A 56,483-nucleotide genomic window follows, 5' to 3' on the forward strand; every position below is an offset into this window, starting at 1 on the left:
CGACGATGACGAGGGACACCCCGAACACGGCGATGACCACCAGCACGACAGCAAGGGTGGACTGGATCAAACGGCGGCGCACAAACCCTCCGGGACGGTGACACTGTGAAAACGGGCCAGGGGCAGCCGACCCAGGGGCGCGGGGCTGTGCCCGATATGCGGCTCCGCCGCGCGGGCGCGACCAGCCCCCACGGCCCGCGGCCGGCAACGCGACGCGCATCACCGGCCGAGCCCAGCGGTAGCGCTAGCTCTTCTCGAAGCGGAAGCCCACGCCCCGCACCGTGGCGATGTAGCGGGGGTTCGCCGCGTCGTCGCCGAGCTTCTTGCGCAGCCAGGAGATGTGCATGTCGAGCGTCTTGGTCGAGGACCACCACGTCGTGTCCCAGACCTCGCGCATGAGCTGGTCGCGGGTGACGACCCGCCCCGCGTCGCGCACCAGGACCCGCAGCAGGTCGAACTCCTTGGCGGTGAGCTGGAGTTCCTCGTCGCCCATCCACGCGCGGTGCGACTCGACGTCGATCCGCACGCCGTGGGTGGCCGGCGGCTGCGCGGGCTCGGAGGCGCCGCGCCGCAGCAGGGCCCGGACGCGGGCGAGGAGTTCGGCGAGCCGGAAGGGCTTGGTGACGTAGTCGTCGGCGCCCGCGTCGAGACCGACGACGGTGTCCACCTCGTCGGCGCGCGCGGTCAGGATGAGGATCGGGATGGCGTGGCCCTCGGAACGCAGCCGGCGGGCCACCTCCAGGCCGTCCATGCCGGGCAGACCGAGGTCCAGCACGACCAGGTCGACGCCGCCCTGCATTCCGGCGTCCAGCGCGGTGGGGCCGTCCTCACGCACCTCGACCTCGTACCCCTCCCGGCGCAGGGCACGGGCCAGGGGCTCAGAGATGGACGCGTCGTCCTCGGCCAGCAGTACACGGGTCATGAGTTGATGGTAGTCCGCGCGGGGCAGCCGTCGAAGTGTGATCGCCCACGCTGTTTCTTACACAGGGACATGACGGACAGACGGTGGACAGGGCAGCGGACAGGGCAGCGGACAGACGGCGGGCCGGAGAGCCCCGGAGAACCCCCGCCGCGCCGGTGACCTTGGTACGGACCTGCGGTCGAGCGATGGCATCCTGACACAGACCCTGGTGCGGACCTTCGAGCCTTCGAAGCATCGCTCACGGCTCCTTGATCGCCTGTGACACGTGCCTCAAGTCCTTCCATATACGGCGTTGTCCTGCCGTATGGTGAACGGACGCGTGTAGTATGCACGGACCTTCGGCGGTCGGCTCGACGCTGAGGGTCCTTTTGTGTGCGGGCCGGCCGCCGCCGGCCCGGAAGCAACGACCTGGCAAGGAACGACGACCATGGCGTCCAGCCTGACGAAGGACTCGGTCCGCCCGGGCACCCCCGGCTCCGGGAAGACCTTCTTCGGCCACCCCCGCGGACTGGCCACCCTCTTCATGACCGAGATGTGGGAGCGCTTCTCCTACTACGGCATGAAAGCCCTGCTCACCGTCTATCTGCTGTCCGGCGGCCCCGACGCCGGCAAGAGCAGCATGGGTGGCGGACTGGCGATGGACGTGGCCACGACCACGGTGATCGTCTCCGTCTACTCGGCGATGGTGTACCTGCTCGCGATGCCGGGCGGCTGGCTCGGCGACCGCGTCTGGGGCCCCCGCAAGACGGTGACCATCGCGGCCGTGACGATCATGTCCGGCCACCTCGTGCTGGCGCTGCCCGGCGGTCAGGCGCCGTTCTTCGCGGGTCTGGCGCTGGTCGCGGCCGGTTCCGGGCTGCTCAAGGCCAACATCTCCACGATGGTGGGCCACCTGTACGACGGCCCGGAGGACCCGCGCCGCGACGGCGGCTTCACGATCTTCTACATGGGCATCAACGCGGGCGCCTTCTTCGCCCCGCTGGCCATCGGCACCGTCGGCCAGAAGGTCAGCTGGCACCTCGGCTTCGGCATGGCCGCGGTCGGCATGGCGATCGGCCTCGCCGCGTTCCTGCTCGGCACCCGCAACCTGAGCCCGCGCAGCAGCCTGGTCCCCGAGCCGCTGGCGGCCGAGGAGCGCACGGCCTGGCTGCGCAAGGGCCTGCTCTGGCTGATCGCCGCGAGCGTCTTCTACGGCGTCGTCGGCTTCACCGGCCACTTCACCCTGAACTGGGCGATGATCCCGCTCACGGTCATCGGTCTGGTCGTCCCGGCGGGCGTGCTGCTGCGCATCAAGCGGGACAAGGACCTCTCGGTCGCCGAGCAGTCGCGGATGACCGGCTACATCTGGTTCTTCGTCGCGGCCGCCGTGTTCTGGATGATCTACGACCAGGGCGCGTCGACGGTCCAGGCGTTCGGTGAGGGCAAGGCCGCGGGCTCGCTGCTCGGCTTCGACTTCCCGTCCTCCTGGTACCAGTCGCTGAACCCGCTGTTCATCATGGCGCTGGCGCCGGTCTTCGCCTGGGTCTGGCTGTGGCTGAACCGGGGCGGCCGGGAGCCGAGCGCCATCGTGAAGTTCGCGATGGCGCTGGTGCTGATCGGCGTCTCGTTCTTCTTCTTCCTGATCCCGCTGGGCATGGCGTCGAACGGCACCGCGGTGAGCCCGATGTGGCTGGTGGGCATCTACTTCATCCAGACCGTCGGTGAGCTGTGCCTGTCGCCGGTCGGACTGTCGGTGACCACGAAGATGGCCCCGGCCAAGTACGCCGGCCAGATGATGGGGGTGTGGTTCCTCGCGGTCACCGCGGGCGACTCCGTCACCGGCCTGCTGTCCAACCCGGCCGTCGCGGGCGTCGACCTCGGCGGCACCCCCGCGGTCCTCGCCGAAGCCGCCCTGGCCGCCCTCGCCGGCCTCGCGGTCTGGATGTACCGCCGCAAGGTGAAGTCCCTGATGGGCGACGTCCACTGACGTCTCCTGCCGTTCCCTGACGTCTGTCTTTTCCCTGACGTCTCCCCGTCCCGCCGTACGGCGAAGGGCCGCCGCACCCGATCGGTGCGGCGGCCCTTCGCCGTTCCTGTTTCCGGTTTCCGGTGCGCACACCTCAGCGCAGCCGCCGCCCCGGCATGAACGTGAACACCGCCCCGCCCAGCAGGATCGCCGTGCCCGCGACCAGGCCCAGGGCCTTCAGGGTGGCGTGGTCGCCGGAACCTGTTTCGGCCAGGCCGCCGCTCGTCGTCGTGCTGCCGCCCGAGGTCGTGGAGGAGCCGCTGCCGCCGGACGCGCCGCCCGCCTGCTCCTGCGTGTTCAGGGTGAGGGAGACGGCCGTGCTGTCCGGGGTGCAGGTGGTGGTCGTACCGAGGGCCTCGATCGTGAGGACGCCCGGGGAGAGCGTGGACTCGCCGGTCGCACCGGGCTTGTAGGTGCCGGTCAGGTCCGGGATCTCGATCGGGGCGCCCTGTTTGATCGGCGCGGGGTTCGTCGGGCCCTCCGCCTTCACCGTGCCCTCGTCCGAGCCGCCGAGCACGATCTGCATGGTCGGCTTCACCTTGTTCGCCGGAATGTCGATCGGGCTGTCCATCACCGACTTCTTGAACTGCACGGTGAGGCCGTAACTCCCGCCGCTCTTCCTGGCGTTGATCTGGATCGGGGAGGTCGCCTTCTTCTCGCCGATGGGCGAGGCGCAGGTGTAGGGGATGTCGACGACCTTGCCGGTGAAGTCGGTCTGGCCGCCGTCACCGCCGGTCCCGGTCCCGGACGCCGACGGCGACACCGACACCGACGGGGAGGTGCTGGACGACGGTGACTGGCTCGGACTCGGGCTCCCGCTCTGTGAGGGGTCGGGGGACGTGCTCGGGCTCCCCTCCCCCGCCGTCACCGTGATGGTCGCCGCCGGCTGGACGGTCTCCGTCGGCGCGCACTTGGTGTCCGTCGACAGCGCGTTGACGACGTACGCGTCCGGCGTCAGCGTCACCTGGCCCGCCGCCGTCAGTTTCAGCGTGCCCTTCATGTCGGACAGCGTCATCGCGCCGCCCTTGGGGATCGCCGGGTTCTCGCGGGGGCCGGTCATGGCGACGTCCGCGGTCTGCGCGCCGGCCGCCTTGAGGGTGCCGGACGGCTGGACCGAGTTCGCGGGCAGGTCGATGATGTCGGGGTTCTTCGACGCGGCCTGGGTGAACTTCCAGACGACGTCGACGGTGTCGCCGACCTTCGCCGTGGCCGGCGCGGTGATGTCGACCTTGGTGGTGCCGATGACGTCGGGCAGGCCGATGCCCGACGGCGGAACGCACTTGGTGGCGTAGGACACCTCGGCGGCCTGCGCCTGCCCGGCGGTCACGCCCAGCAGGACGGCCGCCCCGGTGAGCATGACGGCGGCGCCGGCCGCCGCCGCCCGCTTCCGCACGGGCGCGCGGTCTGGTGGTGGTACGGCTCTCTCACTCACGTCGTTCCCTTCCCTCCGGGAGTCATGGGAGTCGTGGGACTAGCGGGACTAGTGGGGGTCGTGGGGGTCGTGGGACTCGTCTGTCGGTCTTCGTGCGGTGCGGAGAGCCGGGCCGCCGGATCCGGTCGGACCGGTCCGGTGTCCGGGGTGAACCACGGCAGGGTCGCTGTCGAGGGGGGCGGCGCGGGCTCCGGGACCGTCGTAGCCCTGGCTCTACGGCCACGCCAGAGGGCGCGGGACGGGCGGCGGGCCGCGTGACGTGGGCGTACGCGGTCCACCACCGCCATCCCGATGCGGAACACCGCCGCCGGCACCACCAGGCAGAGCAGGATCCAGAACAGGGTGACGCCCCAGGGGCGGCCCACGCCCCACGGCTGCTCGGCGAGGATCTTCCCGCCGTACTTCAGGGAGACGGTGTAGTCGGCGTGGGCGCCTGCCGCGAGTTCGACGGGCAGTTCGACGCGGGCCTTTCCGCCGGGGTCGATCGTGCCGTGCCACTGCCGTTCGTCCCACTGAGGCGCGAACACCCCGTGCGCGGTGCCGACTTGGAAGACGGGGTTCGCGACGGGCCCGGTGCCGACGTTGCCCACGGTGAAGACCAGTGTGCGGGCGGGGGGCGCCCCGAACCACGTCAGCAGGCCGTTCGAGCCGTCGAGCCGGGTGTCGGTGAGCACGGAGAGGCGTCCGCCGGCGGTCGCGGCGGGCAGCGGCCGCACCGGGTGTCCGGCCACCTGGAACACCGCGTCGGCCTGCGCTTTCGCGCCGGTCGCGGTGGCCACGTGCACCACGCACGGGCAGGGCACCGGCGGCTCGGCCACCGGCAGGGTCCGGCTGAAGCGGCCGTCGGCGCCGGTGGTGACGGCGCGGCCGTCGGCGTTGGCGCAGGAGTTGGTGCCGCCGACCACACCCCGGGCCGGTGTCGCCTGCCCGCAGACCAGCAGCATCAGCAGCGTGCGCGCGCCCCAGCCGCTGCCGCCGACGGTGATCGAACCGCCGGTCCCCGCCTGGGACTTGGAGAGGGTGACGGTCGGCCCGTCGGCCGCCGCGGCCGCATGGGCCAGGGGCAGCGGAAACAGGGGCAGCACCAGCAGGGCCAGCAGAGTCGGCACCAGCGCCAGGCTCCGCGGCAGCTTGCCTCTCACGCCTCTCACGTCAGCACTCCCTCCGGAGGACGAGCTTGCGGCGAGCAGCAGCGGCAGGGCTCGGGCGGGGGCGTACGGCATCGGCGGCTCCAGCACTCGTACGAGGGGCGCGGTCAGCGGCGGGCGCGTGCCGTCTGGTTTCGCCGGGTCAGCCACAGGGCGCCGGCCGCGCCCGCGAGCAGCACCGTGCCGCCGAGGGTGCCGAGGGCGATCGCGGAGTCCTCGGGTCCGGTCTGCGGGAGCTGACCGGAGCCGCCGTCACTCGTGCCACTGTCACTCGTGCCACTGTCACTCGTGCCGCCGTCGCTCGTCGCGCCGCCGCCCGACGCCGTCACGTCGAGGGTGAGGGACGGGCCGGGGCTGTTGGTGGGCGTGCACGTCGTGGTCGTACCGAGTGCCTCGATGGTGAGCACGGCGGCCGTGAAGGTGACCTTGCCGGTCGCCTTCGGGGTGTACGTGCCGGTCAGGTCGCTGATCTTGATGGGGGTGTTCTCGGGGATCGCGGCCGCGTTGGCGGGGCCGGTGACCTTGAGGGTGCCGCTGTCGGCGCCGCCCAGCCTGATCGTGGCGCTCGGCTTCATGGAGCCCGCGCCGAGTTCCACGGGGCTGGAGGAGACGCCTTTCTGCCAGGACATGGTGATCTTGTAACCGCCGCCGTTCCTGACGCCCGTGATGTCGATGGGCGAGACGGCGCTCTTGTCGCCGATGGGCGTCTTGCAGGTGTAGTTGACGTTCACGACCTCGGCCATGGCCGCGGGGGCGGCCGTCCACACCGCCGCGCCGGCCAGGGCCGCGGCAGTCGCGAGCGCAGCGGTTCGCCTCCGGTTCGACACGGTCCGTCCCCTCACTCCCACCGCCCCGCGCTTACTGACGAGGCATCAGATTGAGCCGTCAAGGTACGCCCGGGGCGATGAGGAGGGAAGAGAAGGTGCGCGCCGGAGTTGTGGGGATCCGGCGCGCGGATTCAGGGGGTTCCGAGGACGTCCGGGGCTCCCCAGCGCCGTAGCACCTCGGGGACGACGACCGTTCCGTCGGGGCGCTGGTGCTGTTCCAGGAGGGCCGGGAGCAGGCGGCTGGTGGCCAGGCCCGAGGCGTTGAGGGTGTGCACGTACCGCGATTTTCCGCCGTCGGCCGGGCGGTAGCGGATGTTGCCGCGCCGCGCCTGGTAGTCACGGGCGTCGGACACCGAGCTGACCTCCGCGTAGGCCCCGAGGCTGGGCAGCCAGACCTCGACGTCGTACGTCTTCGCCTGGGCCGGGCTGGTGTCCCCGGCGGCGAGTTTGACGATCCGGTGGTGGAGGCCGAGGCCGGTCACCAACTCCTCGGCGCGGGCGAGGAGTTCGAGGTGCGCCGCCGCCGATTCCTCGGGGCGGACGTACTGCACCAGCTCGACCTTGTTGAACTGGTGCCCGCGCAGGGTCCCGCGCTCGGCTGTGCGGTAGCCGCCGGCCTCCTTGCGGTAACAGGGCGTGTAGGCCACGTACTTGAGCGGCAGGTCGTGCTCGTCGAGGGTCTCGTCGCGGTGCAGCGAGACGAGGGCGGTCTCGGCGGTGGGCAGCAGGAAGCGCTCGGGACGGCCGTCCGCGCCGCGTTCGGTGACGTACACGTCGTCGGCGAACTTGGGGAACTGGCCCGCCGTGTACCCGGCTTCGTAGGTGAGCAGATGCGGCGGCAGCACGAACTCGTAGCCGGCCCGGCGGTGCGTGTCGAGGAAGTGGTTGAGCAGCGCCCACTCCAGGGCGGCGCCCGCGCCCCGGTAGACCCAGTTGCCGCTGCCGGCGAGCCGCGCGCCCCGCTCGTAGTCCACGAGGCCCAGTTCCCGGGCGAGTCGGACGTGGTCCCTGACCGCAGGGAAGCCGGTGAAGTCGGGCGGGGCGCCGACGGTCCGGACGACCTGGTTGCTCTCCTTGCCGCCGGCGGGGACGTCGTCGTCGGGGAGGTTGGGGAGAGCGTCGAGGAAGTCCTGGTGCCGGGCGGCGAGTTGGGCGAGGGCGGCTTCGGCGGCGGTGAGGCGGGCGGCGGTCTCCGTGGCCTGCGCCCGGACGGCGGCGGTGGCCTGGCCGGTGTCCGGTTCGGTGGCCGGTTCGGTGGTGTGGTGGGCGGCGATCCGCGCCGAGAGGCGCTTGCGCGCGCCGCGCAGGCGCTCCACCTCGGCGCGGGCCTCGCGGAACTCGGTGTCCAGGGCGAGGAAGGCCGGGAGGTCGGCGTCGGCGCCCCGCTTGCGCAGGGCGTCGCGGACGCGGTCGGGGTGCTGTCGGATGAGGGTGACGTCGAGCATGGCGCGCGCTCCGTCCGGTGCTGCCGGGGCGGTACGCACCGCCCCGGGGTGGGTCCCTCGGGGCGTGGGCGAGAGGGTGCTCGCGGTGCCACCACGCCTTCACCGACGTATCGACTGCGATCGACTGCGATTGACTGCGGTCGGCCACGGTCGCTTACGCCGGTCTCGTTCTGGCCCGGTGACGGGGGCCGGCCGGCGGGGCATTGCCTCCCCGCACTCGGGAGGGGATTCGCACCGGACCGCGAGGCCGCCTTCACACCTGGTGGCGGCTCTCTCGGCTCGCGGGACCCGGGCTACTCGTCTCCGTCAGCGCGTTGCACACGAGGTTAGGGAGCCGTCCGCGTCCCGCCAAGCGAATTAGGGCCGGGCCGGGCGAACCACGGTCCGGCCGGGCGCATCACGCCGGGGCGCCCAGTTCCGCCCAGACCGTCTTGCCCGCGATGCCCGGGGCCCGTACGACGCCCCAGTCCAGGCAGAGCCGCTGGACGATGAACATGCCGTGGCCGCCGGGACGGCCCGCGCGGTGCGGGGTGCGGGGGGCCGGCTGGCCCGTGCCGCGGTCGGAGACCTCGACGCGGATCACCTTGTTGTCGCAGCCGAGAACCATCCGGTCCGGTCCCTCGGCGTGCAGGCACGCGTTGGTGACCAGCTCGGAGACGACCAGCAGCACGTCCTCCGCGGCGGCCCGCCGGTCGGCGGTGGCGGCCGGCAGCCAGCCCCACGCGTACAGCGCCTCACGGGCGAAGTCGCGGGCGAGCGGGACGACCCCGCTGGCGCCTTCGAAGCTCAGCCGGCGTACCTGACCGCCGCCCGACACCCCGGACGAACCGGACGCCTCGGCCGCCGCTCCCCCTGGGGATCCCCCTGGGGACGACCCGGAAGCGCCGCTGGGCTCCGGACCGCGGTCGCCCGGCGAGTATGGCCGGGTGGTGCTCATCAGCGCTTCACCTCACCGATTCCCCGATTCACCGGTTCACAATTCAAGAGTCGGATCTCTACAAAGTCTGTACGCGGGTGGTCACGTAGGCATTCACGTGGCCCGACGGCGTTCTCATCACCCTTGCCGCCGACATGTTCGGGTACAGGATGTCTCCTGCCCGGGGGGACCGGCGGAACACCCCTCGTTCGCACCCGTTCGCACCCGCTACCCGGCGGACGGCGAAAGTCAGCCGTCGTCGGCCAGGGCCGCCTCGATCGTGGCGTGCACGGTGAACACCGCGTCCGCGCCGGTGATCTCGAAGACCCGCGCCACCACGGGCAGCATGCCCGCCAGATGGACTCCGCCACCGGCCGCCTCCGCCTTCAGACGTGCTCCGAGCAGCACGTTCAGCCCGGTGGAGTCGCAGAACTCCAGCCGGGTGCAGTCCACCACCAGGCGGCTGTGGCCCCTGGCGAGGCAGTCGTCGAGCGGCTCACGCAACAGATCGGCGGTGTGGTGATCCAACTCACCCGCCGGGGTCACGACGGCGCTGGAGCCCTCTTCCCGCACCTCGACCAGAAGCCGGCCAGACTGTGCGCTGCCGACCGTCCCGCGGTCCATGCCGTCTCTTCTCCTGGGGTCGTGAACTGCTTGCCGACGCTCTCGCTGACGCTCTCGAACCCTACGCCTTGGACCCGCACCCCAACATCCGAGCAATCACACTCAAACGGACATAATCAAACAAATGCCACTTGCGATCGATCGAGTAAAGCGGGTAGGGCTAGTAGGCACACGCAACCGACCACGGCCGGCTTTGGAGGCGCCGCACACCGTAGTGCGCTCACTGGCTTCGGCAGCCATACGCCGAGAACGATGGAGGACATCATGTCACCCCGGCTCGACGCACCGCCTACCCGCGAAGCGACGTCGACACCCCCTCCGGAACAAGAACATCTGGAACCCATCGCGCAGGACGCGGCAGCGGCACCGGACGTCGACCCCACCGACGCCGACGTCACCGACACCGACGTCACCGACGCCCTCGCCGGCCTTCCGGAGATCCCCCCGTACGACGAGGTGGGGGCCGTCGACGCACGGGCCCTGTCCAAGACCCTGTTCGCGCGGCTGGAGTCCCTCGAAGAGGGCACGCACGACTACGCGTACGTCCGCAACACGCTCGTCGAACTGAACCTCGCGCTGGTCAAGTTCGCCGCCTCCCGGTTCCGCTCGCGCAGCGAGCCGATGGAGGACATCATCCAGGTCGGCACCATCGGCCTGATCAAGGCGATCGACCGCTTCGAGCTGTCGCGCGGCGTCGAGTTCCCGACGTTCGCGATGCCGACCATCATCGGCGAGATCAAGCGCTTCTTCCGTGACACCTCGTGGTCGGTGCGCGTCCCGCGCCGGCTCCAGGAGCTGCGGCTCGACCTGGCCAAGGCGGGCGACGAACTGGCCCAGAAGCTCGACCGGGCGCCCACCGTCGGGGAGTTGGCCGAGCGGCTCGGGCTCTCCGACGACGAGGTCGTCGAGGGCATGGCGGCGTCGAACGCGTACACGGCCTCGTCGCTCGACGCACAGCCGGCGGAGGACGACGCGGAAGGCGCTCTCGCCGACCGCATCGGCTACGAGGACCACGGGCTCGAAGGCATCGAGTACGTCGAGTCGTTGAAGCCCCTGATCGCCGAACTCCCGCCCCGCGACCGCCAGATCCTCTCCCTCCGCTTCGTCGTCGGCCTGACCCAGTCGGAGATCGGCGAGGAACTCGGCATCTCCCAGATGCATGTGTCCCGCCTGCTGTCCCGCACCCTGGGCCGGCTGCGGAAGGGGCTGACGCTGGAGGAATGACGGGCGACGGGTGACGGGTCTTCGGAGTCGCGCGGTGCGGCGCGGGCACGCCGGGTCCCCGGTAGGCGAAGTGCAGAAAGGTGACACTCCCGCACCGAAGTGTCACATCCCGACGGCCCGGAAACCTCCCCACGCGACGCCGCTCCCCACGACGGGCTAAGGTCGCCTCCACCCCAACTGACCAGTAAGTCAGCAACCGGACGCGACGCGGTGTCCGGCGAGGAGGCGACCTCATGGATACCGACGCACACCTCACCGACCTGCTGCGCGCCGCGCCGGCGACCGCGTACCCGGCGCTGCGCGAGTTACGCGCCCGTCACCACCCCGCCGTCCTCGCGTACGCCCGCCACTGCACGACCGGCGAACCGGCGGCGCGGCGGCTGGCGTCCGAGGCGTTCACGCTCGCCGCCCGGGAGACGGCGCGCGGCAACGACCCCGGCGGCCCCTGGCGACACTGGCTCCTGCTGCTCTCCGGGCGGATCGCCGCGAGCTGGGCCGCCGACGACCGGGCCGGCGGGCTGGACGCGGGACTGCTCCTCGTCCTCAACACCTCGGCCCCCGGCGGCCCGGTGCCGCCCCTGCTCGCCGCGTTCCGCACCCTGTCCTTCCACGCGCAGGGCCTCCTCTGGTACGGCGTCGTGGAGCGCGAGGCCGCCGAACGCACGGCCGCGCTGCTCGGCCTGACCCCCGAGGGCGTCACGTACGGCACCGGCCGCGCCCTGCACTCCCTCGCCCAGGTCTGCCTGCGGCACCGGCTCACCGCCTCCGACGACCCGCGCTGCGGGGACTTCCGCCGGCTGATCGAGGAGTCCGTACGCCCGGACGGCCCGCGCCACAGCCCCGACCTCGACGTCCACCGGGCGCAGTGCCCGCACTGCGCGACCGCCTACGAGGAGCAGTGCGCGCTGCGCGACGCCCCGCGCGCCGCGCTCGCGGAGGGGCTGCTGCCGTGGGGCGGGACGGCGTACGTCATGGACGAGCACGAGGCGTCCCGCCGCCTCGCGCCGACGGCCGTGCGCGGACCGGGACGCCGGGTGGTGCTGGCCTCGGCGGCGCTGGGGGTCGCGGTGGTCACGCTGGCGGTCCTGCTGGCGTCCACGGGCGGCGCGGCGGACCGGGGCTCGGCCGGCGCCGTCGTCACCGGGCCGCCGCCGGCCGTTCCGGCGGTGACCGTGACGGCGACGGTGGCGGTGCCCGTCACACCGAGCGCCGACTCACCTTCCCCGTCGCCGAGTTCGCCCCCGTCCCACACGAGCGCGCCGCCGGGGCCGCGTCCGGCGCCCATCCCGTCGCCCTCCCCCACGCGCCTGCCCGGCGCTACGTACGCCCAGGTCGTGAACGTCGCCACGGGGCGCTGCCTCGAGGTGGCCGGGCGCCCCGCCGAGGGCACGGACGTCGTCGCCGCGCCCTGTTCCGCCTCGCCCAGCCAGCGGTGGCGGGTCGACTCGGGGCGCGCGGTGCTCACGTCGTACGCCGACCCCGCCTTCTGCCTGGACACCCGCGGCGGCGTCGACAAGGGCGTCGGCGTCTGGACCTGCGCCGCGCTGGACGGCCCCAACGGACGGAACCTGAGGTTCACCGTGGAGGGCGACGGCACGATCCGCCCGGCCATCGCCCTCCTGTCGGCCCTGACCGCGAACGACACCGGCACCCTGTCGCTCGAACTCCTGGAGGAGAACGGGGAGGGGAACGGGGACCAGATGTGGCGGGCGGGGGCGGTCTGAGGGCGCCTGGGCTGCGTCTGCTATGTCTGCGTCTGCATCATCCGCGTCCGCTCATGAGGAGCCCCGTGCCCGACTCCCCTGCCGGTCCCGCCCGCCCCAGCCCGCTCGCCGATCTTCCCGTGCTGCTGGTGGCCGGTGTCTGGGGCTCCAGTTATCTCGCCGCCAAGGGCGTCACGACGGCGGAGACCGTGGTGGCCGTGCTGGTGCTGCGGTTCGCCGTGGTGTTGCCGGTGCTGGTGGTCGCGGGGTGGCGGCGGCTGCGGGCGCTGAGCGGGCCGCAGTGGCGCGGGGCCGGGGTGCTGGGGCTGATCCTGGCCGGGATCTTCCTGCTGGAGACCTACGGTGTGGTACACACGTCGGCGACCAACGCCGGGCTGATCATCAGCCTGACCATGGTGTTCACGCCGCTCGCGGAGAGCCGGGTGCGCGGGACGCGGCTGCCGGGGGCGTTCGTGGCGGCGGCGGGGCTGTCGGTGCTCGGCGTGGCGCTGCTGACGCAGGGCGCCGGGTTCACCGCTCCGTCCGGGGGCGATCTGCTGATGCTGGGGGCGGCCGTCGCCCGTACCGTGCACGTGCTGGCCATGGCCCGTATGGAGTCGGTGCGCGGGGCCGACGCGCTGTCGCTGACGACCGTCCAACTGGGCGGTGCGGTGGCCGTGTTCGCGGTGCTGGCGGCGGTGCCGGGGACGGGCGCGTCGCCGTGGTCGGCGGCGGCCGGGTTCGACGGCGGGGACTGGCTCGGCCTGCTCTATCTCTCCGCGTTCTGCACGCTGTTCGCGTTCTTCGTGCAGATGTGGGCGGTCCGCCGGACGTCGCCGTCCCGGGTCAGTCTGCTGCTGGGCACCGAGCCGGTGTGGGCGGCGGCCGTCGGCATCGCGCTCGCCGGGGACCGGCCGGGGTGGCTCGGACTGGCGGGCGCGGTGCTCGTGCTCGTCGGCACCGGGTGGGGGCGGACGGTGGCGGACCGGGAGCGGGGGCCGGAGTCGGCTCCGGCTCAGACCACCCGTGCGCCGCGCCGCCACACGCCGGAGACGAGCGGTACGCCCGGCCGGTAGGCCAGGTGGACGTGGCTCGGGGCGTCCAGGAGGGTCAGGTCGGCGTACGCGCCCGGGGTCAGGCGGCCCACGTCCGTGCGGCGCAGGGCCGCCGCGCCGCCCGCCGTCGCCGACCACACCGCCTCGTCCGGCGTCATGCCCATGTCCCGGACGGCGAGCGCGATACAGAACGGCACGGACGAGGTGAAGGACGAACCCGGGTTGCAGTCCGTGGAGAGGGCGACGGTGACGCCCGCGTCCAGCAGCCGGCGGGCGTCCGGCCACTCGGCGCGCGTGGAGAACTCGGCGCCCGGCAGGAGCGTGGCGACCGTGTCGCCGCTCGCCAGCGCGTCCACGTCCGCGTCCGTGAGGTGGGTGCAGTGGTCGGCGCTGGCCGCGTCCAGCTCGACCGCGAGCTGCACGCCGGGGCCGTAGGAGAGCTGGTTGGCGTGGATACGGGGGTGCAGGCCCTTCGCCTTGCCCGCGGTGAGGATGGCGCGGGCCTGGTCGCCGTCGAAGGCGCCCTTCTCGCAGAAGACGTCGATCCAGCGGGCGTGCGGGGCGCAGGCGTCGAGCATCTCGCCGGTGACCAGTGCGACGTAGGCGGCCGGGTCGTCGGCGTAGTCGGGGGAGACGATGTGGGCGCCGAGGTAGGTGACCTCGTCGGTGTGGCGGGCGGCGAGGCGCAGGGCGCGGGCCTCGTCGGCGACCGTCAGGCCGTAGCCCGACTTCGTCTCGAAGGTGGTGGTGCCCTGGCGGAGCGCCTCGGCGAGATAACGGGTGAGGTTCCGTTCGAGTTCCCCGTCGCTCGCGGCGCGGGTCGCGGCGACCGTCGTACGGATGCCGCCCGCCGTGTAACCGCGGCCCGACATACGGGCGTTGAACTCCTCCGTGCGGTCGCCCGCGAAGACCAGGTGGGAGTGGGAGTCGACGAAGCCCGGGAGGACCGCCCGGCCGCCCGCGTCGACCCGATTGTCAGTGGCGGGTGCTTTGCTTGATTCACCGGTCCACGCGACGCGGTCGCCGTCGATGACGACAGCCGCGTCCCGGACCAGACCGAGAGGGGAATTGTCGCCGAGGGAGGGATCGTTGGTGACCAGCGTGGCGATGTTGGTGATGACGGTGGTCGTGCCGGTGCTGCTGCTCATCGTCGTGTCCTCGTGGGAGCGGGGTCCGGGTCCTGTGGTTGCTAGGCGCGCAGGGCGTCCACGGCCCGGGCGAGGGCCTGGGGCACGTCGGGGACGAGCGTGTGCGCCCCGTCGCGCACGACGTGCCGTCCGGCGACGACCGTATGCCGTACGTCCGCCGCGGTCGCCGCGAATACGGCCGTCTCGGCGCCGAGCCGGGGCACCGGGCCGGCCGTCCTGACCGAGTCGAGGGCGATCGTCGTGAAGTCGGCGGCCGCGCCGGGCTCCAGGGTGCCCGCGTCCGGGTTGCCGAGGGCGGCGTGGCCGTCGGCGGAGGCGGCGCGCAGCAGGGCCGCCGCCGTCCAGTGACCGCGGGTGCGGGTGCGCAGCCGCTCGTTGAGCTCCATCGCGCGGGCCTCTTCGAGCAGGTCGATGACGGCGTGGCTGTCGGAGCCGAGGGACAGGGGCGAGCCCGCGGCCTGGAGGGCGACGGCCGGACCGATGCCGTCGGCGAGGTCGCGTTCGGTCGTCGGACACATACAGGTGCCGGTGCCGGAGCGGCCGAGGAGGGCGATGTCCTCGTCGGTGAGGTGGGTGTTGTGGACGCCGGTGGTGCGCGGGCCGAGGACGCCGTGCTCGGCGAGGAGCTGCGTCGGCGTGCGGCCGTGGGCCTCGCGGCAGGCGTCGTTCTCGGCGGTCTGCTCGGACAGGTGCACGTGCAGTGGCGCCCGCCGCTCCTGCGCCCAGCGGGCCACGGTGGCCAACTGGTCGGCGGGCACGGCCCGTACGGAGTGGACGGCCGCCCCGATCCTCGCGTGATCCCGTTCCTTGAGAAGTGAACAGCGTGCGGCCCAGGCGTCCGCGTCGCCGTCGGAGAAGCGGAGCTGGTGGGCGTTCGGGGCCTGGCCGAAGCCGGCGGAGAGGTAGGCGGTGTCGAGGAGGGTGATGCGGATGCCGGCTTCGGCGGCGGCCTCGATCAGGGCCTCGCCCATGGCGTTGGGGTCGGCGTAGGGGGTGCCGCCGGGGGCGTGGTGCAGGTAGTGGAACTCGCCGACGGCCGTGATGCCGGCCAGCGCCATCTCGGCGTACACCGCGCGGGCCAGCTGGTGATAGGTCTCCGGGGTCAGCCGGTCGGCGACCGAGTACATGACCTCGCGCCAGGTCCAGAAAGTGCCGGAGCCGACCTGGACGGTGCCGCGAAGGGCGCGGTGGAAGGCGTGGCTGTGGGCGTTCGCCAGGCCCGGGAGGGTCAGTCCGCGCAGGATCTCGGCGCCGGGCGGCGGGGAGCCGACGCCCGTCCGGACGGCGGTGATGCGGCCGTCGGCCACCTCCAGGGCGACGCCCGGCTCGACGTTCGTGTCGAGCCAGGCGTGCTCCAGCCAGTACGTCCGTGTCCGCTGCGTGGGGGTCACCGGCAGGCCAGTCCTTCCAGTACGTCGGCGAGGGCGTGCACCCCGGCCACGCAGTCGTCCTCGGCGGCGAACTCGGCCGGGGAGTGCGAGACGCCCGTGGGGTTGCGCACGAACAGCATGGCGGTCGGGATGGCCCCGGAGAGGATTCCGGCGTCGTGTCCGGCGCCGGTGCCCAGGACGGGGACCTTGAGGTCGGTGCCCTTGTCCTTGCCGAGGATGCGGGCGAGTTCGTCGCGCAGGGCGTGGTCGAACTCGACGACGGGCGTGAACGACTCACGGACGATGTCGAGGTCGATGCCGTGGGCGGCGGCGTACTCACGGGCGGCTTTCTCGATGCCCGTGACCACCGTGTCCAGGGTGTCCTGGTCGGCGGCGCGGGAGTCGAGCCAGCCGCGCACCAGGGAGGGGATGGCGTTGACGCCGTTCGGCTCGACGGAGATCTTGCCGAAGGTGGCGACGGCGCCCGCGAGTCGCGCTTCGCGGCGGGCGGCGAGGACCGTCTCGGCGTAGGACAGCATCGGGTCGCGGCGGTCCACGAGGCGGGTGGTGCCGGCGTGGTTGGCCTCGCCCCGGAAGTCGAACCGCCAGCGCCCGTGCGGCCAGATGGCACTGGCGATGCCCACCTGGTCCCCGCTCAGGTCGAGCGCGCGGCCCTGCTCGACGTGGAGTTCGACGAAGGCGCCGATGCGGGCCAGCCGCTCCGGGTCGGGGCCGATGGCTTCGGGGTCGTGTCCGGCGGCCTCCATGGCCCTCGGGAGGGTGATGCCGTCGCCGTCGGTGAGCTTGTGGGCCTGCTCGACGGTGAGCTGTCCGGCGGTGAGCCGGGAGCCGACGCAGGCGAGCCCGAAGCGGGCGCCCTCCTCGTCGCCGAAGTTGACGAGGGCGAGCGGCCTGGTGAACGTGACGCCCCGCGCGCGGAGTTCGTCGAGCGCGGCGAAGGAGGACACGACGCCGAGAGGCCCGTCGAAGGCACCGCCGTCCGGCACGGAGTCGAGATGCGACCCGGTGACGACGGCGTCCCCGGCGGCCGGATCCCCCAGCCACGCCCACTGGTTGCCGTTGCGGTCCAGCTCGTGGACCAGCCCACGCGCCTCGGCCTGCGCCCGGAACCAGTCCCGGCACTCGGCATCGGCGGCCGTCCAGGCGTAACGCCGGTAGCCACGGGTGTCCGGGTGCCGGCCGATGGGCAGCAGGTCGCGCCACATCTCGAGGAAGGAGGCGCCGGTCGGCGCGGTCGCGCCGGGCTGCGGGCGGCCGTTCCGCAAGGCGGCGCGGGCGGTGGGCACAGCCGGATCTGCGGGCGGCGGCGAGACATCCGCCCCCGCCGAAGAGTTGCCGTGCCGCTCGTCTCCCGGAAGGGTCACGCGTCGTCACCCTCGCGCATCGGCACCCGGACGCCCCGCTCGTCGGCGACCGACTCGGCGATGTCGTAGCCCGCGTCCACGTGCCGGATGACGCCCATGCCGGGGTCGTTGGTCAGGACCCGGCGGATCTTCTCGCCGGCGAGCTTCGTGCCGTCCGCCACGGACACCTGGCCGGCGTGGATGGAGCGGCCCATGCCGACGCCGCCGCCGTGGTGGATCGACACCCAGGAGGCACCCGACGCCACGTTCACCATGGCGTTCAGCAGCGGCCAGTCGGCGATCGCGTCGGAGCCGTCGAGCATGGCCTCGGTCTCGCGGTACGGGGAGGCGACGGAACCGCAGTCGAGGTGGTCGCGGCCGATGGCCAGCGGCGCGGCCAGCTCACCGCTCGCCACCATGTCGTTGAACCGCTCGCCGGCCTTGTCGCGCTCGCCGTAGCCGAGCCAGCAGATCCGGGCGGGCAGGCCCTGGAAGTGGACCCGCTCGCCGGCCATCTTCATCCAGCGGTGCAGGGATTCGTTCTCCGGGAAGAGGTCGAGGATCGCCTTGTCGGTCTTGGCGATGTCGGAGGCCTCGCCGGACAGGGCGGCCCAGCGGAAGGGGCCCTTGCCCTCGCAGAACAGCGGGCGGATGTAGGCCGGTACGAAGCCGGGGAACGCGAACGCCCGGTCGTACCCGGCGAGTTGGGCCTCGCCGCGGATGGAGTTGCCGTAGTCGAAGACCTCGGCGCCGGCGTCCATGAAGCCGACCATCGCCTCGACGTGCCGGGCCATGGACTCACGGGCGCGGGTGGTGAAGCCCGCCGGGTCCTTGGCGGCCGCGTCGGCCATGTCGTCGAAGTCGACGCCGACGGGGAGGTAGGCCAGCGGGTCGTGGGCCGAGGTCTGGTCGGTCACGATGTCGATGGGGGCGCTCTCGGCGAGCATGCGCGGGAGCAGTTCGGCGGCGTTGCCCAGCAGGCCGATGGAGAGCGGGCGGCGGGCGTCACGGGCCTCGACGGCGAGCTGGAGGGCGTGCTCCAGGGAGTCGGCCTTCACGTCGAGGTAGCGGTGCTCGATACGGCGCTCGATGGCGCGCGGGTCGACGTCGATGCAGATCGCGACGCCGTCGTTCATCGTCACCGCGAGGGGCTGGGCGCCGCCCATGCCGCCGAGGCCGGCGGTGAGGGTGATCGTGCCCGCGAGGGTGCCGTCGAACTTCTTCGCGGCGACGGCGGCGAAGGTCTCGTAGGTGCCCTGGAGGATGCCCTGGGTGCCGATGTAGATCCAGGAACCGGCGGTCATCTGGCCGTACATCGTCAGGCCGAGCTGCTCCAGCCTGCGGAACTCCTCCCAGTTGGCCCAGTCGCCGACGAGGTTGGAGTTGGCGATGAGGACGCGCGGGGCCCACTCGTGGGTCTGCATGACGCCGACCGGCCGGCCGGACTGGACGAGCATCGTCTCGTCCTGCTTCAGGGTGCGCAGCGTGCGCACCATGGCGTCGTACGAGCGCCAGTCACGGGCCGCCTTGCCCGTGCCGCCGTAGACGACGAGCTTGTCGGGGTGTTCGGCCACCTCGGGGTCGAGGTTGTTCTGCAGCATCCGCAGGGCGGCCTCCTGCTGCCATCCCAGGGCGCTCAGTTCCGTACCGCGCGACGCTCGTACGGGGCGGGGTCCTGACATGGTCTGCCTCCTTGCGGATGGGTGATCCCGGCGGGTGTTGCTGTTGTTATTCACATCCTGGCCCGCTGAATAGAGCTAGTCAATAGGGCGGGGGCCGAAGACGGGAGACACAGCAGGAGAAGGGAGGGTGCGCGCCGCGGGCAGGGGAGGGCGCGCGCCACAGAGAGGGAGGGCGCGCGCCGCCGCGCTCACCACCCCGGACGGACGCGCGCGCCGTTGACGCGCACAGGTGCGCAAGAGGTTGATGGGAGCCGATGGGGGGGCCGATGAGAACGGGGTCAGCCGACCCACGTTAGTGACCCGGCCGCATGTTCCGCTGGAAAATGCCAGAAGACTCACCCCTCACACATACGTTGCGTAGCGTCTCCATCACTCAGCCGAACCGCAGGCAGGAGGGGAGCCAACGGTGCCCGGAATCGACGAGTGTCTACTGGAGGCCATGCGGCTGCCCGGTGCCCGGGGCGCGGCCCTGGTCGACTGGACGAGCGGGCTGGCCCTGGGCTCGGTCGGGGAGTTCCCCGGCGGCGACCACGAGGCGGCTGCCGCCGAGGCCGCGGAGGTCGCCCGCCTCACGGCGGAGCAACGGTCCTTCACACCCGACGGCCATGCCACCCACGGCGACGAGGGGGACGGGCGGGTCCTGCGGGATGGGCAAGCCGTGGGGGGCGAGGGGGACGGGGGTGGGGGTGGGGAGGGCGCCGGACACGGGGCCGGCCCCGGTCCTGGTCCCACCCCCATTCCCACGCCCGGCCCCGGGCCCAGCCCCGGCCCCGGCCCCGACCTCGGTCTAGCCGATCCTCCCCTCGAAGACCTGATCATCAGCAACCGGGACAGCTACCACGTGCTCCGCTTCGTGCCGACGTCCTTCGACAGCAGCGTGTTCCTGCACGTGTGGCTGGCCCGGCCGGACGGCAATCTCGCGCTGGCCCGGATCCGGCTCGGTGAGATGGCCGAACGGCTGGTGCTGGGATGACCGCGGTGAGAACGACCCCGCCCGGCACCACCCCGCCGCCCCGGCTGCCGGTGCGGGAGAAGTCGGCGGCCCGGGAGCGCGGCGGCGGACTGTCGCCGATGCTGACCCGGCTGGCGGCCGAGCGGGCGACCGGTGTCCTGGAGCGCGAGCGCGGCTCGCTCTACCTCGCCGAGGGCCGCGTGGTGCACGCGGAGAGCCCCCTCGCCCCCGGCCTCGACGTCCTGCTCCTGGCCCACGGCACGCTCGCCCCGGCCGTCTGGCAGGACGCGGTGGACCGGGCCGACGAGGAGTACGGCGCCGCCCGGCTGCTGCTCGACGCGGGCCGGGTCCCGCGCGGGGCGCTGGAACTGTGCCACCTGGAGGCGGTGTTCGACGCGGCGTACTTCGCGCTCACCCCCAGCAGCACCCCGGGCCACTTCCGGTACGGCGCCGGGCACTGGCTCGGCACCCTCAGACCGGTCCAGGTCGACGTGGTCGAGCGCGAGACGCTGCGCCGCCGTGCGCTGCTGCACCGGCTGTGGCCGGACCCGTTGACCGACGGGGCGCCGTTGCGGCGGGCCGAGACCGTCGCCGCGCCGGCGCCGACCGCCCGGCAGAGCGCGGTACTGGCCCTGGTGGACGGCGTGCGCACCGCGACGGACATAGCCCGCGAGCTGGGGCGGCAGGCCTTCCACACCCTGGTGGACGTCCGGCGTCTGGCGGCGGCGGGCCTGCTCACCGCCCTCTTCCCGCCACCCCGCCCTCACCACCCACCCCACCCGCCTCACTCACCGACGGCACCCCATCTCCACCCCCAGGCCCAGGCCCAGGCCTATCCTCCCCAGGCCTATCCCCAGTCCCCGGCCCAGTCCCCGGCCCAATCCCCATCCCCGTCCCCATCCCATCAAGAGCCCCACCTTCATCCCCACGCCCATGTCCACCCCAACACCGACCCTTCTGCCCACCCCCGTCCCCATCCCGCACTCCCCACCGTCACCGCCACCAACCCCGCCACCAACCCCGTCCCCGTCCCCGACCCCCCGCCGGGCATCACCCTGCCCCGCGTCAACGACCCCGACATCACCCTGCTGAAGAGGCTCAGGGATGCGCTGGAGGCCCTTTGAACGGCAGCGACCGCGCGCCGAAAGGAGCGAGCTGATGGCGTCCGAGCCCGAGATCCTCGACGAACTCCGGCGACTGCGGGCCCGGGTGCCGCAGTTGACCGGCGCGCTCGCGGCGGGCGTGGACGGTCTCGTCCTCGCCCACGACACACCCGGTGTGGAGCCGGAGGTGGTGGCCGCGCTGACCGCCGCCGCCCTCGGCGTCGCGGTGCGGATGGCGGACACGACCGGCCAGGGCGACTTCCGCGAGCTGCTGGTGCGCGGCCGGTACGGCTACGTCGCGACGTACGCGGCCGGCGAGAGCGCCGTACTCACCCTGCTCGCGCAGGACCGCGTCAACGTCGGCCGGCTCCACCTGGAGGGCCGCCGGGCCGGCGCCCGGATCGGGGAGCTGGTCGACGCGCTGGAGGCGAAGGCGCGGGAGGCGCGGACCGCCCCCGCCAAACCGCCGGCGAGGACACCCGCGAACGCGAAGGCGCCCGTGCGGACGCCCGCCAAGACACCCACCGTACGGACCAGATCGGCGCGCGGCCCGGCCACCACCAACGCGCGCACCACCACGGAAAGCTGACAGGAACCGAGGAGCACAGTCATGGCCAATACCGAAACCACCCTGAAAGAGGCGCTGGCCTCCATCGAGGGCGCGACCGGAGTCGCGCTCGTCGACTACACCAGCGGCATGGCGCTGGGCACGATGGGCGGCAGCAAGGGCTTCGACCTGAACGTCGCCGCCGCCGGCAACACCGACGTGGTGCGCGCCAAGATGCGCACCATGGAGCACCTCGGGCTGAAGGCCGAGATCGAGGACATCCTGATCACCCTGTCCGACCAGTACCACCTGCTGCGGCTGATCAGCGGCCGCGGCGGCAACGGGCTCTTCCTCTACCTCGTGCTGGACGCGAAGCGGGCCAACCTGGCGATGGCCCGCCACCAGCTGAAGCGGATCGAGGAGGACCTGGAGGTCTAGAACAGGTCTGGACCAGGTCTGGAACTGGTCCAGAACCCCGCAGGACCGGTCAGACCAGCGCCGCGCTGTGGCGGCGCGCTCCGCCCGGGGCCGCGTCGCCCGCCGCGATGCCGGTGCTGCGGTACGCCTTGACGGCCTTGCCGGACGGGCGTCCGCCGCGCCGGTCCAGCCAGTCGACGCGCACCCACAGCAGCGCGTCCTCGTCCCGCTCGCGCCGCCCGAGCCAGGCGGCCTTCAGCCGCAGCCCGGTCCCGTAGCCGGCGAGCAGCATGCCGCCGGCCGCGGGCACCGCGAAGGCGCTGCCCAGCGCGGCCAGGAAGGCGAGGAGCAGCCACCAGCGGTGGCCGCGCCGCCAGGTGCGGACGGTCACCGCCCGGTCCTGGAGCACATCGTGTTTGCCGGCCCGGGCGGCGCCGTGCCCGAGTTCCCGGTAGCGCCGTCGGTCGCGCCACGCCACCGCGGCGACGGCCACGACGAACAGCGCGGCCCCGGCGAGGACCCCGATCCGCCGCCCCGTGAGTCCGGGCACCAGCACCCCGACCCCCGCCGCGAACACCCCGCACCACCACAACGGCGCGGCCCCGGCCCGTACGACGACGGCCACCCGCGCCAGCCCCTGTCCTCCGCGTGCCACGTCCGCCTCCTGGTCACTCCGGCACAGCCTCGTGAGCGGCCAGCGTAATGAGCGAACGTGAGACAAGCATGAGAGCGGGCCTGCTCCACGAACAAGCCCACTCCACGCTCAGACGTACTGCACGAACAGACCTACTCCACGAACAGCCCCCGGGCCGCCGCCCGCGCGTCGAACTCCTCCAGCCGGGCCTGCGCGTCCGGCAGGTCGTCGCACATCGCCTCCAGCAGCACCCGCCCGAGCAGCATCGGCGCGCACGCCGTGTCGAAGGCGAGCCCGGTGCCGACGGCGGCCGGCAGCAGCAGGTCGGAGACCTTGGCGACCGGCGCGAACGCGGAGTCGGCGACCGTCACCACGCTCAGCCCGGCCTCCCTGGCGTAGCCGAGGGTGTCGACGACCTCGCGCGGATACCGGGGCAGCGCGAAGCAGAGCAGCGCCGAGGCGCCCGCCCGTACGGCGGCGTCGATCCGGTCGTGGACCATCGTGCCGCCCTCGTTCAGCAGCCGTACGTCGGGGTGGACCTTGGCGGCGAAGTAGGCGAAGCCGTACGCCTGGGAGGCGGCGGCGCGCAGGCCGAACACGGGGAGCGGACGCGAGGCGGCCAGCAGCCGGCCCGCCCGCTGCACGGGCCGGGGGTCGGCGAGCAGCTCGGCGAGGTGCTTCAGGTTCTCGATCTCGGCCTCGACGGCCTGCTGGTACTCGTTGTGCGCGGCCGAGCCGGCCGGCTGTTCGGCGGGCGCGACCTCGCGCAGGTGCTTGCGCAGGGCGGGGTAGCCGTCGAAGCCGAGGGCGACCGCGAAGCGGGTCACGGACGGCTGGCTGACCCCGGCGAGTTCGGCCAGCTCCACGCTGGAGAGGAACGGCACGTCGGCGGCGCGCCGCACCATGCTGTGCGCGATACGCCGCTGAGTCGGCGTCAGCCGATGCCCCTCGAACAGCGCCTGCAACCGAGCAGAGGGACTGTCCCCCACGCCAGCCCCCACGCCAGCCCCCACACCGGACACATCCGCACCAGACGCACCAGACGCTCCAGCGCCAGACACATCCGCCCCCCGTACCCCCGCACCCGGCACAGCTGCCCCAGCAGCCCCCGGCGCCCCCGCACCCCGCACGCCCTCACCGATCTCCGTGTCCGCGCTCATTCCCCGTTCCCCTCCAGATGTCCGTGAACCGGTCCAGCAGTCCGGCCGCCGCGTTCACGTCGCCGGTGAGCGGGCGGTCGGCCTGTTCCGCGTCGAGCTCCGCCTCGGCCAGTTCCAGCGCGTCCCAGGCCGGCAGTCCCGGTTCGGGCCGCAGCTCGCGCTGGCGCAGCGCCCGTACGGCGGCGACGAGTTCGCAGCCGACGACGAGACGGTACGCGGCGCAGGCGCGCAGTGTCTGCCGGGCGGCGAGCGAAGCGAAACTGGCCTGTTCCTCGACGCCCCGGGAGAGTACAGCGTGGCCCAGCGAGGCGGGCGCGGAGAAGGCCCGCAGGTCCCCGAGGGCGGCAGCGGCGGCGTATTCGAGGATCATCACGCCGGAGGAGGCGGGCTCGGGGTCGGCGAGGAAGGGGCGCAGCCGGGTGTAGGCGGGCTCGTTCATGGTCGACAGGCGGGACGTGGACAGCCGGGCCACCTGGGTCAGGGCCAGCCTGAAGTGGTCCAGGGCGAGGGCGAGTTGGGCCTGGTAGAAGCCGCCGTGGTGGTAGGCGGCCATGTCCTCGGGGCAGATGAGGGGGTTCTCGGCGGCCGCGTTGATCTCGATGGCGATCACCTCCTCCAGCGCGTCGGCGGCGTCGTGCGCGGGGCCGTGGATCTGGGGCAGGCAGCGGAATCCGTACGGGTCCTGGATACGGCCCAGGGGCGGCGTCGGCCGGTCCTCGGCGCCGATCAACTCCCGCATGCGGCGGGCGACTTCGGCGGAGCCGCGGTGCGGGCGGGCGGCGTGCACGGGGGCGGCGTACGCCTCGTGCGAGCCGTCGACGGCGAGCAGGGAGAGCGCGCCGACGACCTGGGTGGCCTCCAGCAGCCCGCGCAGTTCGTGCAGGGCGAGGGCGGCCTGGCCGAGGGTGAGGGCGTTGCTGCTGATGAGCGCGAGGGCGTCGTTGTTGTCGAGCTGCTGCGGCTCGGGCGCTCCCGTGCCGCGCCAGGGGTGCTCCCCCACCAGCGCGAGCCCGACCTGCGCCAGCGCCGCCAGGTCGCCCGTTCCGACCGAGCCGAACTCGTTGACGACCGGATGGGCGCCGCTCTCCAGCGCCTCGCACAGCGCGGTGACGACGCTGGGCCGCAGCCCCGCGCCGCCGGCGAGCAACTGGTTGGCGCGGACCGCGAGCATCGCGCGGACCTGCCGGGCGGGCAGTTCCTCGCCGATGGCGCCGGCGTGGCTGCGCAGCAGGCGCAGTCCGTGCTCGGCGGCGGCGTCGGTGGGCACGTCCTCGTTCCGGTTGGCGCCGACGCCGGTGGAGCGGCCGTAGACGCGGCCGGTGGCGGCGATCTGGCGGGCGGCGTCCCAGGTCTCGGTCATCCGCTTGGTCGCGTCGGTGCCGGGGACCGGGCGGGCGGTCCCGTCGGCGAGGCGCGCGACGTCCGCGACGCCGAGGGCGATCCCGTCGAGGACGACGAGACCGGGGCCGGCCCCGGGAATGGCGTCCACGATCCGAGATGACATAAGGCCACAAACTCCCCTCAATCCGGACACCTGATCTTGCCTGCCGGTCATCCGTTACGTCGGATTAACACCGGACCGTTGACAAGTTATTCATCTACAGAGAACTCTGCATGACGTTATACAGCCGGGCAAGGGACAACTCATGATCCAGTTCGACGCGGTCCACAAGCGCTTCCCCAACGGCACGACGGCAGTCCACGATCTCTCCCTCCGGATGCCGGAGGGCGGCGTGACCGTGCTGGTCGGTTCCTCCGGTTGCGGCAAGACGACCACCCTGCGGATGATCAACCGGATGGTCGACCCGACCTCCGGCACCATCCAGGTCGGCGGCAAGGACGTCACCCGCCAGGACGCGGCCGAGCTGCGCCGCTCCATCGGGTACGTCATCCAGCAGTCGGGCCTCTTCCCGCACCGCACGGTGCTCGACAACATCGCCACCGTGCCGCTGCTGCTGGGCCACGGCCGCCGCAGGGCCCGTGCCCGCGCCGCCGAGCTGCTGGAGACCGTCGGCCTGTCCGCCGACTCCGGCAAGCGCTACCCGCACCAGCTCTCCGGCGGCCAGCAGCAGCGCGTCGGCGTGGCCCGCGCGCTCGCCGCCGACCCGCCGGTGCTCCTGATGGACGAGCCGTTCGGCGCGGTCGACCCGGTGGTGCGCACCCAGCTCCAGGACGAACTGCTCAGGCTCCAGAAGGAGTTGAACAAGACCATCGTCTTCGTCACGCACGACATCGACGAGGCCGTCCGGCTGGGTGACCAGATCGCCGTGTTCCGCACCGGCGGCCACCTGGTGCAGTGCGCGGCGCCCGCCGAGCTCCTCGCCCGCCCCGCCGACGACTTCGTGGCCGACTTCCTCGGTGCCGAGCGCGGTCTGAAGCTGCTCTCGCTGAAGACCCTCGCGGCCGTCCCGCAGGGCCCGGCCCCCGAGGGCGGCGCCTGGACCCTGACGCTCGACGAGGCCCGCAGGCCGCTGCGCTGGACATCCCCGTCCCAGGGCGCCGACGTCCCCGTCCGCCCCCTCAAGGACACCGACTCGCTCCTCGCGGCGCTCGACGAGTCGGTCGCCTCCCCCACCGGACTGGTCGTCCGCGTCGACGCCGACGGCGTCCTCACCGGCGTCACCTCCCGCGACGACATCCACACCCACGCCGGCCAGGCGCACACCGAGGCACGGGCCCACACCGACGCCGGGGTGGCCGCATGACCATCGACTGGTCCTGGATATCCGGCCACACCGACGACCTGACCACCCTCACGATCTCCCATCTCCAGGCCGCCCTCACCGCCGTCCTCCTCGGGCTGCTGATCAGCCTCCCGCTCGCGGTGATCGCCCACCGGGTCCGCCCCCTGCGCGGCTTCCTGCTCGGCCTGTCGAACGTGCTCTTCACGATCCCGTCGATCGCGATCTTCGTACTGCTGCTGCCGATCAGCGGCCTGACCCGCACCACGACCGTCATCGGCCTGACCGTCTACACCCTGGTCGTGCTGCTGCGGAACACGGTCGAGGGCCTCGACTCGGTGCCCGCGAAGACCAAGGAGGCGGCCAAGGCGATGGGCACGCGCCCCCTGCGCACGCTCCTCACCGTCGAGCTGCCGCTCGCGCTCCCCGTGATCATGGCGGGCGTGCGGATCGCGACGGTCATGTCGATCTCCCTGGTCTCCGTCGCCACCTACATCGGCGACGGCGGCCTCGGCCAGCTCTTCACCGACGGCTTCCAGCGCGACTTCCCGACCCCGGTGATCGCGGGCGTGGTCCTCACGATCCTCCTCGCGGTCGTCGCGGACGCGGCCCTGGTCGGCGTCCAGTACGTCCTGACCCCGTGGAAGAGGCGGCGAGCCTGATGTTCGAACTGTTCAAGAACCTCGGCGGCTGGCTGACCAGCGGCGCCCAGTGGGCCGGCCCGGACGGCATCGCCCACCGCCTCGCCGAACACCTCCAGTACTCGCTGCTGGCGACCCTCATCGCGGCCGCGATCGGCCTCCCCCTCGGGCTGCTGATCGGCCACACCGGCAAGGGCGCGTTCATCGCGATCAACCTGGCCTCCTTCGGCCGGGCGCTGCCCACCGTCGGCCTGGTGGTGCTGGTCTTCCTGGCCGGCGGCCTGTCGATGCTGCCGGTCTACGTCGCGCTCGTCGCCCTCGCGGTCCCGTCGATCGTCACCAACACCTACGCGGGCATGACGGCCGTCGACCCGGACGTGAAGGACGCGGCGCGCGGCCAGGGCATGCGCGGCCACCAGGTCCTGTTCCAGGTCGAGCTGCCCCTCGCGCTGCCCCTGATCATGACGGGCCTGCGGCTCGCGCTGATCCAGGTCGTCGCCACGGCCACGATCGCCGCGTACGTCTCCTTCGGCGGCCTCGGCCGCTACGTCTTCGACGGCCTCGCCCAGCGCGACCTCGTCCAGGTGCTCGGCGGCGCGGCCCTGGTCGCCGCCGTCGCCATCGCCCTGGACCTGGCGCTCTCCGGCCTGCAGCGCCTCCTCTTCCTCCCCCACTCTCGGCTTCGCTCGAGCGGGGGGACCCCCATCCGCCCCGCACAGACCGCCTAGGGAACAGCGAAATGAACCGACGCACGATCCTCGGCGGCCTGTTCGCGGCCGCGACCGTCCCTGCCCTGACCGCCTGCGCGAGCGGCATCACCTCCCTCGACAACGAGGGCACCGCCGCCGGAGGGGGTGGCTCCAGCAAGGACGGGGTCACCATCGGCACCGCCAACTTCACCGAGAACCAGGTGCTGGGCTACCTCTACGCGGCCGTCCTCGAAGCGGCCGGCGTGAAGGTGAAGGTCCGCCCCAACCTCGGCACCCGCGAGATCGTCTTCCCCGCCCTCAAGAGCGGTGACATCGACCTCCTGCCCGAGTACCAGGGCGCACTCCTCACCTACCTCGACCCCAAGGCGGCGGCGACGGAGGAGGGCGAGATGCAGAACGACCTCACCATCGCCCTGCCCGCCGGCCTCCAGGTCCTGTCGTACGGCATGGCCGAGGACGCGGACGCCTTCGCGGTCACCCGGGAGACGGCGAAGAAATACGGCCTGACCTCCCTCGCCGACCTCGCGAAACTCAACGGCAAGCTGGTCATCGGCGCCGCCCCCGAGGTCAAGACGCGCCGCGTCGGCGTGGTCGGCCTCAAGGACGTCTACGGCGTCGAGTTCAAGGAGTTCAAGTCCCTCGACTCCTCCGGTCCGCTGGTCAAGGCCGCGCTGAAGAAGGGCGACGTGGACGTGGCGAACCTCTTCACCACCGACACCGACATCCTGGACAACGGCTGGGTGGTCCTCGCCGACCCCAAGAACCTCGTCCCGGGCCAGCACATCGTCCCGCTCATCGCCGACCGCAGGGCCGACTCCACCGTCCGCAAGGCCCTCGCGAAGCTCGGCAACATCCTCACCACCGAGCAGCTCACCGAGCTCAACCGCCAGGTGGACAAGGACAAGAAGGACCCGGAGGACGTGGCGAACACGTACGCGAAGCAGCACGGACTGGCGAAATAGGCCCCCGCCCCCACACATACAGGGGGGCTGTCCCCAGTGCGGCGGGGGCCCCCGCTCCCTAGCCTTGGTGTCCATGACGGGATGGGAGACGGCCATGGACGCGCGGGACACGGACACGGACCTGAAGAAAGAACTCGACGCCACCCTGCAGACCCGCAGGGAGCTGGGCGAGGAGTACGAGTCCGCGCTCGTGGACTCGTTCCTGGAGAAGGTCGACCAGCGGATCGACGGCGCGGTGGAGCGGCGGGTGCGGCGGCAGTTCGCCGAGCAGCAGACGGTGACGGCTCGGGGCACTCGCGGCCCCAGGCCCACCGACTCCTGGGGCGACCGCTTCGGCTTCGCCATCGTCTCGCTGATCCTGGCGATCCCGCTGTCGGCGATCGGCGGCGCGTTCGCCGACTTCTCGGGCGTGCTCGTCACCTGGGTCGGCATCGTCGGCGTGAACTGCGTCCAGGCCGCCCGCACCAACCCCGAGCTGTTCACCGCCAGACGCAGCCGCCCCACCGCCAAGGCCGACGACTGGAAAGACTGACCGGCCCACCGACTCACCGGGCTGTCCGACCGACCGCCCCGGAAAGGGCTCGGCCTCACGCCTGCCGGGTCGGCAGCACCATGATCTGCCGCAGGTTGACGTGCCGGGGGCGGCTGGTGGCGTAGGCGACGACGTCGGCGATCTCGGCCGCGGACAGCACGCCTAACTCGGCGAACATGCCGTCCAGTCGTCCGGTCAGCTCGGCGTTGTCGAGGTGCGTCGCCAGCTCGGTCTCCGTCAGCCCCGGCTCGACGTTGGTGACCCGCACGTCCCGGGGCCCGAACTCGGTGCGCAGGGACTGGGAGAGGTGGGTGAGCGCCGCCTTGGTCGCGCTGTACACCGCGAAGTGCGGGAGCGTGAGGTGCGCGCCGACGGACGAGACGTTCACCAGGTCGGCGGCGTGCCCTTCGGCGGCGGCGCCCAGCAGGTCCCCGGTGAAGGCGCGGATCACCCGCAGCACTCCGGTGACGTTGGTGTCGATCATCCGCTGCCACTCGTCGATCCGGCCGTCGTCGACCGGGTTCGCCAGCATCACGCCGGCGTTGTTGACGACGAGGTCGACGTTCCCGTAGGCGGCGCGGATCCGGGCGGCCGCCGCGTCCACCGACGCGCCGTCGGTCACGTCGGCGACGACCGCGAGGGCCTCGCCCCCGTCGGCGCGGATCTTCTCGACGACCGCCTCCAGCCGGTCCCCGCGCCGGGCCAGCAGCGCGACCCGGGCCCCCGAGGCGGCGAGCAGCACGGCCACGGCCTCCCCGATCCCACTGGCGGCCCCGGTGACGACGGCGGTCCGCCCGGCAAGGCCCGCGTACTGGTTCCCGTACTGGTTCTCGTAGGACATGGATGGCTCCTGGGAAGTGGTGAAGGTGAGCCGGGGCGACTCCCCGGCCTGCGACCCGCACCACTCTCATCTCCCCCGCCCCCGCTACCCAGGGATGCGCTTTTCCTGGGTCTGCCAGTACCAGGTTGCGAGCGCCGCGCTCCCCTACGATCGACCCCATGGACGGGGATCTCGGAGACTTCCTGCGCTCGCGCCGTGCCCGCATCCGGCCCGAGGAGGTCGGACTGCCCTCGTACGGACGCCGGCGTGTGCCGGGTCTGCGGCGCGAGGAGGTGGCGCAGCTCGCCGGAGTGAGCGTCGACTACTACATCCGCCTGGAACAGGGCAGGGGCCCGAGCGTCAGCGACACGGTGCTGGACGCCGTAGCGCGCGTCCTGCGCCTGGACGAGACGGAACACGCCTACCTGCACGCCGTCGCCCGCCCCCGCAAGCCGTCCGCGCGCCCGTCAGCGCCCCGCGTGCGCCCGGGCGTGCAGTTGCTGCTCGACAGCATGGAGCGCACCCCGGCGTTCGTCCTGGACGCCCGGATGGACGTCCTGGCCTGGAACGCACTGGCCGACGCGATCTTCGGCTACGGCAGCGCCACGCCGGACGCCCGCAGCATCCCGCGGCACATCTTCCTCGACCCCGCGGCCCGCGACTTCTACCCGGAGTGGCCCGCGGTGGCCGTCCAGTGCGTCGCCCACCTGCGCATGCTGGCGGGCCATCACCAGAACGACCGCCGTCTCACCTCACTGGTGGGCGAACTCTCCCTCAAGAGCGACCACTTCCGCCGCCTGTGGGCAGACCACCCGGTCCGCGAGTGCGCCTACGGCGCGAAGCGCGTCAACCACCCGGTGGCAGGCCTGCTGACGTTCCCCTACGAAACCCTGACCATCCAGTCGGACACCCCCCAGACCCTCCTGGTCTACACCCCGCAGCCGGGTTCGGAGACAGCGGAGCGACTGCAGTTGCTGGGCAGCTGGAAAGCGACGACGGCCGCCACCAATAATTGAGGAACCACGAGAGCGCCCAGCCACATCCGCGAGAGCGGCGCCGGTTCAGGCGTAAAGGGGGGCTTTGCGCGGGGACCGCCGCACCCCCGTTGCCGGGGGGCGGGACGACGGCGGTCCCCGCGTGGGACGCGTGCCGGGTCAGGCCGGGCTTGCGCGTCCATGGCGTCGGTGGAAGGTCCGGGAGCCGCTCCGGAGGTCCGTGACGCCGTTTTGGTGCCGGTGGGGCGGGGAGCCGCTCCCGCCCTGCCGACATCCACAAATATGCCGGACGCGTGTTAAGCGTGTGCTGCGTGCACGTGACGTGCTCGTACCACTTCCGCGAAGTCCACCTCTTCGGCAGGCAAACGGAAGGTCACCGCCCGGACGGGCCGTTCACCGGAGGTTTCCCGGGGATCACGGCCCTTGACCCTCGGAAGTCACTTCCCGCCCTTGGCCAGGAAGGCCAGCAGGTCCTGACGGCTGACGACGCCCGTGGGCTTGCCCTCGACGAGGACGATCGCCGCGTAGGCGGTGCCGAGCACCTGCATCAGGTCGCCGACCGGCTCACCGGAGCCGACCTGCGGCAGCGGCGCCGACATGTGCTTCTTGTGAGCCAGTGCCTCGGTGAGGACGAGGACCAGAACACGTTGCGGCTCCGGCGCATGGTGGAACGTCACCTCGCCGCGAGTAACCGTCCGATGTCGCGTTCTCAGGCTCACGAGGCGTACGGCTACCTGCGGGACTCGGCCATCTTCGCCAGCACCCTGCTGGACGTGTACCGAAAGGTCAGCGGAGAGCGCGACGAATGACCGACAAGAGGTGGGTCATGGGGCTCTGCTGGCTCTGCCGGAAGTCGGACCAGCCTGTGACGTTCATAGGTCCCGTAACCGTGAATGGTGTCACCGCTCCTGGCTTCGCCTGTAAAGGCTGCTGCGACTGGTCTTGCGCGTACGTCAGCGCGTACACGCGCCAGTTGGACGAACGCCCCGCCTCATAGCTCCCCGTCTGTCCGCTCTCCCCCGTAGCGGACGGGCGGGGTCTCAACACCCGCCCCCGGTCTCCTTAGGACGGTCGGCCGGGGGTGGGTCCAGCACCCTCACAACGAGTAGAAAGGGCACGACATGACGGTAATGCTTGAGGCCCCGGAGGCAACACAGCTCCGGGACCCGAAGGCCATCCTGGACGAGATCGGGGAGGCCGATCCGCACCTGATCCCCGACCCCGGTATCGGCCTGTGGGAGCGCGAAGTGCGGCTTCTCCAGCGTGACACCGTGCGGGTGCGCAGCCTCGCCGAGCGCATCCTCAATCAGGGTGTGGCCTACCTGATCACGGCCATGGAGAAGCCGGGCAACGACATGGGCCCCGGCTTCGAGGTCGACCAGGGCGTACATCAGATCATCCTCGACACCCCGACGTACTTCGCGATCTGCGAGCGGTACAACGAGGGCCGGTACAAGCACCACGCTCCGCTGATCGAGCACCGCCGCGACGGCATCGTGATGCGGACGGCCGAGATCATCCGCCAGAACGGCTTCCCCGTCGACATGGAGCTGTGGTCGGTCGACGCTTCCGACTGCGGTCCGTGCGACGACAAGGTGCCGGACTCCCACTGACGGCCGGCCTCCCCCGGCTACAGTCGCCCCCGCCCTCGAGCAAGGCTCCCCGAGGGCGGGGGTCCCCGCATATCGACTACAAGGAATGCCCGTGCCTGCACAGCATGACTACGCCATGGAAACCGAGGTCTGGGACACCTACGCAGAATCGGCTTTCGAGCCCGACGCCGAGCCCGTTTTCCGGTGGACGCAGTACTAAGGACCACGGCCCCGGCCCGGAAGTACTCGGCAAGCCGCGGAAGACGCTGGAGATCGGATGCGGCACCGGCCGCTCCGTGGCTTACCTCGCCCAGCAGGGCATTGAGGCACACGGCCTCGACCTCTCACCGGTCATGGTGAAGAAGATCAGCGACAAGTGGGCAGATACGGGAGCCGTGTTCCATGAGGGCGAAGTGCTGTCCTACCTGGAGTCAACAGGAGAGACGTACGACGCCGTTTACTCGATCTTCGGGTGCGCCTGGTTCGCAGACCCGGAAGAGCTGTTCCCTCTCGTCTGGGAACGGCTCAATCCGGGCGGAGTGTTCGCCTTTTCCCAACCGCCGGCCATCCCTGGTGCCTACGGTCCGCAGGGCATGTACAAGGGCGGGTTCGCCGGCAGGCCTCTCTACACCTACCGGTACAGCCACAGCACTCGTAAGTGGCGGAACCTGCTCCTGGAGGCGAAGTTCCAGAGGGCCGGGGCGAAGATCATCGACGCCCCCACCGAGGGGTACATCGGGACCCTCTTCGCTGCTGCCGTACGTGCCGAGTGAATGAATGAAACAAGCTGTCGCACCGGTCCGGGGGCGACACAGGGTTCCTGGGCCGAGGAGAACCCCCGTGGCGTCAACATGGGGGTTCTTCTGTTTCCGGCATATGCCAGAGCTACACGGGTACGCGAAGAGTGCCAGCGTTTCAGCGATCTCCCCCCGAACGCTGTGCGCTGGAAGGTTCCCGGTCGCGTCTCCCCCGAGGCGATCGGGACCGCTGTGTGTCTGCACGCGCTACAGGGCCCCCTGTGTGCGATTCCGGACCCTCGCGGGCGCTTCGCGCTGTAGACAGCACAGCGCCCCCGGCCAGAGGGCTCGGGGGCGGCTTGCTGAGGGAGGAGTCAGGCGGCTTCGGCCTGCGGACCGACGTCAGGGTTCAGGACGGTCCAGAGTCCTGCCCAGGTGTCCCGGTCGATGGACGGAAGCAGCGTTTCGAGCCGCTTGTTGACCCACTCGTCCACGGTCGGGCAGGTCTCGATCTTCTTAGCCATGGTTCTCCTCCGCACAGGTCTTGTCCCGCTGGGACGTGCCGTCAGCCGGTGGAGTCGGACAGGAAGGCCAACAGGTCTTGGCGGGTGATCACTCCGGTGGGCTTGCCGTCCACCAGGACCACCGCCGCGTCCCGTCCTTCCAGCACGGACATCATCCGTGCTACCGGTTCTCCCGATCCGACAACCGGCAGTGGCGGGCTCATGTGCTTCTCGATCGGGTCTCCCGACCCGGCGCGATCGGCGAACAGCGCGTGCAAGAGCACTCGTTCGTCCACGGCCCCGATCACTTCGGGGGCCATCACATCGGGATGCCCAGCTCCCTTGGCCACTACCGGCATCTGCGACACCCCGAACTCCCTCAGTACCTCGACTGCGGCCCCAACGGTCTCGGTGGGGTGCATGTGTACGAAGTTCGGGATGCCGCCTCCCTCCTTCTGCTTCAGCACGTCTCCTGCAGTCGGCTCCGTTGCCGTGTCTTCGCTGAACCCATGTTGGCTGATCCACTCGTCGTTGAAGATCTTGCTGAGGTAGCCGCGCCCGCTGTCGGGGAGCAGGACGACCACGACGTCGTCCGGGCCCAGCCGCTCCGCGACCCGCAGCGCCGCCACGACGGCCATCCCGCAGGAGCCGCCGACGAGCAGCCCCTCCTCCTTGGCGAGGCGGCGGGTCATCTGGAAGGAGTCCTTGTCGGACACGGCGACGATCTCGTCCGCGACCGTACGGTCGTAGGCGGTCGGCCAGAAGTCCTCGCCGACGCCCTCGACGAGGTACGGCCGCCCGGACCCGCCCGAGTACACGGACCCCTCGGGGTCGGCGCCGACGACCTGCACCCGGCCCTCGCTGGCGTCCTTCAGGTAGCGGCCGGTACCGGAGATGGTGCCGCCGGTCCCGACGCCCGCCACGAAGTGGGTGATCCTCCCCTCCGTCTGCTCCCACAGCTCGGGGCCGGTGGAGTGGTAGTGGGAGAGGGGGTTGTGGGGGTTGGAGTACTGGTCGGGCTTCCACGCGCCCGGCGTCTCACGGACCAGCCGGTCGGAGACGTTGTAGTACGAGTCCGGGTGCCCGGGGTCCACGGCGGTCGGGCAGACGACGACCTCGGCGCCGTACGCCCGCATCACGTTGATCTTGTCGGTGGACACCTTGTCGGGGCACACGAAGATGCACTTGTACCCCTTCTGCTGCGCCACGATGGCCAGCCCGACCCCGGTGTTGCCGCTGGTCGGCTCAACGATCGTGCCGCCCGGCTTGAGCTCCCCGCTCTCCTCGGCGGCCTCGATCATGCGCAGGGCGATGCGGTCCTTCACGGAGCCGCCCGGGTTGAAGTACTCGACCTTTGCCAGGACGGTCGCCTGGATGCCCTCGGTCACGCTGTTGAGCCTCAGCAGCGGGGTGTTGCCGACGAGGCTGATCATCGAGTCGTGGAATTGCACCGTTGTCTCCGGTTGCTTTCAAAACAGTGGTCCTAGTGGTCGAACCAGCCTACGGGTCGGTCGGGAGGTTCACTCCTGGTGGAGATTGGACGACGGTCCGTACGGGGCAAGGAGTGGGTGTACGGACACGAGGGCACGAGGGAGGTGGCGTCGAGGCATGACGAGCATGTCGAGGGCGAGAGTGGCCCGGCGCATCGCGGCCGGCGCGGCCTATGGCGGCGGCGGCATCGGGCTGGCCGGGGCGGCGGCCGTCGGGCTGGTGGTGGCGGAGGTGCATCTGGCGCGCCGCCAGGTCAACAACGGGGCGCATCCGCACGTCCCGCAGGCGGACGGCCGCTACGGACTCGCCTACGACGCCCCCGGCCCCGGCAAGGAGCCCCTGCGTCTGACGATGCTGGGCGACTCCACGGCGGCCGGCCAGGGCGTCCAGCGCTCCGGACAGACCCCGGGCGCCCTGCTGGCCTCCGGCCTGGCGGCGGTCGCGGAACGCCCCGTGGAACTGCGCAACGTGGCGCTGCCCGGCGCCCAGTCCGACGACCTGGACCGGCAGGTCGCGCTGGTCGTCGGGGGCGTCGACCGGATGCCCGACATCTGCGTGATCATGATCGGCGCGAACGACGTGACCCACCGCATGCCGGCCACCCGCGCGGTCCGCCACCTGTCCGCGGCGGTACGGCGGCTGCGCACGGCCGGCGCGGAGGTCGTCGTCGGCACCTGCCCCGACCTGGGCACGATCGAGCCGGTCCAGCAGCCGCTGCGCTGGCTGGCCCGGCGGGCGTCGCGCCAACTGGCGGCGGCCCAGACGATCGGCGCGGTCGAACAGGGCGGCCGCACGGTGTCCCTGGGCGACCTGCTGGGCCCCGAGTTCGAGGCGAACCCGCGCGCGATGTTCGGCCCCGACCACTACCACCCCTCGGCGGAGGGGTACGCGACGGCGGCGATGGCGGTCCTGCCCACGGTCTGCGCGGCCCTCGGCCTCTGGCCGGCGGACGAGGAACGCCCCGACGTCACCCGCCGCGAGGGCTTCCTCCCGGTGGCCCGAGCAGCGGCGGAAGCGGCCTCGGAACCCGGCACGGAGGTCACGGCGGCGATGCCGACCGGCCCACGGGGCCCATGGGCCCTCCTGAAGCGGAGGCGGCGCCGCCAGGTGACCGAACCGGAGCAGACCAGCCCGTCCGGCGTCTGAGGACAAGGCCCCTTCAGGGCCGACGGGGGTCTGGGGGCGCAGCCCCCAGGATCGGCGCCCCGGGACCGGCACCCCGGGACCGGCGTCCCCAGGACCGGCACGCTGCCCCGCCCGCACATCCCCGCCCCACCACCGGAGGTCCAAGCAAGCGCTTAGAAAGTGCGGCCGGAGTCACACCCCCAGCCCCGTGACCCAGCCCATACGTACGGGTAACTTCCGAAGCAGCCGTGCCCGTACGCGCCCGTACCCGCCCGTACGAAACCCATCCCTCCCACCCGTCGCCCGACCGCCACCCCTCAACGAGGCGCTATGCGCCGCCCCTTCCTATCTGGAGCCGTGATGCCCGAAGCCGTCATCGTCTCGACCGCCCGCTCCCCGATCGGCCGCGCCGTCAAGGGCTCGCTGAAGGACCTGCGCCCGGACGACCTCACCGCCACGATCATCCAGGCCGCCCTGGCGAAGGTCCCCGAGCTGGACCCGAGGGACATCGACGACCTGATGCTCGGCTGCGGCCTCCCCGGCGGCGAGCAGGGCTACAACCTGGGCCGGATCGTCGCCGTGCAGATGGGCATGGACCACCTGCCCGGCTGCACGGTCACCCGCTACTGTTCCTCGTCGCTCCAGACCAGCCGCATGGCCCTGCACGCCATCAAGGCCGGCGAGGGCGACGTCTTCATCTCGGCCGGCGTCGAGATGGTCTCCCGGTACGCCAAGGGCAGCTCCGACGAGATCCCCGGCACCCACAACCCCCTCTTCGCCGACGCGGAAGCCCGTACCGCCGCCGTGGCCGGGTCCGAGGGATCGAGCTGGCACGACCCGCGCGAGGACGGCCTGATCCCCGACCCCTACATCTCGATGGGCCAGACCGCCGAGAACCTCGCCCGGGTCAAGGGCGTCACCCGCCAGGACATGGACGAGTTCGGCGTCCGTTCCCAGAACCTCGCCGAGGAAGCCATCAAGAACGGCTTCTGGGAGCGCGAGATCACCCCGGTGACGCTCCCCGACGGCACGGTCGTCAGCAAGGACGACGGCCCGCGCGCCGGCGTCACGCTGGAGGGCGTCCAGGGCCTGAAGCCGGTCTTCCGCCCGGACGGAATGGTCACCGCCGGCAACTGCTGCCCGCTGAACGACGGCGCCGCCGCGGTCGTCATCATGAGCGACACCAAGGCCCGCGAGCTCGGCCTCACCCCGCTCGCCCGCATCGTGTCGACCGGCGTCTCCGGCCTCTCCCCCGAGATCATGGGCCTCGGTCCGGTCGACGCGACCAACCAGGCGCTGCGCCGCGCCGGCCTCACCATCGACGACATCGACCTGGTCGAGATCAACGAGGCGTTCGCCGCGCAGGTGATCCCCTCCTACCGCGACCTGAACATCCCGCTGGAGAAGCTGAACGTCAACGGCGGCGCCATCGCCGTCGGCCACCCCTTCGGCATGACGGGCGCCCGCATCACCGGCACGCTCATCAACTCCCTCCAGTTCCACGACAAGCAGTTCGGCCTGGAGACGATGTGCGTCGGCGGCGGCCAGGGCATGGCGATGGTCGTCGAGCGCCTGAGCTGAGGCATATCAAGCCTCTCGGTGACCGGCGAAACACCCACCGTGAGCCGACGGCCCGGAGTCCGGAAAGCACCTGGACTCCGGGCCGTTCTGTGATGCAATCTCCCCCAGGATGTGACCTATCTCCCTCCAGGGGGGATTTACGCAGCTCAGCGCGTTCCACCGCCACCCACAGGCCCAAATCCCTGTCCGTTTCGTGACGTTACGCACTGACAGCTGGATAGTCCACCCTTCAAGCTGATGTAGGAAGTCGGGGGTCGACTTTGAACCGGGAGTACGTCAGTGAGCGCCATGCCGATCGCCTTGTTGGTCACCACGGCCGCCACGGGCGCCGTGGGCGTCGCCGTCCTGCGCACCCTCTTTCAGTTGCGCCGGCAGGTCGCCGCCCTGCACACGCAGCTCGCCGAGAACCACGCCACGCAGCTGCGCGGCTTCGTTCCGGCCGCCCGCACCACCGCCGACGCGGCTGAGATACGCGCCGCGGTGGCCGAGGCGCTCGCGGAGGAGCGGGAGCGGGAGCTCGCCGAGGCGCGCGCGTTCTGGGCCGCCCAGGAGGCCCGTGACGCCTCCGACGCCCCCTCCCTGCTGGGTCTGCCGGACAGCGAGCTGTTCCTGCCCCGCCAGGCGGACTTCGTGGGCCTGGAGCCCCTGGAGCCGGTGACCGAGCCGACCACGGACGCCGACGAGTTCGCCGGGGACTCCGCCGAACTGGCCGCCGCCCGCCGCCGTCACCCGTCCCACCCGGACTTCGTACCCGTCCAGTCACCAATGGTCAACGACCACGAACGCACGGTCGCCACCCTCGAGGAACTGGCCGCGTCCCGCATCGAGCTGACCGACGTCCGCCCTGGCCCGCTCGGCACCCTCGACGTCTACGTCTTCGCCGACGGCACCACCCTCTGCATGACCCCGGGCCACCGCGAGACGGCGGAACGCCTCGCGACGGCCCTCACGGCCGGCGAAACCCCGTTCCTGCTGGGCGGCTCGGGCATCTCGGGCGCGTACACGCTGACGTTCCAGTGCGGCCCGGAGAACGTCTACATCCTGGCGGACCGGGTCATAGCGAGCCTGTGAGGCCCACCCGCCGCCCGAGGCCCACCCGCCTGCCCGAGGCGCGTCCCGAGGCTCACACCGCCGCGCGCTTCTGCGCCTGAGCCACCAGCTCCACGGCTTCCGCCACCTGTCCCTCGTCCGTGAGGACGAGGGCCAAGTCGTGCACGGCGACGGTGATTTGGTCGGCTGCGGCGAACATCCCGACGTCGGGCATCTCCCTGGGCTCGGCCCCGGGCTGCTCGATCGCCTGCGCCCACCGGACCAACTGCCTGGCCAGCGCCAGCGCTTCCGCGGCCGCGCCCCGCTGGAGCCGGCTCTGCGGAGCGGCACGCAGACGATCGGCGAAGTGATCCACCGCACGGGTCAGAGACGTCGTATCCACCACGCCGCGAGACTACGCGTCGGACCGGGACTGTTGCCAACAGGCGAACACTCAGGCACCGTGACCTGAAGGACCGGCTTACATCCCCTTTGCTACCGGAGGCGCCGATGTCCCATGTCCTCTCCGAGGAGACCCACCGCAACATACTGGCCCGCATCCCCCACTGCACCGGTCGTGAGGTCGCCGACTGGCTGCGCACCGTCGACGAAGGCCCCGCTCTCCGCTTCGAGGAGAAGGTCAGCTGGCTGCGCGCCGAGCACGACCTCGCGTACGGCCACGCCAAGGCGCTCATCCACGAGTACGACCTGAGGAGGGCCGCGCGCAAACTCCTCTAGCGCGCACGCGACAAGCAGACCGGACAGCACCGGACCGGACAGCACACCGGTCGGCGAACCGGACGACACGACGAAGGGCCCCGGGAGCGGATCCCGGGGCCCTTCCGTCGCGTACGTCCGGCGCTACGGCCGGCCGGCGTCAGTCGCTGTCGTCAGTCGCTGTCGTCAGTCGCTGTTCAGGATCGACAGGAGTCGCAGGAACTCCATGTAGATCCACACCAGCGTCATCGTGAGACCGAAGGCGGCGAGCCAGGCCTCCTCGCGCGGTGCGCCGTACGCGATGCCGTCCTCGACCTGCTTGAAGTCCAGGGCGAGGAAGCAGGCGCCGAGCAGGATGCCGATGACACCGAACACGATGCCGAGCGGACCGCTGCGGAAGCCGAGGCCGTCACCGCCGCCGAAGACCGTGAACAGCAGGTTCACGACCATCAGCAGGACGAAGCCGAGCGCGGCGGCCATCACGAAGCCGTAGAAGCGGCGGTTGACGCGGATCCAGCCCGCCTTGTACGCCACGAGCACACCGGCGAAGACCGCCATCGTGCCCATCACGGCCTGGGCGACGACGCCGTCCGCGATGTACGTGGACACCGCGGACGAGATCACGCCGAGGAACACGCCCTCGAAGGCGGCGTACGACAGGATCAGCGCGGGCGCCGGGCGGCGCTTGAACGACTGGGCGAAGGCCAGCACCATCGCGACCAGACCGGCGACGATGGCGATGCCGTACGACTTGCCGAGGTTGGCCTCGTCGACGGGCAGCAGCAGCCAGGCCAGCACCGCGGTGACGACCACGGTGCCGAGCGTGGTCGCGGTGCGCGCGACGACGTCGTCCATGGTCATCCGGCCGGTGGTGACCGGGGCCTGCGGCGGGGCGCCGTACTGCAGGTCCTGCTGGGCGTAGGGGTTCTGCGCGTACGGGTTGCCGGCCGGCTGGGCGTAGGGGTTGCCCGGCTGGGTGCCGACTGCGGGTCCCCCGGCCTGCGGCGCGGCGTTGAAGCCCGCCGAGCCGTTGTCGCGGCTGAACCCCCGTCGCGAGAAGACCGGGTTTCTGCTCCTCATTGCACTCCTCCATGGCCACACTGCGCGGCCTTGGCTCAAGGGTAATAGGTAGGCAAAGGATTGACCCTAGTGCCTGGGGAGGATCTTTCCCTCATGCTGCTGGCCAACACGCTACGCGGCGTGATGATTCCCAGTACAGGAGGTTTCCATCCAGGACCAAGCCGGTACACGCCCGGAACCGGCCGGAGACCGGACGGGGCCGACGGTTCGGTCACTCGAACGAAAACCCGGTGTACCCCTCGGCGAGGTCGGTCTCGGCGGCGCGGGAGGAGGCGATCCGCTCCAGGCGGGCGAGCTGGAGGCGGTCCTCGAAGGGGGTGGCGTCGGGGGCCGGGTGCAGGAGCGTCGTCATGTCGTACGAGAACCGCTCGGCCTGCCACACGCGCCGCAGACAGGTCGCGGAGTAGGCGTCGAGGAGATCGGACGACCCCGTCTCCGCCTGGTGCGTCAGCGCCCGCGCGAAGGTGACGACGTCCCCGACGGCGAGGTTCAGCCCCTTCGCGCCGGTCGGCGGCACGATGTGGGCCGCGTCCCCGGCGAGGAAGAGCCGGCCGTGCCGCATCGGCTCGTGGACGTAGGAGCGCATCGGGGTGACCGACTTCTGGGTGATCGGCCCGCGCTCCAGCCTCCAGTCGTCGTCGGTCTCGAAGCGGCGCTCCAGCTCGTCCCAGATCGCCTCGTCGCCCCAGCTCCCGGCGTCGGTGCCCTCGGGCACCTGGAGGTAGAGGCGGGAGACGGCCGGCGAGCGCATGGAGAGCAGGGCGAAGCCGCGGTCGTGGCGGGCGTAGACCAGCTCGTCGTGGGAGGGCGGCACGTCGGCGAGGATGCCGAGCCAGCCGAAGGGGTACGTCCGCTCGAAGACGCGGACCAGCTCGGCCGGGATCGCCTTCCGCGAGACCCCCCAGAAGCCGTCGCACCCGACGACGTACTCGCACTCCAGGACGTCCTCGCGCCCCCCGTGCCGGAAACGCACCCGCGGGCTGTCGCCGTCCACCCCCTCCACGGTCAGCGCCTCCGCCTCGAACAGCAGCGGACCGCCGTCCTCGAGCTGGAGGGCGATGAGGTCCTTGCACACCTCGGTCTGCGCGTAGACCATCACCGACCGGCCGCCGGTGAGACCGGGAAAGTCGACGCGGTGGCGCTTGCGGTCGTACCGCAGCTCGATGCCGTCGTGCCGCAGCCCCTCCCGGTCCATCCGCTCCCCGGCACCGGCCGCGCGCAGCACGTCCACCGTGCCCTGCTCCAGGATCCCGGCACGCTGCCGCTGCTCGACGTAGGCCCGGTCGTGGCTCTCCAGTACGACGGAGTCGATACCGGCGTTGTGCAGCAGACGGGCGAGGAGGAGGCCGGCGGGGCCGGCGCCGACGATGCCGACGGTCGTGCGCATCGGGCGTATCCCTTCGGGGTTGGGTTCGGGGTTCGGTTCGGGTTCGGTTCGGGGTTCGGTATTCACCGGCGACTGCCCACCGGGCGATGTTCGCAGAGTGAAGTTTTCTTCACCATCTTTCGACGCGAGTCTGCGCCCCTGCCCTTCGAGTGTCAACGGTTTGGCCGGGCGCGGCGGACATGGCGGACACCGGCGCGCATCTCGAGAACCGTCAGTAACGCCAGCACCGGTCAGCGCCGGCGGCCCTGCTTATGCGGAGCAGTGTCCTCAGCCGCGCGTCGCCGAACTCCCCCAGGAACCCGGCGACGGGTCGCCGAACCGATCACGGCTGGTTCTGGTCGGACGGATATTGTCGTCTCAACCATCTGCCGTTAAGCGCCAATTCGGAAGAACGCGCACCGAACGTGGCCGTCGAACGACAGTGCGCCGAACGGTTCACGCGTCCTTCTGGTTCACAAACCCGAGCGACGTCAGCCCCTCCGCCTTGCGCAGACGGTAGGGGGACCTACCTAGGCACCGCCGGTGAGCTTCGCGAGGAAGTCGCCGTTCGCGGCGACGTCATGGCCGAGGACGACCGAGTGGTGCGGAAGCTCCGCCAGGCGGTGAGCGACCTCGTGCCTCGACTCCTCGGTGCCGCCGCCGTCGACCCTCGCCAGCGCGAACACATCGGGGTAGCGGTCCTCGGTCTCGCCGCTCATGAAGTCCCCTCCGCTCAGCGACCGGTAGCTGTCCTCTTCGGCCGGGTCGGCACCGACTTCGATACGCGGGAAGACGAGGGCGGCAGCCTCGCCGCCGGTCGCCAGCGGCACGCTGAACCAGCGCTCGAACTGGTCCGGGAACACCTGCACCTTCAGCTCCTTGCCGTTCTCCCACAACGGCTCGCGATCACCTGCGAGGAGGGCATCCGTCACCCGCCGGCTCTGCGTCGGGTGCAGCTGCTCGCCGCCCTGGAGCCGCTCTCGCGCGATCTCGAACCAGTTCAGGGCGTCGAGCAGGCCGAGGCCGAGCGCGGCAGCCGACGGCCACGGCAGCACATCGACGCCGCCCGTTTCGTTGGGCCGGACGAACACGCGGTCATTGGCCAGCAGTCCCCAGCCGTACCGGTTGGCCAGCGCCAGGGCCGTGGTGGTCTTGCCGGCCCCCTTCTGGCCGAACGTCAGGACTACGCCGCCTTCCCGAACGACAGCGGAGGCGTGCAGCACCGACCACCCGGCGCGCAGCAGCATTCCGCGCATCACCTCGCGGGCCAGGCGCGCGGTCGCCGTGGCGACCGGCTCGGTGTCGCACCCGGAGATGACCAGACTTCCCACGTCGGGTTCCGACCGGTACGCCAGGCTCTCCCCCGGCTGGACGCCCAGGATCACCCCAGCGGCGACGTCGCGGGTGAGGAGGAGCTGCGCCTTCGCGTACGTGGTGCTCTCGTTCCGGGCCTGCGTCACCGCGAGTGCCGCGTCCGCGTACTTTCCCGGATCGACCTCGGCGATGACGAGCGGGCCTGTGCAGACGCTGTCTGCCGGCACGTCAGCGGCCTTCCACCATGGCCCGAAGTAGCGAGTCGTCCAGTCGGTGACGGCCTTGTCGGCGGAGACGACGTCCACGGCCGCGTCGGCGGCCTCAAGTCGTACGGCGTGAGTGGTCACAAGTTCCTCTCTGAGGGAAGCGCTTGGGCGGGGATACCGCGCACGGCCTGATAGGCGTCGCGGAGTTTGATGCGGGCGGCTTCCAGTTGCCGGGCCTCCGCGCCGTCCAGCCGGGGCATGCACGGTAGAGCCTCGCCCCCGATGAACCGCAACGGAATTCCCAGGTAGCTGTCGCTGTACGGCGCGGACAGCTCGGTCAGCCCGTCGTCGACGCCCAGGGCCAGGCGCAGGGCGAAGAGCACGGCACCAGCCGGTCCGCACCTGGTGCGGCCGATACCCGTGTTGATCCGGCCGGGCCGTATGGCGAGCTCGTCACGGACCTGCTGAAGGGGGACGGGAACAGGCTGGCCGTTGACGGTGGTCGACGAGGCACACACCACCGCGCCGTCACCGTGCTCACCGATCACGTGCCCGTCCACCGCCCGCGCGGACACGCCGAGCAGCCGGGCCAGGGTGATCCGGTAGCGGGACGTGTCGAGGCTGGAGCCGACACCGAACACCCTCAGGCACCCGGACGTCTCGGCGAACAGCCGCGTCATCAGGTCGACCGGGTTCGTCACCACAAGCACCGTGCCCGGATAGCCGGCGAGCTGACCGGCGATCTCCTGTACGACAGGGGTGTTCGCCTGTATCCCGCCCATGCGGACGTCGGTCGCGCGGGCGTTGGTGAACCGTGCCCGCACGGCGACCACGACAGCCGCGCAGTCGCGCATTTCCGGGACTGCGGCGGCATACGGCCGCACCGGCGAGCCGTACGCCGCCTGCATGTCGGCGAGGTCGTCCGAGAGGGCCGCGGCCTGCTCGGGCCTACGGGAGGCGACGAGGAGGCTCGTGCACAGCCCGGACGCCACCAGGGCGCCCCCGACACCCTGTCCGACCGCGCCGGTACCGATCAGGCCGACCGCCACGTCCCGGACCGTCACGAGATCACCTCAAGGGCCCGGCGGAGTGCGCCGTCCCATACCCCGTGCTCAGCCACCCCGTTGGCGAGGTCCGCGCTCACCGCGTCGACCATGCGGAGGACGGGAACGGCCCGCTCGACGAGCACCAGGCCGAGGACGGGCAGCGGCAGCCCGGCCGGCGCAGACAGATACGTCGTGAGGATGTTGACCGTGTCCATCAGCCACAGGGTCAGCAGGTCCCGCAGCCGCAGCCGCCGGTCCTTCCCCGGCAACCGCATAGCCCGTCCTTCAGCGAACTCCGCGAGGCCGTCGACGATCAGACGACATGTCAGCGGGCTCGGACGGTGTGCGGCGAGGAACAGGACCGAACGGCTCAGCAGCTTCGCCACGTCCACCATCGGGCCCGCACGCAACAGTCCCGGGTCGAGGAGCGCCGGCCGCCCGTCCGCGCCATCGGGGAACACCACGTGCTCAGGCTTCAGATCGCCGTAGGCAAGAGTCGTCGCCTTCGTTGCCGGCAGCATCATCCGCAGCCGATCCACGCTGTGGAGCACCAGCTCCGCGAGCTCGGCGCGCGCCGACGCCTCGCACCTCTCCTCCCCGACCCGCACCATATAGACGGCCCCTGACAGACCGTTGAACTTCCGCAGGAACGTACCCGCGATGCTCCGCTCACCGATCGCCCCGGCCGGGTCCAGGCGCTGGGCGGCACCAGACCTGTGCAACGGGCGTAGCTCCGCGAACGCCAACGCCAACAGGTCGGCGGTGTCGCCGGGCCGTGCCATCATCAGGTCACCTAGCGACGGCCCGGTGACGGGTTCAGTGAAGAGAACGCCCTGACTGATCCCGGCGACCGCGCACACCCGCGGCCGGTCCAGACCAGCGAGAACCCGTAACTGTGCAGCCTCACGCGGCAGCAGCCCGTCAGGCCGCGTCACGTACTCCCGCTGAGCTTCGAGCACCGTGGGCCAGGGTCCGCAGGCCCCACGGAGCAGGGAAACGAGGGAGACGCCGAGGAACGACGTCTTCGCGTACAACGTGCGCTCTCCAACGCGCGCACGGTGGACATAGGCGGTGACACTGGGCACGTGCGCCTCCAACCGGACAGGCGTGCCGGGCCATATCTCTGCGGCGGCCCGGTGGATCTGTGCGGCGGCATGCACGAACACCTCGGCCACGGCGGGCCGGGTCGCGCCTTCCTGAGCTGGAGCGGCTGGAACGCTGATGGTCACGGGCGCCTCCTCGGGCTGCCAGATATCCGTGAGCAAGCGAACTCCGGCCGCCCGACGGGGGAGGCAGGCGACCGGAGCCTTCAACTCCCGCAGAGAAGCGGCGCACCTGCGGGAGGTCTACAGCGCCCGCGCTATGCGGGCGCAGGCTGCACCGGCACCCGGACGAGCACGGGCCGGTAGGGAATGCAGGGCTCGGCGTGGATGAAGCCGTGGAAGTCTGGGCCCGAGTCGCTTGTGTACACCTTCACTTCGACCAGTTCACCGTCGGCGATCGGCCGCCAGCACGCGCCGCACAGGCGCCGCTTGACCGCGACTTCGATCTCCTCCATGCCGATCGGTTCACCCAGCGGTCCCGGCCTCGTGACCAACGACAGGTACGAGCGGCACACGATCGCCATCTCGAATGCCGCATCGCGGTCGCGCATGTCGGGCTTCCCGTCCAGCGGTGCAGCCTCCACCGGTACCGGCTCCGCCTGGTCGAGTTCCGCGACGACCTGACGGCCACGCACCAGGGCATGGATCGCGACCCGCCGCATCTCGCCCCGCATCCTCGGCGCGAGCACCATCACCTTGGGCAGCAACACGTCGATGTAGCCGCGCAGCTCCTTGCCCAGGTCGAGGACAGCGGAGCGCTTCTCCGGGCAACGACCGAAGATCTCATCGGCGGCCCGGCACGCGCTCCAGATCGTGTCAGCGTCGATCCGCTCGGCCACTGATTCACTCACCGGCCTGACTCCCTCGCCAGGTTGTAGCGGCCGTGCGCCAAGAGCTGAGACACGGCGTCCGCTGAGCACAGGGCACCCGCACCCCCCACTGGCACCGACCAGTAGGCGCGGGCGCCGTCCGGCTCGGTCAGGTCGGGGGCGGGCACAGCGACGAACGAGCCCAGGCCCAGGAACTTCGCGTCCTTGCGTTCCTGGTGCTTCCACTCGTACCGCTCGGCGGTCTGCGCCGGCACGAGCGCGTAGTAGCGGTGCGGGCGGAGAGTCACGAACACCGGGCCGCCGTGGAGTACCTGAGCCAGGTACGCGTCGGCCTCTTCCATCCGCTTAGTGCCAGCGGCAGCCCAGACCACCTCCGGCTGCATCTTGACCACAGCGAAGGTGCGACCACAGTCCAGCAGAGCGGCCTTCAACTCTTCCCATTCCTTCGTCGCCCGGGTCTGATCCTTGGCCGCCAGAAGCAGCCAGCCCTGAGCGGCCTGCGCGGCTCGCGCGGCATCCTTCCGATCCTGCCCGGGTGCCGCGGTCGATGAGCGGACTTCTGCTTCCTGGGCCTGCGGTTCGAGCGCCTGTGGTGCACAGGGCATGTCGACTCCTTACAGTCGGCCATGCCCCGGGGTATTTACCGCCGGGGTCTTTTTGTTGGGTGCTTCACCGTCACGCGCCAACCACCGCAGGCGAAAGGCAACTTCGGCACGGGTAACTTCACAGCAGAGGGAAACTTCTCCCTCACGGATCGTTAGAACGCCGTACGGTGGGATATCCCGTCAGGGAGGGCGGATGGACGATCAGCCCCAGCCGAACCTCACCCTCAGGCGCTTAATGGCCGAGGCCGGGTTCACGCGCGAAGGGCTCGCGGAGGCCGTCAACAAGGCCGCCGAACAGCTATGGGGCGAACCCGGAAGTTGCAGTGCCCGGCTCGTCGGCTACTGGCTCAAGGGCGATACGACCTCGCTGAGGGCACACACCCGCCACCCCCTGGAGAAGGTCTTCGGCCGACCCGCCGAAGAACTCGGTTTCCGGCCTCCCGGCACCGCCCGCAGCAGCGCTACCCTACGAGCACCCGCGCCCGCACCACCCCAGAAGCCGCCCGTGATCCGCCGCACTTTCGTCCTCGGCCTCACCGGAAGCCTGCTCTCACTGCCGCCGCTTCCGAAGTCAGGCCGACTCGGCATGTCCGACGTCGAACGCATCAAGACCGCGGCCGCTGAACTCCACCAGCTCGACGACCTGCACGGCGGCGTGGGTGTGGCCGACGCCGCAGCCCGCTACATCGAGTACGTCGAGGACGCCGCACGCCGATGCCACTTCGGCAGCAACGTGCAGACCGGCCTCTACACAGCTCTGGGTGAAATGGCCACAAGCGCCGGCTGGTTCGCGTTCGACGCCCAACGCCACGAGGAAGCACGCCGCCACTGGGATGCCGGACTGCGCTACGCCCTCCTCGCCCGCAACAACCGTTTGCAGGCCCGGATCTGGTCATCCCTGTCTCACCAGGCCTGGCAGTTGGGCCATGGAGGCGAAGCCGTATCGATCGCCCGTGCCGCTCTCGCCCAGACCAGAGGCCGCCGAGACGGGCAGCTGTCCGCACTCCTGCACACACGAGTCGCACAGGGTCACGCCATCCAGAACGAGCCAGGCCAGTGCGCCCGGTCCCTCCTGCGCGCCGAGAAGGAGTTCGACAGGGAGCCCGACGAGCCACAGCGGTGGCTCGGCTTCTTCAACGCCGGCGAGCTCTCCTCGACCGCGGCACTGTGTCTCTTCGACCTGCGCCACTACACGAAGGCAGTGGACGCGGCTCGTGAGTCCCTGACCGTCGTCGAGTCGACCCCGTTCCGGCGCAACCAGCTCGCTGGCCACGTGCGACTCGCACGCACCCTGGCGGCGGCCGGGGAAATGGAAGAAGCTGTTGCCGCCGGAGGCAGCGCTCTGATTCTCCTGCCGGAGGTGCACAGCCCCCGGATCGTCGCACGCCTAGAACACCTCCGTGACGACTTGCTCGACCGCAACGCACCGGGCGCTGCGGATTTCTCGGAACAATATGAGGCGGTGGCCACATGACCGTGGATCTCCTGACGACCAGCTACTACACCGGCGAGCGGCTGACAGAGATCCGCGGCACCATCCTGGACGTCTACGCCGACGTGTACGCAGACGACATCGCCACCAACCCCTTCTTCTCCATGCAACGCTTCGAAGAGCGGCTGGACAGCCATGTGGCTGCCGGAGGCTGGGGTTGCGTCATCGCCTCAGTCGACCGCGAGGCGGCCGGGTTCACCTACGGCTTCACGGCCCGCGACGACGACACCACCTTCAAGCTCTGCGAAAACATGCTCCGCCCGGAGTGGCGCAAGCGCGGTGTCTCCCCGCTGATGCACGACGAACTCATGAGCCACCGACAGGAGAAGCGCGCCGAACTACTGGTGCGCCGAGAGCGCCCCCGCCTGCGTGCTCTCTACGAAGGCTGGGGCTACGAGCACGCCGGCGAGAAGCTGCCGTTCCCGGATTCCCCGCTGTACGACGTCATGGTGCTGACTCTCCGCTGATACCGCGCACCTGTCGATGCCAGTGCCTCCCCGTACGGTTGCCATAGGTCCCGGCATCCCCGACTTCACGGTCACCCACGCCCAGAAGCGGAGCCGGTCAACGCGCGTATCCGGTGCCTCTTGGAACAGCCGCCGACCCGCGCCCGCGCCGTCGAGTACGAGCGGCTCCTGCACCTGTGGGCCCAAGTTGCCGACGGGCGCCTGGCCGAGGCCGCGTAGCCCAAAGGGACCTCCCGCATGGGCAACCCCACGCGGGCCCGCCTCCTCCAGCTTTGCCTGAGCCGCCAGCGCCTGGCTGGTCGGCGCGACACTGGAAATTACAGGGAGAAGTGCCCGGAACCGGACTTGAACCGGTACGCCCGCAAGGGGCAGCGAGGTTTAAGCTCGCCGTGTCTGCATTCCACCATCCGGGCAGGCCATGGGCTCCGCATCGAGGTTCCGAGCCTATCGGGAGGCACCCCTCGAACAGCGGTGCGGTGGACCGATGTTGTCTTATTTTATTGACACCTGAGGGAGCATCAGCACCCGGAACAGGCCATCCGCACTTGCCAACAGCCTGGCGCGCGGCAACCGCTTGCGTATGCGGAATGACGGAATTTCACCGCCCGAACGAGGGCGCTCCACCGGTTCTTGACGAACGTCCAACGGCAGGACGGTCCCGAGGGCGTGTAGGAGGCGTGGGTCATCCCCAGGTATGACACGGCGGCCCGTGGTGCGACTCGAGTCTGCCTTCGGAACCGGAACAGCGGCTGACTACACGACGGCGGGCGGCCGGGACGATGGTTCATGTCCCCAAGACACACGTCCCAGCCACACCGCCACACCGTCAGACCGCCCAGCCGTCACACCGCCCAGCCATGCCGTCGTCCCGACAGGAGTCCACTTCCGTGACCACCAGCCCTCTCGCCGAGCGCAGCACCGCAGCGGCCGCACGTGCCACGGAACTGTCGAAGATCTACGGGCAGGGCGAGACCCAGGTGGTCGCCCTGGACCGGGTCTCGGTCGACTTCCGGCAGGCCGAGTTCACCGCGATCATGGGGCCCTCCGGCTCCGGCAAGTCCACGCTGATGCACTGCGTGGCCGGCCTCGACACCTTCTCGTCCGGCTCCGTGCGCATCGGCGACACCGAGCTCGGGTCGCTGAAGGACAAGCAGCTCACGAAGTTGCGCCGGGACAAGATCGGGTTCATCTTCCAGGCGTTCAACCTGCTGCCGACGCTGACGGCGATCGAGAACATCACGCTCCCGATGGACATCGCGGGCCGTAAACCGGACAAGGAGTGGCTGGAGACGGTCATCCGGATGGTGGGGCTCGCCGACCGGCTCAGCCACCGTCCCTCGCAGCTCTCCGGCGGTCAGCAGCAGCGGGTGGCCGTCGCCCGCGCCCTGGCCTCCCGGCCGGACATCATCTTCGGCGACGAGCCGACCGGAAACCTCGACTCGCGCTCGGGCGCCGAGGTGCTGGGCTTCCTGCGCAACTCCGTACGGGAGTTGGGGCAGACGGTGGTGATGGTGACCCACGACCCGGTGGCGGCGGCCTACGCGGACCGGGTGGTCTTCCTCGCGGACGGGCGGATCGTCGACGAGGTGCACGGCCCGACCGCCGAATCGGTGCTGGACCGCATGCGGCGCCTTCCTGGGGGAAACCCCCAGACCCCCGAGTTCGACTCCAAGGGCCGCACCAGCTGATCCCCGCCCAGGACCGACAGGACTGAGAAAAGAACATGTTCCGTACCGCCTTGCGCAACGTGCTCGCGCACAAGGCCCGGCTCCTGATGACCGTGCTCGCCGTGATGCTCGGCGTGGCCTTCGTGTCGGGGACCCTGGTCTTCACCAACACCATCTCCGACGCCCTCCAGAAGAGCTCCGCCAAGGGCTTCGACCGGGTCGACGTCGCCGTCACCGCGCTGGCGCAGCCGGACGTCGGGGACCGTATCTCCAAGACGCCCGAGCTGACGCAGGCGCTGCTGGAGCGGAGCGCGAAGGTTCCGGGCGCCGCGTCCGCCGTCGGCGTCGTCAGCGGCTTCACCGCCATCGCCGACAAGGACGGCAAGCTCGTCGGCGGCGGTTTCCAGTCGCAGGGCGGCAACTACTGGGGGGCCAGGGACGCCCGGTACCCGCTGGCCGAGGGGCGCGCGCCGAGCGGCAAGGGCGAGGTCGTCATCGACTCGAAGACCGCCGAGCGGGCCGGTTACGAGGTCGGCGACACCGTACGGATATCCGTCGACGGCCCCGTCCTGACCCCGAAGATCACCGGCATCTTCACCACCGACGACGGCAACGTCGCCGCCGGCGGCAGCCTCGCCCTCTTCGACACGGCGAGCGCACAGCAACTGTTCGGCAAGCCCGGCGCCTACGACGAGATCGACGTGCAGGCCGCCGCCGGTACCTCGCAGGGCGCGCTGAAGTCCGCGCTGGACGCCGCCCTGCCGAAGGGCCGGTTCGAGACCGTCACCGGCATGCAACTCGCCGACGACCAGGCGAAGATGATCGCCGTGTCGATGAGCGGGATGAAGCAGGCGCTGCTGGTCTTCGCCGGTATCGCGCTGTTCGTCGGCACCTTCATCATCGCCAACACCTTCACCATGCTGGTCGCCCAGCGCACCAAGGAGCTCGCGCTGCTGCGGGCCGTCGGCGCCTCGCGCCGGCAGGTCACGCGGTCGGTGCTGCTGGAGGCGTTCGTCGTCGGCACGGTCGCCGGGGTGACCGGTCTGGTCGCCGGTATCGGCATCGGGGCCGGGCTGCGCTCGCTGCTCGGGACGCTGGGGGCGACCGTCCCCGACGGGCCGCTCGTCGTCTCGCCCGGCACGGTCGCCGCCGCCCTCGGCGTGGGCGTCGTCATCACCATGCTGGCCGCGTGGCTGCCGGGTCGGCGGGCCGCGAGGATCCCGCCGGTGGCGGCCATGAGCAGCGTGCACGCCGTCGCCTCCACCAAGTCGCTCGTCCTGCGCAACACCCTCGGCGCCCTGTTCTCGGCGGCGGGCGTCGCCCTGGTGCTGGCCGCGACGACGATGAAAGGCAGCGACGGCCAGGCCCCCATGGGGATCGGCGCGGCCCTGCTCATCATCGGCGTGTTCATCCTGACGCCGCTGCTGTCCCGCCCGCTGATCGCGGCCGCCGCGCCCGTCCTGCGGATCTTCGGGGTGGCCGGCAAGCTGGCCCGGCAGAACTCGGTGCGCAACCCGCGCCGGACGGCGGCCACGGCCTCCGCGCTGATGATCGGCCTGACCCTGATCACCGGTATGACGGTGATGGCGGGCAGTGTCCAGCAGGCCATCGACAAGATGGCGTCCTCCGCGATCCGGGCCGACTACGTCGTGTCGATGGCGAACGGCAGCGAACTCTCCGCCGACATCGACGAGAAGCTGAAGGCCACCGCCGGGGTGACCGCCACCAGCCCGCTGCGCAACGCGCCCGGCCGGATCGACGGCACGACCGAGTACCTCACCGGCGTCACCGGCTCCACCATCGGCGAGCTGACCGACCTCAAGGTCGACGACGGCGCCTTCAAGGTGGGCGTCGGGCAGATCGTCGTCGACGAGGCCACCGCCAAGTCGTACGGCTGGAAGGCCGGTTCGTCGTTCACGATGAACTACGAGGACGGCAAGAAGCAGCGGTTGACGGTCTCCGGTGTGTACGAGGGCAACGAGCTGATCCAGGGCATCCTCGTCGACAACGCGGACCTCACCCCGCATCTGACGGACCCGGCCGACATGCAGGTCATGGTCAAGACGTCCGGCGGCGCCTCCGACGGCACGAAGGACAGGCTGGAGAAGGCCCTCGGCACCAACCCGGCCATCAAGGTCCAGAGCAAGCAGGACGTCTCGGACGACATCGCGAAGACGTTCACGCTGATGCTGAACATGCTCTACGGGCTGCTCGCGATGGCCGTGATCGTCGCCGTCCTCGGCGTCGTCAACACCCTCGCGATGTCGGTGTTCGAGCGCTCCCAGGAGATCGGCATGCTGCGCGCCATCGGCCTGGACCGCCGCTCGGTCAAGCGGATGGTCCGCCTGGAGTCCCTCGTCATCTCCCTCTTCGGCGCGGTGCTCGGCCTCGGCCTGGGCGTGTTCTTCGGCTGGGCGGCCGGTGAGCTGATCGGCACGACGCTGGCGACGTACGAACTCGTCCTGCCCTGGGGCCGGATGGGCGTCTTCCTGCTGCTGGCCGCCGGGGTCGGCCTCCTGGCGGCCCTGTGGCCGGCCCGCCGCGCGTCCCGCCTGAACATGCTGGCGGCGATCAAGTCGGAGTAGGGGAAGGTCGGTTGGGGGGAGGGGCAGCTTCCAGCTTCCGGGGAGGCTGCCTCTCCCCCTTTCTCATTTCTCAGTTCCAGGTGCGGGTGCGCAGGGGCATTCCGGAGTCGCCGGAGGCGGGGGTGCGGACGGCCAGGACCTGGTTGACGCCGATGCGGTTGCGTTCGAAGGCGACGGCGGAGGCGGCCATGTAGAGCCGCCAGACGCGGGCGCGGCCGGGGCTGGTGAGGTGGACGGCCCGCTCCCAGGCGGCCTCCAGACGGTCCACCCAGCGGCGCAGGGTGAGGGCGTAGTGCTCGCGGATCGACTCGACGTCCCGGACCTCCAGGCCGGCGCGTTCGAGCTGGGCGACCGTGCTGCCCAGGGGGGCGAGTTCGCCGTCCGGGAAGACGTAGGCGTCGATGAAGGCGTCCACGCCGTACGTCGACTCGTCGTGCTGCGGGGGGCGGGCGATCTGGTGGTTGAGGAGCCGGCCGCCGGGCGTGAGCAGCGCGCACAGGACGTGCGCGTACTCCAGGTACCGCGCGGAGCCGACGTGTTCCGCCATGCCGATGGAGGAGACCGCGTCGAACGGGCCGTCGGTGACGTCCCGGTAGTCCTGGACGCGGATCTCGACCCTGTCGGTGAGCCCGGCGTCGGCGACGCGCTTGCGGGCGTACGCCGCCTGCTCCTGGGAGAGCGTGATCCCGACGACGTTCGCCCCGTGCTCGCGCGCCGCGTGGACGGCGAGGGACCCCCAGCCGCAGCCGACGTCCAGCAGCCTCTTCCCCGGACCCAGGTCCAGCTTGCGGCAGACGAGTTCGAGCTTGTCGCGCTGGGCGCTCTCCAGGGTGCCGGCCTCGGACCCGGACTCCCAGTAGGCGCAGGAGTAGACCATGGACGGGCCGAGGACGAGTTCGTAGAAGTCGTTGCCGACGTCGTAGTGGTGGCTGACGGCGCGTCTGTCGGTGCGGCGGGTGTGGAGGTGGCGGGTGCGGCGGATCTCCTCGCGGGGCGGGGCGGGCGGCAGCGGCGGCCCGGCGAGCCGCACCAGCTCGCGGACGGCCGTACGGACCTCGGGGTCGCGCAGGGCCTGGGCGAGGGTACGGGCGTCCTCGCCGCGCTCCCAGAAGAGGCCGGAGACGAGGTCGAGCGCGACGTACAGGTCCCCGTCGATCTCCAGGTCGCCGGCCACCCAGGCGCGGGCGAGGCCCAGTTCGCCGGGTTTGAACAGGAGACGACGCAGGGCCCTGCGGTTGCGTACGACCAGAACGGGCGCGTCGGGCGGACCCGCCTGCGAACCGTCCCAGGCGCGGACGCGCACCGGGAGCGGTTCTCCCAGCAACTGTTCGACAAGCGCATGGAGCCGCGGCGCGGCGTCGGCCATGGTGCACACCTCCGTGACGGTGATCCCGGAATGTCCTGACACCACGTAAACACCAGCGAAGCCACAGCGCAGTCCCCCACGCGCATCACGGCTGGGCAAACTCCACGACGGAACACACGGGAGCACACGGGAAGGCACGGGAACACACGGAACACACCGAAGGGGCCGCCCGCACCACGGATGGCGGACGGCCCCTTCGGGGGGTGTTTCAGTGGCCGGCGGTCGGGGGACCGGAGGCCGGGTGACCGGGGGTCAGGAGGCCTTGGCCTTCTCGCCCTCGGTCTTCTCGGCGGCGGCCGGCTTCGCGGCGACCGGGGCCGGCTTCGCGGCCTCGTAGAACTCCTCGCGCGGGGATTCCAGGGCGCCGAGGGCGACGACCTCGCGCTTGAGGAACATGCCGAGGGTCCAGTCGGCGAAGACGCGGATCTTGCGGTTCCACGTCGGCATCGCCATGCCGTGGTAGCCGCGGTGCATGTACCACGCGAGGCGGCCCTTGACCTTGATCTTCACCTTGCCCATGACGATCATCGCGACGCCCTTGTGCAGGCCGAGGCCCGCCACCGCACCCTTGTTGGCGTGCGAGTACTCCTTCTGCGGGAAGCCCCGCATACCGGAGATCACGTTGTCGCCGAGGACCTTGGACTGGCGGAGCGCGTGCTGCGCGTTCGGCGGGCACCAGGCGTTCTCGACGCCGGCCTTGCGGGCGGCGACGTCCGGGACCTGGGCGTTGTCGCCGGCGGCCCAGATGTAGTCGGTGCCCTGGACCTGGAGGGTCGAGGCGGTGTCGACGTGACCACGCGGGCCGAGCGGGAGGCCGTAGCGGGCCAGGACGGGGTTCGGCTTGACGCCGGCCGTCCAGACGATCGTGTTCGAGTCGACCTCGAGGCCGTTCTTCAGGACGACGTGGCCGTCGACGCAGGAGTCCATGGAGGTGGAGAGGTAGATCTCCACGCCCCGGCTCTCCAGGTGCTCCTTGCCGTACTGGCCGAGCTTGGGGCCGACCTCGGGCAGGATCTTGTCCGCGGCGTCGACGAGGACGAAGCGCATGTCCTCGCGGGACACGGTCTTGTAGTACTTGGCCGCGTCGCGAGCCAGGTCCTCGACCTCACCGATGGTCTCCGCGCCGGCGAAACCGCCGCCGATGAAGACGAAGGTGAGCGCCTTGCGGCGGATCTCCTCGTCGGTCGTGGAGTCGGCCTTGTCGAGCTGCTCGAGGACGTGGTTGCGCAGGCCGATGGCCTCCTCGACGCCCTTCATGCCGATGCCCTGCTCGGCGAGGCCGGGGATCGGGAAGGTGCGGGAGACCGCGCCGAGCGCGATCACCAGGTAGTCGAAGGGCAGCTCGTACGCCTCGCCGACCAGCGGGGCGATCGTGGCGACCTTGCGGTCCTGGTCGATGGTGGTGACCCGGCCGGTGAGAACCTCCGCCTTGGGCAGCACGCGTCGCAGCGGGACGACGACGTGACGCGGGGAGATGTTGCCGGCGGCGGTTTCGGGGAGGAAGGGCTGGTAGGTCATGTACGACCGGGGGTCGACGACCGTGACGGTCGCCTCGCCGTAGC

51 protein-coding genes, 1 tRNA gene and 2 pseudogenes (2 of these 54 only partly in view) are annotated in these 56,483 nt (G+C 71.2%); 24 read left to right on the forward strand and 30 right to left on the reverse strand.

Translation table 11 applies throughout. From position 1 onward, the window contains the following. Window positions 1-82, reverse strand: the 5' portion of a protein-coding gene (locus tag OG352_RS17220) for an ATP-binding protein (protein WP_329217945.1). The gene continues 1,193 nt to the left of window position 1, outside the view; only the first 82 of its 1,275 coding nucleotides appear in the window; the start codon lies at window positions 80-82; its stop codon lies off the left edge, out of view. A 162-nt stretch (window positions 83-244) separates the two neighbouring features. Beyond that, complete coding sequence (locus OG352_RS17225; RefSeq protein WP_093778119.1) at window positions 245-922, reverse strand: response regulator transcription factor; 678 nt, start codon at window positions 920-922, stop codon at window positions 245-247. A gap of 427 nt (window positions 923-1,349) precedes the next feature. On the opposite strand from OG352_RS17225, the gene OG352_RS17230 reads away from it, so the two are divergent. Then, window positions 1,350-2,888, forward strand: coding sequence for a peptide MFS transporter (locus OG352_RS17230; protein ID WP_329217946.1), 1,539 nt, complete (start codon window positions 1,350-1,352; stop codon window positions 2,886-2,888). A 133-nt stretch (window positions 2,889-3,021) separates the two neighbouring features. Here the strand turns inward: OG352_RS17230 and OG352_RS17235 are convergent, their stop codons facing one another. The 6 genes from OG352_RS17235 to OG352_RS17260 form a co-directional block, all read right to left on the reverse strand. Then, window positions 3,022-4,284 carry a hypothetical protein gene (locus OG352_RS17235; protein WP_329223867.1) on the reverse strand — a complete coding sequence of 421 codons (1,263 nt, stop codon included), beginning with the start codon at window positions 4,282-4,284 and terminating at the stop codon, window positions 3,022-3,024. Window positions 4,285-4,355: 71 nt separating this feature from the next. After that, window positions 4,356-5,501, reverse strand: a complete 1,146-nt coding sequence (locus OG352_RS17240; protein ID WP_443072483.1) for a hypothetical protein — start codon at window positions 5,499-5,501, stop codon at window positions 4,356-4,358. A 113-nt stretch (window positions 5,502-5,614) separates the two neighbouring features. Continuing rightward, complete coding sequence (locus OG352_RS17245; protein WP_329217948.1) at window positions 5,615-6,334, reverse strand: LPXTG cell wall anchor domain-containing protein; 720 nt, start codon at window positions 6,332-6,334, stop codon at window positions 5,615-5,617. 131 nt (window positions 6,335-6,465) lie between these two features. Next, window positions 6,466-7,779, reverse strand: coding sequence for a serine--tRNA ligase (serS, locus tag OG352_RS17250; protein WP_329217950.1), 1,314 nt, complete (start codon window positions 7,777-7,779; stop codon window positions 6,466-6,468). A 397-nt stretch (window positions 7,780-8,176) separates the two neighbouring features. Next, entirely contained in the window at window positions 8,177-8,716 is a 540-nt protein-coding gene (locus OG352_RS17255) for an ATP-binding protein (protein WP_329217951.1), read from the reverse strand. A 228-nt stretch (window positions 8,717-8,944) separates the two neighbouring features. Beyond that, entirely contained in the window at window positions 8,945-9,319 is a 375-nt protein-coding gene (locus OG352_RS17260; RefSeq protein ID WP_329217952.1) for an STAS domain-containing protein, read from the reverse strand. 252 nt (window positions 9,320-9,571) lie between these two features. Here OG352_RS17260 and OG352_RS17265 point away from each other — a divergent pair, with 252 nt between their 5' ends. From OG352_RS17265 to OG352_RS17275, 3 genes are all read left to right on the forward strand, one after another. Next, entirely contained in the window at window positions 9,572-10,543 is a 972-nt protein-coding gene (locus OG352_RS17265; protein ID WP_329217953.1) for an RNA polymerase sigma factor SigF, read from the forward strand. A gap of 233 nt (window positions 10,544-10,776) precedes the next feature. Next, on the forward strand, window positions 10,777-12,267 hold the full coding sequence (locus OG352_RS17270; RefSeq protein ID WP_329217954.1) for an RICIN domain-containing protein: 1,491 nt from the start codon (window positions 10,777-10,779) through the stop codon (window positions 12,265-12,267). Between the two features lie 53 nt (window positions 12,268-12,320). Then, window positions 12,321-13,322, forward strand: coding sequence for a DMT family transporter (locus OG352_RS17275; RefSeq protein ID WP_329217955.1), 1,002 nt, complete (start codon window positions 12,321-12,323; stop codon window positions 13,320-13,322). Here OG352_RS17275 and hutI read toward each other — a convergent pair. The 4 genes from hutI to hutU form a co-directional block, all read right to left on the reverse strand. Continuing rightward, the gene (hutI, locus tag OG352_RS17280) at window positions 13,262-14,449 is read right to left on the reverse strand and encodes an imidazolonepropionase (RefSeq protein ID WP_329217956.1); all 1,188 of its coding nucleotides are present in this window, start codon (window positions 14,447-14,449) and stop codon (window positions 13,262-13,264) included. The genes OG352_RS17275 and hutI overlap by 61 nt on opposite strands. Before the next feature lie 41 nt (window positions 14,450-14,490). After that, entirely contained in the window at window positions 14,491-15,840 is a 1,350-nt protein-coding gene (locus tag OG352_RS17285; protein ID WP_329217958.1) for a formimidoylglutamate deiminase, read from the reverse strand. Beyond that, window positions 15,837-17,045 (reverse strand): allantoate amidohydrolase, encoded by a 1,209-nt coding sequence (locus OG352_RS17290; protein ID WP_329223869.1) that lies wholly within the window; start codon window positions 17,043-17,045, stop codon window positions 15,837-15,839. Before OG352_RS17290 ends, OG352_RS17285 begins: the two co-directional genes overlap by 4 nt. Window positions 17,046-17,200: 155 nt before the next feature. Then, window positions 17,201-18,865: a urocanate hydratase gene (gene hutU, locus OG352_RS17295; protein ID WP_329217960.1), complete on the reverse strand. Its 1,665-nt coding sequence runs from the start codon at window positions 18,863-18,865 to the stop codon at window positions 17,201-17,203. A 406-nt stretch (window positions 18,866-19,271) separates the two neighbouring features. Between hutU and OG352_RS39985 the strand changes: the two genes are divergently transcribed. Genes OG352_RS39985 through OG352_RS17320 form a run of 4 tightly spaced genes read left to right on the forward strand, consistent with a single transcriptional unit; the run spans window position 19,272 to window position 21,905 of the window. After that, window positions 19,272-19,838, forward strand: coding sequence for a hypothetical protein (locus tag OG352_RS39985; protein WP_443072293.1), 567 nt, complete (start codon window positions 19,272-19,274; stop codon window positions 19,836-19,838). Next, window positions 19,835-20,941 carry a transcriptional regulator gene (locus OG352_RS17310; protein ID WP_329217962.1) on the forward strand — a complete coding sequence of 369 codons (1,107 nt, stop codon included), beginning with the start codon at window positions 19,835-19,837 and terminating at the stop codon, window positions 20,939-20,941. Before OG352_RS39985 ends, OG352_RS17310 begins: the two co-directional genes overlap by 4 nt. A 34-nt stretch (window positions 20,942-20,975) precedes the next feature. After that, the gene (locus tag OG352_RS17315; RefSeq protein ID WP_329217964.1) at window positions 20,976-21,509 is read left to right on the forward strand and encodes a roadblock/LC7 domain-containing protein; all 534 of its coding nucleotides are present in this window, start codon (window positions 20,976-20,978) and stop codon (window positions 21,507-21,509) included. A 21-nt stretch (window positions 21,510-21,530) separates the two neighbouring features. Then, window positions 21,531-21,905 (forward strand): hypothetical protein, encoded by a 375-nt coding sequence (locus OG352_RS17320; RefSeq protein ID WP_329217965.1) that lies wholly within the window; start codon window positions 21,531-21,533, stop codon window positions 21,903-21,905. Window positions 21,906-21,954: 49 nt separating this feature from the next. On the opposite strand, the gene OG352_RS17325 is transcribed toward OG352_RS17320, so the two are convergent. The 3 genes from OG352_RS17325 to OG352_RS17335 form a co-directional block, all read right to left on the reverse strand. Next, a complete protein-coding gene (locus OG352_RS17325) occupies window positions 21,955-22,539 on the reverse strand; it encodes a hypothetical protein (RefSeq protein WP_329217966.1) in 585 nt (194 codons plus the stop codon). A gap of 131 nt (window positions 22,540-22,670) precedes the next feature. Next, complete coding sequence (locus tag OG352_RS17330; protein WP_329217967.1) at window positions 22,671-23,678, reverse strand: MurR/RpiR family transcriptional regulator; 1,008 nt, start codon at window positions 23,676-23,678, stop codon at window positions 22,671-22,673. Next, window positions 23,653-25,182 (reverse strand): aromatic amino acid ammonia-lyase, encoded by a 1,530-nt coding sequence (locus OG352_RS17335; protein WP_329217968.1) that lies wholly within the window; start codon window positions 25,180-25,182, stop codon window positions 23,653-23,655. Before OG352_RS17335 ends, OG352_RS17330 begins: the two co-directional genes overlap by 26 nt. A gap of 142 nt (window positions 25,183-25,324) precedes the next feature. Here OG352_RS17335 and OG352_RS17340 point away from each other — a divergent pair, with 142 nt between their 5' ends. The 5 genes from OG352_RS17340 to OG352_RS17360 all read left to right on the forward strand — a co-directional run bounded on the left by OG352_RS17340 (window position 25,325) and on the right by OG352_RS17360 (window position 29,204). After that, entirely contained in the window at window positions 25,325-26,383 is a 1,059-nt protein-coding gene (locus tag OG352_RS17340; protein ID WP_329217969.1) for an ABC transporter ATP-binding protein, read from the forward strand. Beyond that, entirely contained in the window at window positions 26,380-27,021 is a 642-nt protein-coding gene (locus OG352_RS17345) for an ABC transporter permease (RefSeq protein WP_329217970.1), read from the forward strand. The genes OG352_RS17340 and OG352_RS17345 overlap by 4 nt, the downstream gene beginning before the upstream one ends. Beyond that, complete coding sequence (locus OG352_RS17350; RefSeq protein WP_329223870.1) at window positions 27,021-27,728, forward strand: ABC transporter permease; 708 nt, start codon at window positions 27,021-27,023, stop codon at window positions 27,726-27,728. The genes OG352_RS17345 and OG352_RS17350 overlap by 1 nt, the downstream gene beginning before the upstream one ends. 11 nt (window positions 27,729-27,739) lie before the next feature. After that, entirely contained in the window at window positions 27,740-28,672 is a 933-nt protein-coding gene (locus OG352_RS17355) for an ABC transporter substrate-binding protein (RefSeq protein ID WP_329217971.1), read from the forward strand. Window positions 28,673-28,766: 94 nt separating this feature from the next. Further along, complete coding sequence (locus OG352_RS17360) at window positions 28,767-29,204, forward strand: hypothetical protein (RefSeq protein ID WP_329223871.1); 438 nt, start codon at window positions 28,767-28,769, stop codon at window positions 29,202-29,204. Between the two features lie 55 nt (window positions 29,205-29,259). On the opposite strand, the gene OG352_RS17365 is transcribed toward OG352_RS17360, so the two are convergent. Next, window positions 29,260-30,045, reverse strand: coding sequence for an SDR family oxidoreductase (locus OG352_RS17365; protein WP_329217972.1), 786 nt, complete (start codon window positions 30,043-30,045; stop codon window positions 29,260-29,262). 158 nt (window positions 30,046-30,203) lie between these two features. Here OG352_RS17365 and OG352_RS17370 point away from each other — a divergent pair, with 158 nt between their 5' ends. Beyond that, the gene (locus OG352_RS17370; protein WP_329217973.1) at window positions 30,204-31,040 is read left to right on the forward strand and encodes a helix-turn-helix transcriptional regulator; all 837 of its coding nucleotides are present in this window, start codon (window positions 30,204-30,206) and stop codon (window positions 31,038-31,040) included. Between the two features lie 416 nt (window positions 31,041-31,456). On the opposite strand, the pseudogene OG352_RS17375 reads toward OG352_RS17370, so the two are convergent. Then, a pseudogene (locus OG352_RS17375) lies at window positions 31,457-31,627 on the reverse strand (CBS domain-containing protein); the annotation flags it as partial. A 513-nt stretch (window positions 31,628-32,140) separates the two neighbouring features. On the opposite strand from OG352_RS17375, the gene OG352_RS17380 reads away from it, so the two are divergent. Together OG352_RS17380 and OG352_RS17385 are read left to right on the forward strand one after the other, a co-directional pair. Then, entirely contained in the window at window positions 32,141-32,632 is a 492-nt protein-coding gene (locus OG352_RS17380) for a hypothetical protein (protein WP_329217974.1), read from the forward strand. An 85-nt stretch (window positions 32,633-32,717) separates the two neighbouring features. Continuing rightward, window positions 32,718-33,384, forward strand: a pseudogene (locus tag OG352_RS17385) (class I SAM-dependent DNA methyltransferase). A gap of 338 nt (window positions 33,385-33,722) precedes the next feature. On the opposite strand, the gene OG352_RS17390 reads toward OG352_RS17385, so the two are convergent. Both OG352_RS17390 and OG352_RS17395 read right to left on the reverse strand, forming a co-directional pair. After that, window positions 33,723-33,872: a hypothetical protein gene (locus OG352_RS17390; protein WP_329217975.1), complete on the reverse strand. Its 150-nt coding sequence runs from the start codon at window positions 33,870-33,872 to the stop codon at window positions 33,723-33,725. A gap of 41 nt (window positions 33,873-33,913) precedes the next feature. Beyond that, the gene (locus tag OG352_RS17395; protein ID WP_329217976.1) at window positions 33,914-35,302 is read right to left on the reverse strand and encodes a cystathionine beta-synthase; all 1,389 of its coding nucleotides are present in this window, start codon (window positions 35,300-35,302) and stop codon (window positions 33,914-33,916) included. Between the two features lie 157 nt (window positions 35,303-35,459). On the opposite strand from OG352_RS17395, the gene OG352_RS17400 reads away from it, so the two are divergent. From OG352_RS17400 to OG352_RS17410, 3 genes are all read left to right on the forward strand, one after another. Further along, the gene (locus OG352_RS17400; RefSeq protein WP_329217977.1) at window positions 35,460-36,488 is read left to right on the forward strand and encodes an SGNH/GDSL hydrolase family protein; all 1,029 of its coding nucleotides are present in this window, start codon (window positions 35,460-35,462) and stop codon (window positions 36,486-36,488) included. Window positions 36,489-36,827: 339 nt separating this feature from the next. Further along, window positions 36,828-38,048: an acetyl-CoA C-acetyltransferase gene (locus OG352_RS17405; protein WP_329217978.1), complete on the forward strand. Its 1,221-nt coding sequence runs from the start codon at window positions 36,828-36,830 to the stop codon at window positions 38,046-38,048. A 279-nt stretch (window positions 38,049-38,327) separates the two neighbouring features. Then, entirely contained in the window at window positions 38,328-39,119 is a 792-nt protein-coding gene (locus OG352_RS17410) for a hypothetical protein (protein WP_329217980.1), read from the forward strand. A gap of 52 nt (window positions 39,120-39,171) precedes the next feature. Here the strand turns inward: OG352_RS17410 and OG352_RS17415 are convergent, their stop codons facing one another. After that, window positions 39,172-39,483, reverse strand: a complete 312-nt coding sequence (locus tag OG352_RS17415; RefSeq protein WP_329217981.1) for a hypothetical protein — start codon at window positions 39,481-39,483, stop codon at window positions 39,172-39,174. 104 nt (window positions 39,484-39,587) lie between these two features. On the opposite strand from OG352_RS17415, the gene OG352_RS17420 reads away from it, so the two are divergent. Then, on the forward strand, window positions 39,588-39,815 hold the full coding sequence (locus tag OG352_RS17420) for a DUF4287 domain-containing protein (protein ID WP_329217982.1): 228 nt from the start codon (window positions 39,588-39,590) through the stop codon (window positions 39,813-39,815). A gap of 165 nt (window positions 39,816-39,980) precedes the next feature. On the opposite strand, the gene OG352_RS17425 is transcribed toward OG352_RS17420, so the two are convergent. The 7 genes from OG352_RS17425 to OG352_RS17455 form a co-directional block, all read right to left on the reverse strand. Beyond that, entirely contained in the window at window positions 39,981-40,874 is an 894-nt protein-coding gene (locus OG352_RS17425; protein WP_329217984.1) for a Bax inhibitor-1/YccA family protein, read from the reverse strand. A gap of 211 nt (window positions 40,875-41,085) precedes the next feature. Beyond that, a complete protein-coding gene (locus OG352_RS17430) occupies window positions 41,086-42,261 on the reverse strand; it encodes a 4-hydroxybenzoate 3-monooxygenase (protein WP_329217985.1) in 1,176 nt (391 codons plus the stop codon). Window positions 42,262-42,770: 509 nt separating this feature from the next. Then, a complete protein-coding gene (locus OG352_RS17435; RefSeq protein ID WP_329217987.1) occupies window positions 42,771-43,901 on the reverse strand; it encodes a hypothetical protein in 1,131 nt (376 codons plus the stop codon). After that, window positions 43,898-44,824, reverse strand: a complete 927-nt coding sequence (locus tag OG352_RS17440) for a lactate/malate family dehydrogenase (RefSeq protein ID WP_329217988.1) — start codon at window positions 44,822-44,824, stop codon at window positions 43,898-43,900. Before OG352_RS17440 ends, OG352_RS17435 begins: the two co-directional genes overlap by 4 nt. Continuing rightward, complete coding sequence (locus OG352_RS17445; RefSeq protein WP_329217989.1) at window positions 44,821-46,035, reverse strand: phosphotransferase; 1,215 nt, start codon at window positions 46,033-46,035, stop codon at window positions 44,821-44,823. The genes OG352_RS17440 and OG352_RS17445 overlap by 4 nt, the downstream gene beginning before the upstream one ends. 131 nt (window positions 46,036-46,166) lie before the next feature. After that, entirely contained in the window at window positions 46,167-46,760 is a 594-nt protein-coding gene (locus OG352_RS17450; protein WP_329217992.1) for a hypothetical protein, read from the reverse strand. Beyond that, complete coding sequence (locus OG352_RS17455; protein ID WP_329217994.1) at window positions 46,757-47,344, reverse strand: hypothetical protein; 588 nt, start codon at window positions 47,342-47,344, stop codon at window positions 46,757-46,759. Before OG352_RS17455 ends, OG352_RS17450 begins: the two co-directional genes overlap by 4 nt. 193 nt (window positions 47,345-47,537) lie before the next feature. Here OG352_RS17455 and OG352_RS17460 point away from each other — a divergent pair, with 193 nt between their 5' ends. Both OG352_RS17460 and OG352_RS17465 read left to right on the forward strand, forming a co-directional pair. After that, window positions 47,538-48,818: a hypothetical protein gene (locus OG352_RS17460; RefSeq protein WP_329217996.1), complete on the forward strand. Its 1,281-nt coding sequence runs from the start codon at window positions 47,538-47,540 to the stop codon at window positions 48,816-48,818. Further along, window positions 48,815-49,303 (forward strand): GNAT family N-acetyltransferase, encoded by a 489-nt coding sequence (locus tag OG352_RS17465; protein WP_329217998.1) that lies wholly within the window; start codon window positions 48,815-48,817, stop codon window positions 49,301-49,303. Before OG352_RS17460 ends, OG352_RS17465 begins: the two co-directional genes overlap by 4 nt. A gap of 330 nt (window positions 49,304-49,633) precedes the next feature. On the opposite strand, the gene OG352_RS17470 is transcribed toward OG352_RS17465, so the two are convergent. Beyond that, window positions 49,634-49,716, reverse strand: a tRNA-Leu gene (locus OG352_RS17470). A 474-nt stretch (window positions 49,717-50,190) separates the two neighbouring features. Between OG352_RS17470 and OG352_RS17475 the strand changes: the two genes are divergently transcribed. Then, complete coding sequence (locus tag OG352_RS17475; protein ID WP_329217999.1) at window positions 50,191-50,991, forward strand: ABC transporter ATP-binding protein; 801 nt, start codon at window positions 50,191-50,193, stop codon at window positions 50,989-50,991. A gap of 35 nt (window positions 50,992-51,026) precedes the next feature. Beyond that, window positions 51,027-53,555 carry an ABC transporter permease gene (locus tag OG352_RS17480; protein WP_329218000.1) on the forward strand — a complete coding sequence of 843 codons (2,529 nt, stop codon included), beginning with the start codon at window positions 51,027-51,029 and terminating at the stop codon, window positions 53,553-53,555. A 70-nt stretch (window positions 53,556-53,625) separates the two neighbouring features. On the opposite strand, the gene OG352_RS17485 is transcribed toward OG352_RS17480, so the two are convergent. Beyond that, complete coding sequence (locus OG352_RS17485) at window positions 53,626-54,921, reverse strand: cyclopropane-fatty-acyl-phospholipid synthase family protein (protein ID WP_329218002.1); 1,296 nt, start codon at window positions 54,919-54,921, stop codon at window positions 53,626-53,628. A gap of 252 nt (window positions 54,922-55,173) precedes the next feature. Continuing rightward, a protein-coding gene (locus OG352_RS17490; protein ID WP_329218004.1) for an NAD(P)/FAD-dependent oxidoreductase crosses the window boundary here: on the reverse strand, window positions 55,174-56,483 show its 3' portion. It continues 88 nt past the right edge of the window; only the last 1,310 of its 1,398 coding nucleotides appear in the window; its start codon lies beyond the right edge, outside the window; it ends in the stop codon at window positions 55,174-55,176.

This window comes from Streptomyces sp. NBC_01485 (genome assembly GCF_036227125.1).
In the GTDB taxonomy this organism is placed as follows: domain Bacteria; phylum Actinomycetota; class Actinomycetes; order Streptomycetales; family Streptomycetaceae; genus Streptomyces.

What these genes read in the sequence shown, in the direction of transcription:
- OG352_RS17265 (WP_329217953.1), top strand. Translation starts at nt 9,572, where the DNA reads ATGGAGGACATCATGTCACCCCGGCTCGACGCACCGCCTACCCGCGAA.
- OG352_RS17430 (WP_329217985.1), bottom strand. Translation starts at nt 42,261, where the DNA reads ATGCGCACGACCGTCGGCATCGTCGGCGCCGGCCCCGCCGGCCTCCTC.
- OG352_RS17455 (WP_329217994.1), bottom strand. Translation starts at nt 47,344, where the DNA reads ATGCCCTGTGCACCACAGGCGCTCGAACCGCAGGCCCAGGAAGCAGAA.
- hutU (WP_329217960.1), bottom strand. Translation starts at nt 18,865, where the DNA reads ATGTCAGGACCCCGCCCCGTACGAGCGTCGCGCGGTACGGAACTGAGC.
- OG352_RS17320 (WP_329217965.1), top strand. Translation starts at nt 21,531, where the DNA reads ATGGCCAATACCGAAACCACCCTGAAAGAGGCGCTGGCCTCCATCGAG.
- OG352_RS17370 (WP_329217973.1), top strand. Translation starts at nt 30,204, where the DNA reads ATGGACGGGGATCTCGGAGACTTCCTGCGCTCGCGCCGTGCCCGCATC.
- OG352_RS17270 (WP_329217954.1), top strand. Translation starts at nt 10,777, where the DNA reads ATGGATACCGACGCACACCTCACCGACCTGCTGCGCGCCGCGCCGGCG.
- OG352_RS17380 (WP_329217974.1), top strand. Translation starts at nt 32,141, where the DNA reads ATGACGGTAATGCTTGAGGCCCCGGAGGCAACACAGCTCCGGGACCCG.
- OG352_RS17345 (WP_329217970.1), top strand. Translation starts at nt 26,380, where the DNA reads ATGACCATCGACTGGTCCTGGATATCCGGCCACACCGACGACCTGACC.
- OG352_RS17460 (WP_329217996.1), top strand. Translation starts at nt 47,538, where the DNA reads ATGGACGATCAGCCCCAGCCGAACCTCACCCTCAGGCGCTTAATGGCC.
- OG352_RS17350 (WP_329223870.1), top strand. Translation starts at nt 27,021, where the DNA reads ATGTTCGAACTGTTCAAGAACCTCGGCGGCTGGCTGACCAGCGGCGCC.
- OG352_RS17485 (WP_329218002.1), bottom strand. Translation starts at nt 54,921, where the DNA reads ATGGCCGACGCCGCGCCGCGGCTCCATGCGCTTGTCGAACAGTTGCTG.
- OG352_RS17465 (WP_329217998.1), top strand. Translation starts at nt 48,815, where the DNA reads ATGACCGTGGATCTCCTGACGACCAGCTACTACACCGGCGAGCGGCTG.
- OG352_RS17230 (WP_329217946.1), top strand. Translation starts at nt 1,350, where the DNA reads ATGGCGTCCAGCCTGACGAAGGACTCGGTCCGCCCGGGCACCCCCGGC.
- OG352_RS17335 (WP_329217968.1), bottom strand. Translation starts at nt 25,182, where the DNA reads ATGTCATCTCGGATCGTGGACGCCATTCCCGGGGCCGGCCCCGGTCTC.
- OG352_RS17310 (WP_329217962.1), top strand. Translation starts at nt 19,835, where the DNA reads ATGACCGCGGTGAGAACGACCCCGCCCGGCACCACCCCGCCGCCCCGG.
- OG352_RS17390 (WP_329217975.1), bottom strand. Translation starts at nt 33,872, where the DNA reads ATGGCTAAGAAGATCGAGACCTGCCCGACCGTGGACGAGTGGGTCAAC.
- OG352_RS17225 (WP_093778119.1), bottom strand. Translation starts at nt 922, where the DNA reads ATGACCCGTGTACTGCTGGCCGAGGACGACGCGTCCATCTCTGAGCCC.
- OG352_RS17425 (WP_329217984.1), bottom strand. Translation starts at nt 40,874, where the DNA reads ATGAGGAGCAGAAACCCGGTCTTCTCGCGACGGGGGTTCAGCCGCGAC.
- OG352_RS17255 (WP_329217951.1), bottom strand. Translation starts at nt 8,716, where the DNA reads ATGAGCACCACCCGGCCATACTCGCCGGGCGACCGCGGTCCGGAGCCC.
- OG352_RS17315 (WP_329217964.1), top strand. Translation starts at nt 20,976, where the DNA reads ATGGCGTCCGAGCCCGAGATCCTCGACGAACTCCGGCGACTGCGGGCC.
- OG352_RS17400 (WP_329217977.1), top strand. Translation starts at nt 35,460, where the DNA reads ATGACGAGCATGTCGAGGGCGAGAGTGGCCCGGCGCATCGCGGCCGGC.
- OG352_RS17420 (WP_329217982.1), top strand. Translation starts at nt 39,588, where the DNA reads ATGTCCCATGTCCTCTCCGAGGAGACCCACCGCAACATACTGGCCCGC.
- OG352_RS17290 (WP_329223869.1), bottom strand. Translation starts at nt 17,045, where the DNA reads ATGTGGCGCGACCTGCTGCCCATCGGCCGGCACCCGGACACCCGTGGC.
- serS (WP_329217950.1), bottom strand. Translation starts at nt 7,779, where the DNA reads ATGCTCGACGTCACCCTCATCCGACAGCACCCCGACCGCGTCCGCGAC.
- OG352_RS17480 (WP_329218000.1), top strand. Translation starts at nt 51,027, where the DNA reads ATGTTCCGTACCGCCTTGCGCAACGTGCTCGCGCACAAGGCCCGGCTC.
- OG352_RS17275 (WP_329217955.1), top strand. Translation starts at nt 12,321, where the DNA reads ATGAGGAGCCCCGTGCCCGACTCCCCTGCCGGTCCCGCCCGCCCCAGC.
- OG352_RS17330 (WP_329217967.1), bottom strand. Translation starts at nt 23,678, where the DNA reads ATGAGCGCGGACACGGAGATCGGTGAGGGCGTGCGGGGTGCGGGGGCG.
- OG352_RS17235 (WP_329223867.1), bottom strand. Translation starts at nt 4,284, where the DNA reads ATGCTCACCGGGGCGGCCGTCCTGCTGGGCGTGACCGCCGGGCAGGCG.
- OG352_RS17365 (WP_329217972.1), bottom strand. Translation starts at nt 30,045, where the DNA reads ATGTCCTACGAGAACCAGTACGGGAACCAGTACGCGGGCCTTGCCGGG.
- OG352_RS17340 (WP_329217969.1), top strand. Translation starts at nt 25,325, where the DNA reads ATGATCCAGTTCGACGCGGTCCACAAGCGCTTCCCCAACGGCACGACG.
- OG352_RS17405 (WP_329217978.1), top strand. Translation starts at nt 36,828, where the DNA reads ATGCCCGAAGCCGTCATCGTCTCGACCGCCCGCTCCCCGATCGGCCGC.
- hutI (WP_329217956.1), bottom strand. Translation starts at nt 14,449, where the DNA reads ATGAGCAGCAGCACCGGCACGACCACCGTCATCACCAACATCGCCACG.
- OG352_RS17355 (WP_329217971.1), top strand. Translation starts at nt 27,740, where the DNA reads ATGAACCGACGCACGATCCTCGGCGGCCTGTTCGCGGCCGCGACCGTC.
- OG352_RS17260 (WP_329217952.1), bottom strand. Translation starts at nt 9,319, where the DNA reads ATGGACCGCGGGACGGTCGGCAGCGCACAGTCTGGCCGGCTTCTGGTC.
- OG352_RS17360 (WP_329223871.1), top strand. Translation starts at nt 28,767, where the DNA reads ATGGACGCGCGGGACACGGACACGGACCTGAAGAAAGAACTCGACGCC.